Origin of the sequence: Thiocapsa sp. UBA6158 (assembly GCF_002423035.1) — a bacterium.
Lineage (GTDB): Bacteria > Pseudomonadota > Gammaproteobacteria > Chromatiales > Chromatiaceae > Thiocapsa.
Window position 1 is genome coordinate 1 of record NZ_DIUM01000047.1, and the last position, 55714, is coordinate 55714.

At 65.0% G+C, this 55714-nt stretch carries 56 protein-coding genes (1 of these 56 cut by a window edge); 29 read left to right on the plus strand and 27 right to left on the minus strand.

The annotated features are described in order from the left end of the window. From ccsA (B4N44_RS06975) to B4N44_RS07010, 8 genes are all read right to left on the minus strand, one after another. On the minus strand, positions 1–701 hold a 701-nt coding region (gene ccsA, locus B4N44_RS06975), incomplete at its 3' end, for a cytochrome c biogenesis protein CcsA (RefSeq protein ID WP_296698471.1). After that, positions 701–1177 carry a cytochrome c maturation protein CcmE gene (gene ccmE / locus B4N44_RS06980; protein ID WP_296698475.1) on the minus strand — a complete coding sequence of 159 codons (477 nt, stop codon included), beginning with the start codon at positions 1175–1177 and terminating at the stop codon, positions 701–703. The genes ccsA (B4N44_RS06975) and ccmE, both read right to left, overlap by 1 nt. Continuing rightward, entirely contained in the window at positions 1174–1344 is a 171-nt protein-coding gene (gene ccmD, locus B4N44_RS06985) for a heme exporter protein CcmD (RefSeq protein WP_093028827.1), read from the minus strand. The genes ccmE and ccmD overlap by 4 nt, the downstream gene beginning before the upstream one ends. Further along, a complete protein-coding gene (gene ccsA / locus B4N44_RS06990; protein ID WP_296698483.1) occupies positions 1341–2099 on the minus strand; it encodes a cytochrome c biogenesis protein CcsA in 759 nt (252 codons plus the stop codon). The genes ccmD and ccsA (B4N44_RS06990) overlap by 4 nt, the downstream gene beginning before the upstream one ends. A 23-nt stretch (positions 2100–2122) precedes the next feature. Further along, a complete protein-coding gene (ccmB, locus tag B4N44_RS06995) occupies positions 2123–2794 on the minus strand; it encodes a heme exporter protein CcmB (RefSeq protein WP_296698486.1) in 672 nt (223 codons plus the stop codon). 6 nt (positions 2795–2800) lie between these two features. Beyond that, complete coding sequence (gene ccmA, locus B4N44_RS07000) at positions 2801–3442, minus strand: cytochrome c biogenesis heme-transporting ATPase CcmA (RefSeq protein ID WP_296698788.1); 642 nt, start codon at positions 3440–3442, stop codon at positions 2801–2803. Positions 3443–3444: 2 nt separating this feature from the next. Further along, on the minus strand, positions 3445–3708 hold the full coding sequence (locus B4N44_RS07005; RefSeq protein ID WP_296698489.1) for a CpsB/CapC family capsule biosynthesis tyrosine phosphatase: 264 nt from the start codon (positions 3706–3708) through the stop codon (positions 3445–3447). 18 nt (positions 3709–3726) lie between these two features. Continuing rightward, the gene (locus B4N44_RS07010; RefSeq protein WP_296698491.1) at positions 3727–4785 is read right to left on the minus strand and encodes an Sfum_1244 family protein; all 1059 of its coding nucleotides are present in this window, start codon (positions 4783–4785) and stop codon (positions 3727–3729) included. 129 nt (positions 4786–4914) lie between these two features. Between B4N44_RS07010 and B4N44_RS07015 the strand changes: the two genes are divergently transcribed. Then, on the plus strand, positions 4915–5469 hold the full coding sequence (locus B4N44_RS07015; RefSeq protein WP_296698494.1) for a hypothetical protein: 555 nt from the start codon (positions 4915–4917) through the stop codon (positions 5467–5469). Positions 5470–5528: 59 nt separating this feature from the next. Here B4N44_RS07015 and B4N44_RS07020 read toward each other — a convergent pair whose 3' ends face one another. Then, positions 5529–6482, minus strand: a complete 954-nt coding sequence (locus B4N44_RS07020) for a DMT family transporter (RefSeq protein ID WP_296698499.1) — start codon at positions 6480–6482, stop codon at positions 5529–5531. Between the two features lie 265 nt (positions 6483–6747). On the opposite strand from B4N44_RS07020, the gene B4N44_RS07025 reads away from it, so the two are divergent. Both B4N44_RS07025 and B4N44_RS07030 read left to right on the plus strand, forming a co-directional pair. Beyond that, positions 6748–7359, plus strand: a complete 612-nt coding sequence (locus B4N44_RS07025) for a 2OG-Fe(II) oxygenase (protein WP_296698502.1) — start codon at positions 6748–6750, stop codon at positions 7357–7359. Continuing rightward, positions 7359–7742 carry a hypothetical protein gene (locus B4N44_RS07030; protein WP_296698504.1) on the plus strand — a complete coding sequence of 128 codons (384 nt, stop codon included), beginning with the start codon at positions 7359–7361 and terminating at the stop codon, positions 7740–7742. Before B4N44_RS07025 ends, B4N44_RS07030 begins: the two co-directional genes overlap by 1 nt. A gap of 162 nt (positions 7743–7904) precedes the next feature. On the opposite strand, the gene mepA is transcribed toward B4N44_RS07030, so the two are convergent. Further along, a complete protein-coding gene (mepA, locus tag B4N44_RS07035; RefSeq protein ID WP_296698508.1) occupies positions 7905–8774 on the minus strand; it encodes a penicillin-insensitive murein endopeptidase in 870 nt (289 codons plus the stop codon). Between the two features lie 227 nt (positions 8775–9001). Here mepA and B4N44_RS07040 point away from each other — a divergent pair, with 227 nt between their 5' ends. After that, the gene (locus B4N44_RS07040) at positions 9002–9316 is read left to right on the plus strand and encodes a pyrimidine/purine nucleoside phosphorylase (protein ID WP_296698511.1); all 315 of its coding nucleotides are present in this window, start codon (positions 9002–9004) and stop codon (positions 9314–9316) included. A gap of 223 nt (positions 9317–9539) precedes the next feature. On the opposite strand, the gene B4N44_RS07045 is transcribed toward B4N44_RS07040, so the two are convergent. The 3 genes from B4N44_RS07045 to B4N44_RS07055 are packed head-to-tail and all read right to left on the minus strand — an operon-like array spanning position 9540 to position 12154. Then, a complete protein-coding gene (locus B4N44_RS07045) occupies positions 9540–11333 on the minus strand; it encodes an SLC13 family permease (protein WP_296698514.1) in 1794 nt (597 codons plus the stop codon). Position 11334: 1 nt separating this feature from the next. Continuing rightward, positions 11335–11520 (minus strand): hypothetical protein, encoded by a 186-nt coding sequence (locus B4N44_RS07050; protein ID WP_296698517.1) that lies wholly within the window; start codon positions 11518–11520, stop codon positions 11335–11337. 43 nt (positions 11521–11563) lie between these two features. Next, positions 11564–12154, minus strand: a complete 591-nt coding sequence (locus tag B4N44_RS07055; RefSeq protein ID WP_296698519.1) for a hypothetical protein — start codon at positions 12152–12154, stop codon at positions 11564–11566. A gap of 160 nt (positions 12155–12314) precedes the next feature. Here B4N44_RS07055 and B4N44_RS07060 point away from each other — a divergent pair, with 160 nt between their 5' ends. From B4N44_RS07060 to B4N44_RS07070, 3 genes are all read left to right on the plus strand, one after another. Next, on the plus strand, positions 12315–12989 hold the full coding sequence (locus B4N44_RS07060) for a Fe2+-dependent dioxygenase (protein ID WP_296698522.1): 675 nt from the start codon (positions 12315–12317) through the stop codon (positions 12987–12989). Between the two features lie 83 nt (positions 12990–13072). Beyond that, positions 13073–14146: an AI-2E family transporter gene (locus B4N44_RS07065; RefSeq protein ID WP_296698524.1), complete on the plus strand. Its 1074-nt coding sequence runs from the start codon at positions 13073–13075 to the stop codon at positions 14144–14146. A gap of 120 nt (positions 14147–14266) precedes the next feature. Beyond that, complete coding sequence (locus tag B4N44_RS07070) at positions 14267–16435, plus strand: alpha-amylase family glycosyl hydrolase (RefSeq protein WP_296698527.1); 2169 nt, start codon at positions 14267–14269, stop codon at positions 16433–16435. Between the two features lie 266 nt (positions 16436–16701). Here the strand turns inward: B4N44_RS07070 and B4N44_RS07075 are convergent, their stop codons facing one another. Continuing rightward, on the minus strand, positions 16702–18840 hold the full coding sequence (locus B4N44_RS07075; RefSeq protein WP_296698530.1) for a M1 family metallopeptidase: 2139 nt from the start codon (positions 18838–18840) through the stop codon (positions 16702–16704). 109 nt (positions 18841–18949) lie between these two features. On the opposite strand from B4N44_RS07075, the gene B4N44_RS07080 reads away from it, so the two are divergent. Further along, positions 18950–20149 (plus strand): ChaN family lipoprotein, encoded by a 1200-nt coding sequence (locus B4N44_RS07080; protein ID WP_296698534.1) that lies wholly within the window; start codon positions 18950–18952, stop codon positions 20147–20149. Between the two features lie 47 nt (positions 20150–20196). After that, positions 20197–21498 carry a tRNA 5-hydroxyuridine modification protein YegQ gene (gene yegQ / locus B4N44_RS07085; protein WP_414718124.1) on the plus strand — a complete coding sequence of 434 codons (1302 nt, stop codon included), beginning with the start codon at positions 20197–20199 and terminating at the stop codon, positions 21496–21498. Between the two features lie 128 nt (positions 21499–21626). Here the strand turns inward: yegQ and B4N44_RS07090 are convergent, their stop codons facing one another. Next, positions 21627–22091 carry a YcgN family cysteine cluster protein gene (locus tag B4N44_RS07090; RefSeq protein WP_296698541.1) on the minus strand — a complete coding sequence of 155 codons (465 nt, stop codon included), beginning with the start codon at positions 22089–22091 and terminating at the stop codon, positions 21627–21629. A 500-nt stretch (positions 22092–22591) separates the two neighbouring features. On the opposite strand from B4N44_RS07090, the gene B4N44_RS07095 reads away from it, so the two are divergent. The 5 genes from B4N44_RS07095 (at position 22592) to B4N44_RS07115 (ending at position 26448) form a co-directional block, all read left to right on the plus strand. After that, on the plus strand, positions 22592–23137 hold the full coding sequence (locus B4N44_RS07095) for a methylated-DNA--[protein]-cysteine S-methyltransferase (RefSeq protein WP_296698543.1): 546 nt from the start codon (positions 22592–22594) through the stop codon (positions 23135–23137). A 284-nt stretch (positions 23138–23421) separates the two neighbouring features. After that, positions 23422–24318 carry a site-specific tyrosine recombinase XerD gene (gene xerD, locus B4N44_RS07100; RefSeq protein ID WP_296698546.1) on the plus strand — a complete coding sequence of 299 codons (897 nt, stop codon included), beginning with the start codon at positions 23422–23424 and terminating at the stop codon, positions 24316–24318. A 79-nt stretch (positions 24319–24397) separates the two neighbouring features. Then, a complete protein-coding gene (locus B4N44_RS07105) occupies positions 24398–24880 on the plus strand; it encodes a YajQ family cyclic di-GMP-binding protein (RefSeq protein WP_296698549.1) in 483 nt (160 codons plus the stop codon). 7 nt (positions 24881–24887) lie between these two features. Further along, complete coding sequence (locus B4N44_RS07110; RefSeq protein ID WP_296698551.1) at positions 24888–25622, plus strand: DsbC family protein; 735 nt, start codon at positions 24888–24890, stop codon at positions 25620–25622. 52 nt (positions 25623–25674) lie between these two features. Further along, positions 25675–26448, plus strand: coding sequence for a PP2C family protein-serine/threonine phosphatase (locus tag B4N44_RS07115; RefSeq protein WP_296698555.1), 774 nt, complete (start codon positions 25675–25677; stop codon positions 26446–26448). 268 nt (positions 26449–26716) lie between these two features. Here B4N44_RS07115 and mutS read toward each other — a convergent pair whose 3' ends face one another. The 4 genes from mutS to B4N44_RS07135 all read right to left on the minus strand — a co-directional run bounded on the left by mutS (position 26717) and on the right by B4N44_RS07135 (position 32692). Further along, entirely contained in the window at positions 26717–29305 is a 2589-nt protein-coding gene (gene mutS / locus B4N44_RS07120) for a DNA mismatch repair protein MutS (protein ID WP_296698558.1), read from the minus strand. A 228-nt stretch (positions 29306–29533) separates the two neighbouring features. Next, the gene (locus B4N44_RS07125) at positions 29534–30523 is read right to left on the minus strand and encodes a DUF3782 domain-containing protein (protein WP_296698561.1); all 990 of its coding nucleotides are present in this window, start codon (positions 30521–30523) and stop codon (positions 29534–29536) included. A 526-nt stretch (positions 30524–31049) separates the two neighbouring features. After that, complete coding sequence (locus B4N44_RS07130) at positions 31050–31862, minus strand: slipin family protein (RefSeq protein WP_296698563.1); 813 nt, start codon at positions 31860–31862, stop codon at positions 31050–31052. A gap of 80 nt (positions 31863–31942) precedes the next feature. Next, positions 31943–32692 (minus strand): MBL fold metallo-hydrolase, encoded by a 750-nt coding sequence (locus tag B4N44_RS07135; protein ID WP_296698566.1) that lies wholly within the window; start codon positions 32690–32692, stop codon positions 31943–31945. An 89-nt stretch (positions 32693–32781) separates the two neighbouring features. Between B4N44_RS07135 and B4N44_RS07140 the strand changes: the two genes are divergently transcribed. Continuing rightward, positions 32782–33171, plus strand: a complete 390-nt coding sequence (locus B4N44_RS07140; RefSeq protein ID WP_296698569.1) for a cobalamin biosynthesis protein — start codon at positions 32782–32784, stop codon at positions 33169–33171. A 108-nt stretch (positions 33172–33279) separates the two neighbouring features. After that, the gene (locus B4N44_RS07145; protein ID WP_296698573.1) at positions 33280–33891 is read left to right on the plus strand and encodes a hypothetical protein; all 612 of its coding nucleotides are present in this window, start codon (positions 33280–33282) and stop codon (positions 33889–33891) included. Here the strand turns inward: B4N44_RS07145 and B4N44_RS07150 are convergent. After that, positions 33873–34634 carry a TSUP family transporter gene (locus B4N44_RS07150; RefSeq protein WP_296698575.1) on the minus strand — a complete coding sequence of 254 codons (762 nt, stop codon included), beginning with the start codon at positions 34632–34634 and terminating at the stop codon, positions 33873–33875. The genes B4N44_RS07145 and B4N44_RS07150 overlap by 19 nt on opposite strands. A gap of 97 nt (positions 34635–34731) precedes the next feature. On the opposite strand from B4N44_RS07150, the gene B4N44_RS07155 reads away from it, so the two are divergent. The 7 genes from B4N44_RS07155 (at position 34732) to B4N44_RS07185 (ending at position 43823) form a co-directional block, all read left to right on the plus strand. Beyond that, entirely contained in the window at positions 34732–35709 is a 978-nt protein-coding gene (locus B4N44_RS07155) for an ABC transporter ATP-binding protein (protein ID WP_296698579.1), read from the plus strand. Further along, the gene (locus tag B4N44_RS07160; RefSeq protein ID WP_296698582.1) at positions 35706–36494 is read left to right on the plus strand and encodes an ABC transporter permease; all 789 of its coding nucleotides are present in this window, start codon (positions 35706–35708) and stop codon (positions 36492–36494) included. The genes B4N44_RS07155 and B4N44_RS07160 overlap by 4 nt, the downstream gene beginning before the upstream one ends. A 308-nt stretch (positions 36495–36802) precedes the next feature. Beyond that, positions 36803–39154, plus strand: a complete 2352-nt coding sequence (gene mrcB / locus B4N44_RS07165; protein ID WP_296698586.1) for a penicillin-binding protein 1B — start codon at positions 36803–36805, stop codon at positions 39152–39154. Beyond that, positions 39154–40113: a tetratricopeptide repeat protein gene (locus B4N44_RS07170; RefSeq protein ID WP_296698589.1), complete on the plus strand. Its 960-nt coding sequence runs from the start codon at positions 39154–39156 to the stop codon at positions 40111–40113. The genes mrcB and B4N44_RS07170 overlap by 1 nt, the downstream gene beginning before the upstream one ends. A 41-nt stretch (positions 40114–40154) precedes the next feature. Next, the gene (locus B4N44_RS07175) at positions 40155–42131 is read left to right on the plus strand and encodes an ATP-dependent DNA helicase (RefSeq protein ID WP_296698592.1); all 1977 of its coding nucleotides are present in this window, start codon (positions 40155–40157) and stop codon (positions 42129–42131) included. A 203-nt stretch (positions 42132–42334) separates the two neighbouring features. Next, positions 42335–43054 (plus strand): VWA domain-containing protein, encoded by a 720-nt coding sequence (locus tag B4N44_RS07180; protein WP_296698594.1) that lies wholly within the window; start codon positions 42335–42337, stop codon positions 43052–43054. Between the two features lie 7 nt (positions 43055–43061). Beyond that, on the plus strand, positions 43062–43823 hold the full coding sequence (locus B4N44_RS07185; RefSeq protein ID WP_296698596.1) for a DnaJ domain-containing protein: 762 nt from the start codon (positions 43062–43064) through the stop codon (positions 43821–43823). A 121-nt stretch (positions 43824–43944) separates the two neighbouring features. On the opposite strand, the gene B4N44_RS07190 is transcribed toward B4N44_RS07185, so the two are convergent. After that, positions 43945–45135, minus strand: a complete 1191-nt coding sequence (locus tag B4N44_RS07190; RefSeq protein ID WP_296698598.1) for an acyltransferase family protein — start codon at positions 45133–45135, stop codon at positions 43945–43947. Between the two features lie 119 nt (positions 45136–45254). On the opposite strand from B4N44_RS07190, the gene B4N44_RS07195 reads away from it, so the two are divergent. The 6 genes from B4N44_RS07195 to dnaB all read left to right on the plus strand — a co-directional run bounded on the left by B4N44_RS07195 (position 45255) and on the right by dnaB (position 49614). After that, entirely contained in the window at positions 45255–45707 is a 453-nt protein-coding gene (locus B4N44_RS07195; protein ID WP_296698599.1) for an SRPBCC family protein, read from the plus strand. A 163-nt stretch (positions 45708–45870) separates the two neighbouring features. Then, positions 45871–46284, plus strand: coding sequence for a 30S ribosomal protein S6 (rpsF, locus tag B4N44_RS07200; RefSeq protein WP_296698601.1), 414 nt, complete (start codon positions 45871–45873; stop codon positions 46282–46284). A 15-nt stretch (positions 46285–46299) separates the two neighbouring features. Continuing rightward, positions 46300–46536, plus strand: a complete 237-nt coding sequence (gene rpsR / locus B4N44_RS07205) for a 30S ribosomal protein S18 (protein ID WP_007194235.1) — start codon at positions 46300–46302, stop codon at positions 46534–46536. Positions 46537–46545: 9 nt separating this feature from the next. Next, positions 46546–47472 (plus strand): hypothetical protein, encoded by a 927-nt coding sequence (locus B4N44_RS07210; RefSeq protein ID WP_296698610.1) that lies wholly within the window; start codon positions 46546–46548, stop codon positions 47470–47472. A 149-nt stretch (positions 47473–47621) separates the two neighbouring features. Beyond that, positions 47622–48071, plus strand: a complete 450-nt coding sequence (rplI, locus tag B4N44_RS07215) for a 50S ribosomal protein L9 (protein WP_296698612.1) — start codon at positions 47622–47624, stop codon at positions 48069–48071. 148 nt (positions 48072–48219) lie between these two features. Continuing rightward, the gene (dnaB, locus tag B4N44_RS07220; RefSeq protein ID WP_296698615.1) at positions 48220–49614 is read left to right on the plus strand and encodes a replicative DNA helicase; all 1395 of its coding nucleotides are present in this window, start codon (positions 48220–48222) and stop codon (positions 49612–49614) included. A 153-nt stretch (positions 49615–49767) separates the two neighbouring features. Here the strand turns inward: dnaB and B4N44_RS07225 are convergent, their stop codons facing one another. From B4N44_RS07225 to bioH, 6 genes are all read right to left on the minus strand, one after another. Continuing rightward, positions 49768–51006, minus strand: a complete 1239-nt coding sequence (locus B4N44_RS07225) for an SLC13 family permease (RefSeq protein ID WP_296698618.1) — start codon at positions 51004–51006, stop codon at positions 49768–49770. Positions 51007–51038: 32 nt separating this feature from the next. Then, complete coding sequence (locus B4N44_RS07230; RefSeq protein ID WP_414718122.1) at positions 51039–51902, minus strand: trypsin-like peptidase domain-containing protein; 864 nt, start codon at positions 51900–51902, stop codon at positions 51039–51041. Positions 51903–51951: 49 nt separating this feature from the next. Beyond that, positions 51952–53187: a D-alanyl-D-alanine carboxypeptidase/D-alanyl-D-alanine-endopeptidase gene (locus B4N44_RS07235; RefSeq protein ID WP_296698621.1), complete on the minus strand. Its 1236-nt coding sequence runs from the start codon at positions 53185–53187 to the stop codon at positions 51952–51954. A 66-nt stretch (positions 53188–53253) separates the two neighbouring features. Next, a complete protein-coding gene (gene bioD / locus B4N44_RS07240) occupies positions 53254–54021 on the minus strand; it encodes a dethiobiotin synthase (protein ID WP_296698623.1) in 768 nt (255 codons plus the stop codon). 210 nt (positions 54022–54231) lie between these two features. Continuing rightward, positions 54232–55149 carry a malonyl-ACP O-methyltransferase BioC gene (bioC, locus tag B4N44_RS07245; protein ID WP_296698626.1) on the minus strand — a complete coding sequence of 306 codons (918 nt, stop codon included), beginning with the start codon at positions 55147–55149 and terminating at the stop codon, positions 54232–54234. Next, positions 55146–55714, minus strand: the 3' portion of a protein-coding gene (gene bioH / locus B4N44_RS07250; protein WP_296698628.1) for a pimeloyl-ACP methyl ester esterase BioH. The gene runs 244 nt beyond the window's last position; 569 of the gene's 813 nt are visible here — the last part of the coding sequence; its start codon lies off the right edge, out of view; its stop codon occupies positions 55146–55148. The genes bioC and bioH overlap by 4 nt, the downstream gene beginning before the upstream one ends.

Below are 55714 nucleotides of genomic sequence, written 5' to 3' on the forward strand. Positions count from 1 at the left end.
CCCAGCTCGTAGTAGGCCCACCAGGAGCCCAAGGCGATACCGATGGTGAGGAAGACCCAAGCCGCAGTGGTCCATGGCCGCGACCAGCGCGCCCAGGCCGAGTCCAGCTTGCCGCCGATGAGTGCGGCGATCGCGAAGGCGAAGGCGACCGAGAAGCCGACATAGCCCATGTAGAGCATCGGCGGGTGGATCGCCAGGCCGAAGTCCTGCAGCAGCGGGTTCAGGTCGCGACCCTCGAGCGGTGCCGGGAAGAGCCGGTCGAAGGGGTTCGAGGTCAAGAGCATGAACAGCAGGAAGCCAATCGCCACCATGCCGAGGACCGAGATGACGCGAGCCACCATCGCCAACGGCAGATTCTTGCTGAAGGCCGCGACCGCAGCACCCCATCCGGCCGCCATCAAGGCCCACAGGAGCAACGACCCTTCATGGCCGCCCCAGATTGCCGAGACCTTGTAGAGGAGCGGCATCAGTGTGTTGGAGTGACCCGCGACATATTCAACCGAGAAGTCGTCGGTCAAAAAGGCATGCAGGAGCGCGACGAAGGCAATGGCAACGAAGGTCAACTGGCCGCGGGCGAGGGGGCGAGCCATCTCCATCCAGCGGCGGTTGCCGAGAAAGCTGCCGAGCAGCGGGACCGATGCCTGCGCGATCGTGATGACGAGTGCGAGAACAAGCGCGAAGTGACCGAGCTCCGGGACCATTAGTTGGAGGCTCCGCCGGTGCCGGCAGTGCCGACCGACTCGATGACCCCGTTCACGTGGGCCGTCTGAAGGGTGGACGCGACCTCGGGCGGCATGTATTCCTCGTCATGCTTGGCGAGGACCTCTTCGGCGTAAAAGACGCCGTCTGCACCGAGTCGACCCTTGGTCACCACCCCTTGGCCCTCGCTGAAGAGGTCGGGCAGGATCCCGGTGTAGGCGACCTTCACCGTCTCGGCGTTGTCGGTCACGTCGAATTTGACCGTCAAGCCGTCCTCCTGACGTGCCACCGTTCCCGGTGTCACCAAGCCCCCGAGACGGAAGACGTGCTCGGCCGGGGCCTCGCTCGCCATGACCTGGGACGGGCTGAAGAAGTACGAGATATTGCTGTTGAGTGCACTCAAGGCCAAGGCCGAGGCCGCGCCGACACCGACGATGGCGAGGCCGACGAACACCAAACGTTTCTGTCTTGCTTTCATTGATTCACTCCAGAGTCGCGCATCCGGATCAATCGACCAAGACGGGCCAAAATGGTTCGCCGTTGAGCGCGCAATTGAAGAATTTCCGCCACGAGCAGCACCAGCACCATGCCGTAGGCGCCCCACACGAAAAAGGCGTAACCGCCTTGAGAAAAGAACTCGCTCATGCTCGATGACCCTTGAGGTGAAGCTCCTGCACCCAGGTGTTGTCGGCCTCGCGGGTCAGGATGATGCTGCGCAGCCGCATCAGGGTGGACGCGAAGGAATACATCCAGAACCCGAAGGTCACCACCAACATCGAAAAAAGGATGTTGCCCTCGATCTGCGTCAGGTTGGAGCGCTGATGCAGTGCCGCGCATTGGTTCGGATCCGGGCAGTTCACGGACCAGAAGATGAGCGGGACCATCACCAGTCCGACGATCGCCAGGAGGGCCGCAGCCCGGTCGGCACGACGCGTGTCGTCGATCGCCGAGTGCAGTGCGATGTAGCCGATGTACATGAAGAAAAGAATCAGCTCCGTGGTGAGGCGTGGATCCCAATCCCAATAGGTGCCCCAGCTGGGACGCCCCCAAAAGGCCCCGGTCCAGAGCGCCAGGAAGGTGAAGATGGCCCCGGTCGGTGCGATCGCGTTGGCCATCATGAAGGAGAGCCGCGTGTTGAACACCAGCCCGATCGCCGCCCAGCCCACCATCACGACATAGAGCCACATCGACATCCAAGCGGCCGGGACGTGGATGAAGATGATGCGGTAGTACTCTTTCTGCGCATTGCTCCCGCCGAGCTGATCGGGCGTCTGGAAGAATCCCCAGTAGAGGCCGACCAAGAGACACACCCCGGTCAGGATCCAAAACACCGGGATCAGTCGTCCCGCAAGCGGGTAGAAGGAGGCCGGAGCGGCAAATCTAAACCAGTTCGAAGCCATGGGTGAAGGGGCCATCCCTCGGATTATTCGATTGAAATCTTAAGCGCAGCCGACGATGCCAGCGGCGCGAACGTCAGGGCAGCGACCAGAAAAGCCCCGAGCAAGGCAAGATAGGGTCGCGTGTCGGCCATATCGATGCCGCTTGCCGTGACCGCCCCGGCCCCGTAGACCAGCACCGGGATATAAAGCGGCAGGATCAACAGCGACAAGAGAATGCCGCCGCCGCGCAGCCCCAGGGTCAGAGCCGCGCCGATCGCCCCGATCAGACTCAGCACCGGTGTGCCGAGCAGCAGGGCAACCATCATGATCAGGATCGCATCATCGGAGAGATGGTACTGCATGCCGACCAGCGGAGCGATGAGCACCAGCGGCAACCCGGTCAGCAACCAGTGGGCCGTGATCTTGGCCAACACCAGGATCGACAAGGGCTGTGCGGTCAAGACCATCTGCTCGAGCGTACCGTCCTCGTAGTCAGCCGCGAACAGGCGCTCGAGCGCCAACATCGAGGCCAGCAAGGCCGCCACCCAGACCACCCCCGGACCGAGGATCTGCAGGATCTGTCGCTCGGTGCCTACGCCCAACGGAAACAGACTCACCACGATGATGAAGAAAAAAAGTGTGGTCAAGACGTCCGTGCGTCGCCGCAGGGCCAGCGTCAGATCACGCAGCAGAACACACCAGAAGACACGCAGCACGGCCGGTCAGCTCCCGAGGTGAAGGCGTTCGACCTGGCCGGAGGTCAGACCGACCTCCTGGTGAGTCGTGAGAACGACGATGCCCCCGTGCGCCACATGCTCGGCGATGAGGGTCTCGAGCAGATCCACCGCACCGACGTCCAATGCGGTAAAGGGCTCGTCGAGGACCCAAAGCAGGGCAGTGCTCAGGATCAGGCGTGCCAAGGCCACGCGCTTTTTCTGACCCTGCGAGAGCATGCGCGTGGGCAGATCCTCGAAGCCGACCAGGCCGATCCGCGCCAGCGCCGCCCAGATCGCGGACTCCTCCATGCGATCCCCGTCCAAGGTCGCGGCGACACGGAGATTCTCGATACCCGTCAGGTCGGCCTTGATGCCGTTCAGATGGCCGAAGTAGAGCAGATCGCGCCGATAGTCCTCGCCGAGACGACGTGTCGACTCGCCGTTCCAGCGGATCTCGCCCGAGTCCGGCGTGAACAACCCGCACAGCGAGCGCAGGAGCGTCGTCTTGCCGCTGCCGTTTGCGCCCCGCACGTGCAGGAGCGTGCCCCCGGCAACGGCGAAATCCAGGCCGGAGAACAGCATGCGGTCGCCGCGCCGGCATTCGAGCTGTGTCACCTCTAAACCGCGTCCTGGAGTGAAATGCGTCATTGTCATGTTGTGTCGGGCTCGCGGCCAAGGCCGGCGGGCAACGATATACGCTGGGTCGGCATTCCACAACCGCCCGGGCCCTGATCCGTTGTAGCCGGATTCTTGTAGACCCCGTTCAGGTGATGGGGTGTGCAGAGGATCCCGCCTGTTCCACCCGTGCCGGCTGCCCTGGACATCTCGATCGCCGTCTCGACGGTGTGCGCAACGTCGTCGAGGCCCGGGAGGCTATGGCAATGGGCGTCGATCACGGCGGGTTGCAGTCGCATGGATTCCTTGGGCCGGTGCTAGAGTCGACGGGATTCGACGAGATGCCGGATCGCATCGGGGCTCGCATTTGGCGTCTCGCCGTCGTGTCGCCGGTAGAGCCCGAGCATCTCCTCGGCGAGCTGCTCCCAATGGGTGCGACCTTGCTCCGCCGCGTGCATGAACGCCTCGGTCGCAGCGCTCTCGAGCCAGGTCTCGTAGGCATCGCGCAGCGCCGGGAAGAGATGCTGACGCATGCCCGTGAGTGTGCCGATATAACAGTGCAGCGAGGCCGGCTCGCCCGTCTCCGCCAGCGCCGGCAGTGTGACGAGACAATCGGCGAGGTGATCGCGCACCGCGCGTGCCATCAGCTCGGCTGGCGTGTTGGCGAGCGTCATCAGCATGGCGTTCCAGTCTTCGCCGAGCCGCTGTCCGGCCGCGTACTCGCCTTGTTCGTGCAGCAGCAGGGTCTTGATCTCGCGCTCGGTCATGGCGTCGAGTGACGCCTCGAGTGCGCCCTCGAAGTCGTAGCAGGCGAAGGCGCGCCCGAGCGCGTTGTCCGGGCGATGCCAGCGCCAGCCTTCGAGCTTCTCCCACAGGTAGCGTCGCAGAGACTCGCGCCGCACGAAGATGGTTCGACCCAGGGTCATGGCCGGCGGCGCGCTCAGGTCACGGGCATACTCACGGGCGACCACGAAGACCGAATAACCTTCGCTCGAGCGGCGTTGCTCGAGTGCGCCGAGCACGAAGTGCGGCTTGGCCCGGTTGCCGAGCCCGCCGCTGTAGACCAGACCGAGCGGGGTGAGTTGGCTGTTGATGGCCTCCGCGTCGAAGGGGTCGTAGCGCTGGCCGTCGATCTCGATGGGCCGCATCTCCGCCTCTTCGAGCTCCTCCCAAAGCTGCTCGCGCGCTTGGAGCCACGCTCCGACTTGCTCGCGTTCCAAGGACGCACCATAAGGGAGGTGCTTTTCCCAGCGAAAATACTCCCGCATCTTCATCAGATAGATGCAGAGCGAGTCATCGGCGCCGTGGCGTGCATCCGAGACGTGACAGTTGTACTGCACGGCCTCGGCGAGCACGCTGATTGCAGGATTCGGCATCTGTACACCTCGAGCCGGAAGGGTCTTTTTTCTGAGTAGAATAATCGGGCATCAAGCTATCAGCTTCGTACCGCGCTGCCAATCTCGGGGCGGCGTCGGTCCAAACAAGTCGCGAAACAGGAGTCGGACGTGGCATTACGTATCAAGAGTCATTGGTGGAACGACGATCAGGAGCGCTCGCTCCCGGAGATTGCGAGCGCACTGGCCTTCATCGCCTGGCGCATCGCCGTGGACAAGGCGATCAATCTGCACTGCGAGCGCTTCGTCTACGAGAGCGATCGTCAGCGCTTGGACGTGATCGAGGAGTACCTGGTCTTCCTGATCCAGATCGCGGATCGCATGTCGCACGGCATCTTGAAGGACGAGGACCGCCGCACCCTGATCACCGCCTTCGCGAAAAAGGTCTTCGAGCATGTGCAGGACAATACGCAGGATTTGCTCGGTCCGGGCGACTACGGCGGGCCCTTCATCGCCCGGCTCAACGCCCGCTCGGGCGAGTATGCCGACTACCAATTCGACGACGAGGGTCCGAGCTACGCCTTCCTGCGCCATCTCGGCTTCGAGATCCAATCCCTGATGGGTCCGAGCGAGGAGAATCGCTGGGTCATCGATCAGGTGATGGACAAGGACGGATGGGATGCCTACAAGCGCTTCTCCAAGGCATTCCGCGATCTGTTCGAGTGAGTTCGACGCCGCCGGTTCGGCGCAAGGTTGACTGTCGGGTGACGCTGCGCTGATCCGATCTACCCCGACCTGCGCGGGGCCGGGGTACGATCGGATGGGGTCGCGCGGCGTTCCAATTGGGTGACCAGGATGCCGCACAGGATCAGACCGAGTGCGTAGAGATGATTTCGCTCGGGCTCCTCGCCGAGGAAGAGCATCCCGACGCCCACGGCCCAGAGCGGAATCAGGTAGTTGAGCTGGGAGACGAACGACGGACCGGCCGATTTCACGAGTTTGAAATAGACGATGGTCGCGATCGCGGTCGCAAAGACGCCGAGCAGCACGACTGCGACCAGGTGCGGTGTCTCCGGGGCGACCTGTAACGCGACATCCCCGGCGACATCCCCGGTCAGAAAGAGGATCGGCATCATCATCAGCGACGCCAGCGAGATGGTGGAGGCCGCGCTGAAGAGCGCATCGCTCGAAGGGCGAAGCCGCGCCAGGATCGAGGAGACGGCGTAGCTGATCGCCCCGCCCAGTACCGCCAGCATCGGCAGCAGGTGCCCTTGGCCGTTGGCGAGGTCCGCGAAGGCGTCCGGGCCGACCAGCACCACGACGCCGGTAAATCCCAGCACAAAACCAGCCACACGATAGCGTGTCAGATGCTCGCCGGGTACGAGGAAGTGGGCGAGCCCCAGGGTCGCCAACGGCATCACGGCCATCAGGATGCCGGCCAGACCGCTGTCGATGAAGGTCTGGCCCCAGGCAATCAGGGAAAAAGGCAGGACATTGCCGAACACGGCGATCAGGACATAGAAGACCCAGAGCCGCGCCCCGGCGACCGGCCGGGCCGCGAGCATCCAGGCCGCGGGGACGAGCAGCACCGCGGCCACGACCAAACGTCCCGTGACCACCAGATCGGACGGCAGACCGCCGACGGCGATCTTGGTCAGGAGGAAGGATGTGCCCCACATCAGGGTCAGCGACAGCAGCATGACCCAATCGGCGAGGCGATGCCGCCGGGTCAGTTGCATGGGGATGACTGCAAGGGTTCGGTTTGGGTCGGCGCGGATGGCGTCCGGGTGTCTGTCTCAAGCATGTCCGTAATCTCGATCACGATCGACCGGCCGGGTCTAGGGTCACTGACGGGAGCATCCTCCAACCGATGCCGGCAACGGTCCCATATTACATCTCCGATCTCCGATCTCCGACTCAAGCGCGCGGGTGCGCTCCGGTTTGACCTCGGCCGCATCGGGTCCGGACAATAGAGCGAATCTTCCATGAGTCGACTCAGCCGCCATGACCTTCGCCGTTGAACGTACCGTGCCCCCGTTGCCCACGATCCGCGAGGTGAAAGCCGGGAGCTTCATCTTCGAGCGGCCATTGGCGCTCCCGCCCGCTTTCTGCGACGCCGTGATCGAGCGTTTCGAGGCCCAGCCCGAATACCAGTATGCCGGGCGGGTCGGGCAGCTTCGCACGGAGGATCCGGGTGTCAAGCGCACCACGGATCTGGTCGTGAGCAACAAGCCGGACTGGAAGGATGCCGATCGGATGTTCTTCGGCTCGCTCGCCGCCGCGGTCAAGGAGTTTCGCGAGACCTATCCCTATTTCAAAGGGCCTTTCAAGGATGAAGGCTACCAAGTGCAGCGCTACCGACCCGGCGAGTATTACCATTGGCATGTCGACGGCGGCAGTCACGAGCTGAGTCAACGCCAGTTGGTGGCGCTGTGGTACCTGAACGACGTGCCGGGTCCGGGCGGAGAGACCGAGTTTCTCTATCAGGGTGTCGCCGTGCGCCCCGAGCGCGGCAAGCTCGTCCTCTTCCCGCCCTTCTGGACACATGAGCACCGCGCGGCGGTCATCCGGGCCGGCGTCAAATACATCGCCACGACCTGGGTGGTCTTCGCCTGATGAGCGACCCTGCCCCGACCCTGCTGGCTATCGTCGAGCTCGGCGGCTACCCCAACCTGACGCCGCTGTATCGCGGCCTGGGATTCGAGGTCGAGGTGGTCGCTTCGCAGCGCAAGGCGCAGGCGGTGCTCAAGCGTCATATCCCGGACGTCATCGTCGCCGAATACAACTTCCAGTCCGATTTTAGGGATCGCACCAGCAACCTTGAAACCCTGATGGCACGTCTACAGCGTCATCCCGAGGTCAAGGTGATCTGCTTCTACCAGAGCGAATACCGACACAAGCTCGACGCCATGACCGCACGCTTTCCGGTCTTCGAGGCGATTGCCTTTCCGATCGAGCCCGCGCGGGTCGAGGCGGCCTTGCGCCGCGCCGTCTCGTAGAACGCAAGAACCGCAAGGGCGCAACGAAAAGCGGTTGATCGGGTCGGGCTGAGCGACGCGTCATCCGACATGGGCCATCGCGGGCAGCTGCCGCCACGTCGGGTTGCGGCGCGCCCAACCCGACTACGGCTTGCTTGTGTCGAGATTGCCGGGTTCGCGCGATCAGAAATCGTGCAGGACCGCGCTGCACGCTTGCGGCATGCGTGGCTCGGGCTTTGCTGCACTGCCGCCGCCCTTCGAGGGTTTGAGGGCCTCGTCGCTCAGCCACCAGGCGAGGTCCGCGCCGCAGCCGTCGTCGCCGGTCAGCGCGGCTTGCGATTCGCAATCCGGGTTTCCGGCCGGACAGCGCAGCCGCACATGAAAGTGTGCATCGTGACCCCACCAAGGGCGGATCTTGCGGAGCCAATCCCGATCCGCGCTGCCGCTGTTTCGGCAAAGGGCCTGTTTGATCGCCGCGTTGACGAAGATCCGATCCACATTCGGATGGCGTGCGGCCGTCTCGATCAGGTTGCTCTGGGCCGGCCCCCAGGCTGCACTCACCGTGCGTCCGCCGGCTTGGACCATACTCTGTGGATCGGAGTGATCGTCCATCAGGCGCCGGGCCGCGGCGGGCGAGTCCGCCAGCGTGAACCAGATGTCGACATCCAATCCGTTCTGATGGCTGCGATGAGACGACGGCATGCGCCCGCCGCGCGGCTGGCTGAGATCGCCGATCATGACGAGACGCTCGCCGCGCGACTGCTGCGCGCGGCCCATGTCTTCGACGAAGCGCAGCAGATCCGGGTGACCATAGTAGCGGTTGCGATAGCGACGGATACTCACGTAACCGGGTCCGGTCTCCGGCAGGGCGTCGGCACCGCCGATACAGCCGTTGGACACGCCGCCGATCACCTCGGGAGGCCCGCTGCTCGGCGCGGCGACCGCGGCCCAAGGCGTGGCCTGGACGTTCTGTGTTGCGAAAAAGAGCAGGGCGCCGACGATGCAGAAGGCGAGGGCGGGTCCGACCGCGTGGACCTGAGTGATCCGGGCCATGGATTCTCCTGAATGACTTCCAGCAAACGAGACTGCCGCGCATGATACGCGGATCGCTCCTAAACCGCGCTCAGCGCCGTATACGATGTCTTTGGACCGGATCGGCCCCGGCAGACTTGACGACCGTTGGAGTCGGCGCGGTTTAGGACCGAGAGCCGCTGCGCGACGACCTCGTTCGACCTGCGGCGCGCGCCGTCACCGATTCTCAGAGAACGAGGTTCAGTCGCATGTCCGAATTCACCAACGTCAGCGTCGTCAAGAAGGCCAACTGCTACTTCGGCGGCGGCGTGACCAGCCGCACCATCCGCTTTCCCGACAGCAGCAAGAAGACGCTCGGCATCATGCAGCCGGGCGACTACGAGTTCACGACCCACAACAAGGAGATCATGGAAATCCTCGCCGGGGATCTCGATGTCCTGCTGCCCGATGCTGCGGATTGGGTGCAGGTTCAGGGCGGGGAGTCGTTCGAGGTTCCGGCTCGGGCGACATTCAGCCTTCGCGTGCGGACGCTGACCGACTATTGCTGTTCCTTCGTCAGCTGATCGGGCCGTGCCTGGCGGATCAGGGGTTTTCGGTCAAACCGCGTCCAGAGCGAGATGATCACTTTCGAGTGAGTTCGGCGTTTGGTGCATCCACGGCCCTTACCGTGGATGCGGTTTAAAATCATATATTTTTTAATCTCTTAAACCGCGCAGTCTCCAGCGGTCGTCAAATCCGCCGGGGCCGAACCCATCCAAAAACATCGCATGCCGCGTGGGGCGCGGTTTAAAAGGACCAGACGAGCGGAACGATCAGGACCGTCACCAATCCCACGATCAAGGTCAAGGGAACACCGATCCGCACGAAGTCCCCGAAGCGGTAGCCGCCGACATTAAACACCATCAGGTTGGTCTGATACCCGATGGGGGTGGCGAAGCTGGCGGATGCAGCGACCATCAGGGTCAAGATAAAGGGCTCGGGCGACACCCCCATGGCTTGAGCCGCCTGTACGGCGATCGGGAACACCAGCACAGCCGCGACGTTGTTGGTCGCAAGCGAGGTGAGGAGTGCGGTCGCCGTAAAGACCAGGGCGAGCGTCACCCCGGGGTCCCCGTCCGCCAGCCCGATCAAACCGCCGGCCACCAGCGAGGCCGCGCCCGTCTTCTCCAAGGCAGCACCGATGCCGAAGGAGGTCGCAATCACCACCAGCACCTGCCAGTCCGGCGAGCGCCGCGCGGTGCGGCTGTCGGTGCATCGGGTGAGGATCATGAGCCCCGCGGCCAGCAGGGCGGCCTCCAACATGCTGAGCCATCCCGCGGTGACGACGGCGACCATCCCGATCACGATGGCGATGGCGACCGGCGCGTGCCTGTGCTTGAGTGGATGCGAGTCCCCGATCTGACTCACCAGCAGGAAGTCGCGCGAGTTCTTCTGCTGCTCCACGAAGTCCGGCCGTGTCTCCAGCAGGAGGGTGTCGCCCGGCGCCAGCACGATATCGCCGATCTTGCGGTCGACCCGCTCGCCGTTGCGCGCCAGCGCGATGATCACGGCATCGTAGCGATTGCGGAACCGCCCGGCGCGCACGCTCTTGCCGACCAAGGGCGATTTGTCCGACAGCACCGCCTCGACGAAACAGCGCCCGGGGCGCGGCACGTCGAGCTTGAAGACCTGGTTGGTCGCCGGGATCAGGCCGCGGGTGCGCTGCAGGTCCATCACCGAATCCAGGATCCCGGCAAAGACCAGCCGGTCGTTCGCCTGCAGCACCTCCTGCGAGGACACTGCCGCTATCACCTGCTCGCCGCGCTCGATCTCGATCAGAAAGAGCCCGGGGAGCTGGCGCAGACCGGCATCCTCGATGCTCTTGCCGATCAGCGGGCTGCCCGGCTCGACCAGCATCTCGGACGTATACTGTCGAACATCCTCGTAGCTGGCAGCCGCGGAGGTCCGTTTCGGAAGCAGCCAGTGTCCCGCCGTGAGCATGAAGACCAATGTCGCGATCGTGATGGGCAGGCCGATCCAGATCGGCTCGAAGAGGCCGAGCCCCTCGCCGCCGAGGCGCTCCGTATAGAGCCCGTTGACCACCAGGTTGGTGCTGGTCCCGATCAGGGTACAGGTGCCGCCGACGATGCTGGCGAAGGAGAGCGGGATGAGCAGGCGCGAGAGCTCCAGGCCCTGTCGCTTGGCCCAATCTTGCACGGCCGGGATAAAGATGGCCACGACCGGCGTGTTGTTCAGGAATGCGCTCAGACCGGCGGCGGGCAACATCAGGCGCAGACGCGCATCCGTCGGACCGCGCGGATGTCCGAGCAGGCCCGGGCCGATCCAACCGACGGCACCGGTCTGGGTGAGGCCCGTGACGACCACGTAAAGCACGCCGACGGTCAGCATGCCCGGATTGGAGAAACCGCTCAGGGCCTCCGTCGGGGTCAGGATGCCGAACAGGAGCAGCAGGGTGAGTGCACCGGCAGTGACGACATCCGGTGCCGCTCGGCTGAAGGCGAAGAGCCCGAAGCAGAGCACCACGATGCCGAGGCTGAACCAGCCCTGCCAGCCGAGTTGAAGGAAGGCGCTCGTCTCCACGTTAAATCGAGGCACCGAGCCGTCGGGCAATGGAGCGGATCTGCTCCCGCCTCGGGTAGTCAGCACCCTCGTCCGATTCCAGATAGAGAAGCCCTCTGGAATGAGGAAAACAGGCCGCGATCACCTTGCGCGTGCCGTCCGGGCAGCGCAGGGCCAACGGCGCAGTGACGCTGAAGATGTCGGCCATCGTTTGACTCGTGGAATCCGGTCGGACGGGCCGGAAATCCCGTTTAGTGATCGCGACCGCGTTGCAGCGCCTCGTAGCGGGCCTTGAAGGCCTCTTGGCGCAGCCGCGAGGCGTCCTCTTCGGTCGGTGCGAGCGGCGAGTCCTGCCAGGCCCCGGTCGCGTGATCGAAGACCGAGAACCGCCAGCCGCGTCCGACCTTGAAGACCTTGGTCACGTCCTTGCCGGCTTGCTCCATCGCCTCGAGCTTGCCGAGTTTATCGAGAGCGCCGGGATTCGTTGCAGAGCGCGGCGTCTCTTCGGCCGGTCGATGCTCGGTCAGGTTGAATCGGTTGTTTTGGATCTCGCCCTGCACGTCGAGCTCGACGGACTCGACCCCCGGCAGACGCGCCAGGATATAGCCGGCCATCATCACCCCGAGCTTTTGGTTCTCGGACTCGAGCGCGGTGAGCAGCTTGTCGGCGACGATCTGGCAACGCTGCAGCCGATCCGGCCTTTCGACCCACTCCCGGCTCATCTGCCAGCCGGCGTCCATATCCCGGTCCAGCCTCTCGAAAAAAGGTTGCGCTTGGCCGATTAGGGCATCCGGGACGTTGAGCTCGTAGATCCGATCGTCGATGATGGCTTTCAGAAGCATCGGTTGCCTCGCACGTCGTTGGTGATGGTCTCGGATAGTACTATACCGAGCGGGCTCGACCGCGCTGAGGTCCGATGCCGAGACGCGGTTTCAGTTCATCGATCCTTTTTTTGCGGCCGCGGCGACTGCAACGCGCGTCGTGTCGCCCTCGGAGCACAGTATGTTGTTGACCATCCCGGCGCTTCTCAACAGCGCACAGATCGCCAAGATTCACGAGACCCTCGCGGATGCAGCCTTCGTCGACGGCAAACTGACCGCCGGATTTGCCGCGGGTCGGGTCAAGCACAACGAAGAGCTTCGCCCGGAACCCGATCGCATGCAGCGTCTGATCCGCATCATCATGGCGAGTCTCGGCCATCACGAGACCTTTCGGTTCGGTGTCCTGCCGTATCGGGTGGCAGACCCCATCGTTGCCCGTTACACCCCGGGCATGGCCTACGGGGAGCATGTCGACGATCCGATCATGGGGACGACCGGTCCGCGTTTCCGCTCGGATGTCTCCATGACGATCTTTCTCGACGATCCGGCGTCCTACGATGGCGGCGAGCTGTCCATCCGCACCCCCTTCGGGGAGCAGACGATCAAGCTGGCCGCGGGCGACGCCGTCGTCTATCCCTCCTCGAGTCTGCACCGCGTGATGGAGGTTACGCGCGGGGAGCGTCTGGTCGCCCTGACCTGGATCCAGAGCTACGTGCGCGATCCCGCACGCCGAGAGCTGCTCTACGAGTTGAATCTCGCCCGCGAGCGATTGCTCAAGACGGCACCCGAAGAGGACATCACCGCCTACGTCGATCGCTCCTACGCCAACCTCGTGCGCATGTGGAGCGATCTCTAGCCCGGATCCGGCCCCGACGGACCGCGCCGGGCGCGATTTGAACGGGCCGAGAAGGCTGTCTTCAAGAGCAAAGGGGATCAAGCATGCAACAGTGCGGCGACGGGGATCGCATCTTTTTGGACCGAGCAATCGAGGCGTTCATCCGCATCGCGATCCTCGCGATCCTGTTCGCCTGGTGTTTCGATATCGTGCGACCCTTCATCGTGCCCTTTGCCTGGGCGATCATTATCGCCATCGGACTCTATCCGGGGTACGAGCGACTGACGCAGCTTCTGCACGGGCGTCGCATCCTCGCAGCCGTCATCATGTCCTGGCTCTGCTTTGCGTTTCTGCTGATCCCCGCGCTGCTGCTCAGTGCCTCGCTCGTAGGGGAGGTGCACACCGTCATCGCTGCCTTCAGGCACGAATCGCTGAAGATTCCGCCCTTGCCCGATGCCCTCGTACATCTGCCGATGATCGGTGACGACATCGCGCGTGTCTGGTCCGAGGGCACATCGAATTTCCGGGCGGTGCTCATGGAGGTCGAACCCGAGCTCAAGGCTGCCCTGCATTGGACGATCGGTGTGGCCGGCGGGGCAGGTGTCGGCCTGCTGCATATCCTGGTCGCCATCCTGATCGCAGGCTTTCTGCTTGCGCAGGCCAAGGCAGGCCAACGCGCGAGCGTGGCCTTTGCGCGGCGGCTGGCGGGGGCACGGGGCGTGGAGTTCGCCAAGCTTTCCGAGGCAACCATTCGCAGCGTGACCCGGGGCATTCTCGGTGTCGCTTTGATCCAGTCGCTCCTCGCCGGTCTCGGTTGGCTGGCGATCGGCGTCCCCGCGGCCGGGCTCTGGGCGCTGCTGGCGCTGGTGATGTGCGTGGTGCAGATCGGCATCCTCCCGATCACGGTGGGTATCCTGGTCTATGTCTTCTTCCAGGTCGGAACCTTGACCTTTCTCGCGTTTCTGGTCTGGAGCCTCTTCGTATACAGTTTGGAGCACATCCTCAAGCCTTTTCTTCTCGGACGCGGTGTGGATGTCCCGATGGCCGTGATCTTCGTCGGTGCAATCGGCGGGTTCCTCAGTGCCGGAATCATCGGACTCTTCGTCGGCTCGGTCGTCTTGGTGCTTGGCTACAAGCTCTTGTTCGCCTGGCTGCACGGCGGCTCCGAGTCTGCGTAGAACGCCGCCGCAGTGCCGTCGACGCAAGATCCCGCACGGCAGGGCTGAGCCGCGCGCTTCGCCCGCGGTACCGCGGCCCACGCGGGCCGAATCTTTTCACAGAGACACGGAGTCTTCTCGATGTCCGATTTGATCCTCCACTTCGAGCGCCGCCCCGGCTGGGGCGCGATCGTCCGCGTCCATGTCTGGGACGCCAAGCCGAGCGGGCCTCGCGGCGACTGGCCCGGTGTGCCGATGGAGACGCTCGACGAGCACTGGTACCGGATCCGTCTGGCCGGAACCTGCTCGGCGCATCTGGTCTTCACCGACGGTGAAGGCCACCAGACGCACGATCACTTCCGCGATGCCGACGGCTGGCTCGACGCCCGAAGCCACTGGCACGATCATCGCCCCGGGCATCGCGTGCGGTCCTTGAAAAGCGCCGAGCCGCCGCAAGCGACGCGCACCGTGCCGAGCTTTACGACCGAGCTGCGGCCGGTTGCCGAGCGGAGCGATTTCCGCGAGGAGAGCATCTATTTTCTGATCACCACGCGCTTCTACGACGGCGATCCGTCGAACAATTTCTTCTGCCGCGATCGCATCCAGTTCGACGAAGCCGGCAATCCGGTCGATCCCCACTGGCGCGGCGACTTCAAGGGTCTGATCCAACGTCTGGATTACATCCGCGACCTCGGCTTCACGGCCATCTGGATCACGCCGCCCGTGGAGAACCGCTCCGGTCTGGACTACCACGGCTATCATCCCTACGACTGGACCCGCATCGATCCGCGTCTGGAGTCATCCGGAGCGACCTATCAGGACCTGATCGACGCCGCCCACGCCAAGGGCATCAAGATCATCCAAGACGTCGTCGTGAACCACTCCTGCCAGTACGGCATCCGGGGGAAGGTGCACATCGACCATCTGCCGATCAAATATTACGTGCCGCAAGGCGCGGAGCAGGGGCAGGTCGATCATGGCCCCTACCAGGGTCATCTCGGCAATTACGCCTGGCCGAATCGCGACGACATCGACAACCCGGTCGCACCCGAATGGTACCGCGAGCGCCACGACAGCGATCCGGAGGGTATCGAGCCGCTGGTCGATCCCAAGACCGGCGAGACGGTGCCCAAGCCCGGCTACGATCCCGGGCGTTTCTTCGGTATCGACCCCAATGATCTGGACCCCGAGTGGTACCACCAGGAGGGCTTCATCTGCGGCGGCGACTGGGAGAGCCCCCATTCGCTCCAGCACAAGCACCTGGCCGGGGACTGCATCGACCTGGCCACCGAGCGCCAAAACGTCAAGGACTATCTGATCGGGTCCATCAATCGGTATCTGGACATGGGTGTGGATGCGCTGCGCATCGACACGGTCAAGCATGTCGAGCGCGACAACCTGCTCGAATACATCAACGCCTGGAAGGCGCACAAACCCGGCCTCTTCGTGTTCGGCGAGAATCTGGTGAAGGGCTACGGCTGGGGCGATCTCGGCGGCGGCGACAACGGTCCCTCGCAGATCCGACCCTGGTGGTACACGCGTATTGGCCATGACCCCCAAGATCCGCAGTCCGGCGGCGACTCGGGCTTCCCGCAGCTGGATTTCGGCCTCTTCTCGACCTTCCGCGACACCGTCAGCAAGGGCACCTATGCCGGCACCGCCCAGATCCTCGGCATGGACTGGATCTACGGCGACGTGACGCAGCTCGTGACCTTTCTGCAGAACCACGACGTCGGTCCGGACAACGACTTCAAATACCGCTTCAAGGGCGAGCAGTGGATGGCCGCCGCGGCCTACAACCTCATCTGGACCGTGCGCGGGATCCCCTGTCTGTATTTCGGCGAAGAAATCGAGTTCATGAAGGGCGCGCCCCAGGATGTCGAAGGCGAGCGCGACACCTTGCATCAGACCGGACGGGCCTATTTCGGCGATCACCTGAGCGAGGCGCGCATCGCCGAGACGCAGAGCAACCCGCTCTATCGCCACATCCAGCGTCTCAACCTGATTCGCCGCGCGATTCCCGCGCTGCAGAAGGCCGGTTTGAGCCATCTCGCCGAATGGGGCAGCGGGATGCGATTCGTGCGCGATCACCCTGAAAGCGGGACCTATGTCGTGGTGGGGCTTGCCATCGGCTCCGATCAGGAGATCGGGATCGACGGGGTCCGGCCCGGGATCTATCGCGACGCGGTGACCGGCCAGGAGCAGGAGTGCCACGGCCGCCTGCTGTTTCACGTCAAGGCCAACTCGGCCGGGATCTATGTCTTGGACGGCCCCGGGAAGATCGGCGAGGACGGGGTTTATCTACGCTGACCTCGGTGTGCGTCGGGCCCGAGGCTGCGCCGATCCAGGCGAAGCGACTGGCCGTCCGGGCGCCGAGCGCCGCGAGCCGATCGTCGGAGATGTGCGAGACCACCTTCCAAGCATGGTCTCGAGAGGTCACCCGAGCCGCACTCGGCCCGGCTGCCGCAGCCGTCCCGCTACTGGAGGCGGTCGCGGACTTCGTTGAGATCGAGCGGCGAGACGAAGACCTCTCCGGGGTCGAGGGCCATGGTGTCGGTGAAGAAAGAGCGCTCCGATCAGGGCACCAGCGCGGGAGGCTCGGCGACCGGCGCAAGCGCGCGTTTCGGGCCGAGCCAGGTCACCAGCTCGGAGTCGCCCGACGGCCATTGGCCCTTCGCCCGATTGTCGGGCGCACTGCCGCTGAAGGTCAGATAGCTGTATTTCCCGTAGTGCGGCAGCTTGCGCGCAAGGCCGGGAAGTGCGGCCGGGTCGCTCGCGGCGAGCCAGCCGAGCGGCTGTCGGTTATGCCACGCGCTGAGCACGGGGCTGACCTGCGCGCCGTCGAGCCTGTCCTCGTCGCCGAGTCGGAGACGGCGTTGCTCGGGCTCCAACACCACACCTTGCGCCAGCTGTGCGAATCGATCGAGCCAGCGGTTCTCCCAGCCCATCAGCCAGACCGCCCGGTCCTCGGGCAGCGCCTTCAGTGTGTCGTCCCACCGGATCTCCCAGCCCGGGTGACCCGTCTTCCATGCCTCGGCGAGGCGACTGTAGCCGTTTTTGAGTGCCTCGGGTGCGCCGGCGGGCAGGACCATGAGCCCGAGCTCGGATCCGAAGAGGTTGCTCAGTGCAACGGGTGTCTCGCCCGGTAGCAGCTCGCGGAAGACGTCGACCCAGGGGTCGACCGCGACCCGCACCGGCGCGGACGGCAGGTGGACCTTGAAGTCCACGCTCGCCCCGTCGAGCTCCACTGCGAGACTGACCGGGTCGCCCGTCTCTTGATGCACGAGCACGGGGACGCGCACGGGGAAGGGCTCGCCGTCTTGGGTCTGCTCGATTCGACCGGTCACGGCGAAGCCCGCACCGTCGGAGGTTGCCGTGACGTCTGCGAGTCGGAGTCGCGGGGCCCCGGTGCGCGTCGTCCAGGTCTCGAAAAAGGCTGCGAGATCGCGCCCGCTCGCGGCTTCGAACGAACGACTCAGATCTTCGAAGCCGGCGACACGGAAACGGTTGTCGGTCCAGACACGCGCAAGCCCGGCCTTGAACGCCTCGTCGCCGAGCTGGCGGCGCAGCATGTGAAAGAGCATGGCGCTCTTGCCGTAGCCGATCGCCTGGGAGGCCGCGCCGTGACGGCCGCGGAACTCGACGAGCGGAAAATCGCTGCTGTCCCGGACATAATCGGCATAGCCTTTGAGCATCTCGCGCCGATAGACCCAGCCCTCGCCGGCGCGCTCGCGCAGCAGGTGATCGGCCAGGTAGGTGGTGAGCCCCTCGGACCAATTGCCGGCTTGGTAGTCGACATAGACGCCGTTGCCCCACCAGTTATGAAGGATCTCGTGAGGGTAGGAGGTGTGGATGATGAAGGGCAGGCGGATGACTTGCGGTCCGAGCAGCGTGAAGGAGGGCATGCCGTAGCCGGTCTCCCAGAAATTCTCGACCAGCGCGAACTTGGCGAACGGATAGTCGCCGATCAACCCGGAATAGAGGTTGATGTAGCTCTCCGTCGCGTCCAAATAGCGCTGTGCCAGGGCGGCGTCGGCCTCGCGCAGATAGACTTGGGCCTCGAATGCGGTGTCTCCGGCCCGAGCGCGGTCGACATAGCGCTCGAAGGGTGCCGCGATCAGATAGATATCGTCCTGCGGATGGGTCTCGCGCCAGGTGGAGCGTCCGCTTGCCGGATCGCCCGGGCCCTCGCCCTGCGAGACCGCGGTCCAGCCGTCCGGAAGCGTGACTGCGAGCGTAAAGGTCTGAAGGCTGTCCGGGATGCGCGGATACCAGCCGCTGTTGCCGTCGAGGAAGACGCCCTCGGGCGCGATGGTGCCGCGCGACCACTCGCGGGCACGGCCCATGCCCTCGGCGATCTGCTCGCGCGCATGGCGGATCGATCCGCCGTAGGCCAGGGTGACGGGACCGGGTCCGGTGATGCGAAGCCGGTAGCCGGTCAGATGATCGAGTCGTTCGGCGGTGTCGAGCCGCGCATTGTTCGACGTGACGTCCGGCTCCATCCCGGCGTGAAGGAGCAGCAGCCATTCCGGTCTGTCGTCCGGAAACGTCAGCGTATCCCGCACCTGCAGGGTGCCCGCATCGGGGTCGACACGGGCCTCGATTGCGTGCTCCACGAGCGCTGCAGCTGCCGCGACCTGTGTCGACCCGAGCAGGATCGACCCGAGAAGTAGGGAAGGGAAGAGCAGGAGGCTTGAAACGAAGGGGTTTCGCATCAGTCTAGGGTCCAGGCGGCTGAGGGATCGGGAGCGCGAGCGAGCTGTCCGCAATGCGCCGGTTACAACTATGCGGGCCAAATCGGCTCATGACCAGAGAGGATTTTTCGTGTCCTATTTTCAATTCTCGGCCTTCGTCGTGACGGCCGTGCTGGTGTCCGGCGCCTGCGCTGGGCCCGAGGCTTCGCCTCCGCATACGGCTTCTGCGCAAGTCGACGCGCCCCTCGGCGCTCCGGTCGGCTCGACGCAAGCGATCGACCCGGGCACCCGCGTGCTGGAGCTTGCCGCGCTGTCGGACATGAGCGACCTGCTCGATCGCATCGCCGATCGGCGTGTCGTCTTCGTCGGCGAGAGCCACGACCGCTACGAGGATCACCTCAATCAGCTGGCCGTGATCGAGGGTCTGCACGCACGCGGCAAATCTCTGGCCATCGGGATGGAGTTCTTCCAGCAGCCCTATCAGACGGCGATCGATGCCTATGTCGCGGGCGAGATCGACGAGGCGGAATTTCTGCGCCGCACTGAATATTTCGACCGCTGGCGGTTCGACTATCGGCTTTATCGTCCCATCCTGCGTTTCGCCCGTGAGCACGGCATCCCGGTCATCGCACTGAATTTGGAGGCCGAGCTGACCCGGCGTGTCGGCGAGGTCGGCATCGCGGGTCTGACCGATGCCGAGCGCGCGCGCATCCCGGCCGAGATCGATCGCAGCGATCCGACCTATCGCGAGCGCATCGAGGCGGTGTTCGCGATGCATCCGAGCGAGCGCAAACAGGACGTCGAGAACTTTCTGGAGGTTCAGCTCCTCTGGGACGAGGGGATGGCCGAGCGTGCGGCGAACTATCTGAAGGCAAACCCGGAGCGCACCCTGGTGGTCCTGGCCGGATCGGGTCATGTCGAATACGGGCAGGGGATCCCCAGTCGGCTGACGCGCCGTGTCGATGTTCCGACGGTGACCATCCTCAACGGCACCCAGCGCAACATGGATCCGGCTGCGGCGGACTTCTTCCTCTATCCGCAGGAGATTGCCCTGCCCGCGTCCGGACTGCTCGGGGTCATGCTCGAATCGGGCGTCGATCGCGGCGGTGCTTTGATCCAAGGATTCGCCGAGTCCAGCGGTGCGAAGGACGCGGGTATCCAGGAAGGGGACCGCATCGTGCAGATCGGCGATCAAGCGGTGAGCGCCTACGCCGATGTGCGCATCGCTCTGCTCGACAAGGGGCCGGGTGAAAAGATGCCGGTCGAGGTCCTGCGCGAGCGCAAGCGCGGCGCCGACGAGCGCCTGAGCTTCCAGGTGGAGCTGCGTTGAGCCGCCCGCCACCCGAGCTGCTCTCGCCTGCAGGCTCGCCGCAGGCGATGCGTTATGCCTTCGCCTTCGGGGCGGACGCCGTCTATGCCGGCCTGCCCAGATACAGCCTGCGCGTGCGCAACAATGCCTTCGACGGGGCGACCCTCGCGAGCGCCATCACCGAGGCGCATGCGAGCGGCAAACGCTTCTATCTCGCCGCCAACATCCTCTCCCACGGCGCGAAGCTCAAGAGCTTCATCGCGGATCTGGAGCCGATCCTCGCGATGGGTCCAGACGCCCTCATCATGGCCGACCCCGGTCTGATCATGCTGGTGCGCGAGCGCTGGCCCGATCAGGCGATCCACCTTTCGGTCCAGGCGAACACCACCAATGCAGCGGCGGTGCGCTTCTGGGCGTCGCAGGGGATCTCGCGGGTCATCCTCTCGCGCGAGCTGTCGTTGGACGAGGTGGCCGACATCCGCGCCGCCTGTCCCGATGTCGAGCTCGAGGTCTTCGTGCACGGTGCACTCTGTATCGCCTACTCGGGGCGCTGTTTGTTGTCCGGTTACTTCAATCATCGCGACGCGAACCAGGGTGCCTGCACCAACGCCTGCCGTTGGGATTATCGGGTGGCGAGTGCGGCGTCGCGCGAGCCGCTGGCGGCGTCCTCGGACCTGTCCATCGACATGATGGGCGCACCGCGCCATCCTGCCGCCGACGAGGTCTATCTGCTCGAAGAGCGCGAGCGTCCGGGCTCCTATCTGCCGATCTTCGAGGACGAGCAGGGAACCTACATCCTCAATTCGCGTGATCTGCGCGCGGTCGAGCATGTCGGACGGCTGGTGTCGATGGGAATCGATTCGTTGAAGATCGAGGGCCGAACCAAGTCGCACTATTATGTCGCGCGCACCGCCCAGGTCTATCGCGTCGCGATCGACGACGCGCTCGCCGGACGTGCATTCCGCGGCGAGCTGCTGACCGATCTGGAAGGGCTCGCCAACCGCGGCTACACCGAAGGCTTCTACCGCCGTCATGCCCCGAGCGAGCTTCAGAACTACGACGACGGTGCCTCGCGCAACCAGCGGCAGATCTTTGTCGGCGAGGTCACCGGAAGTCGTGACGGCTGGGCGGACGTCAGGGTCAAGAATCGTTTCGCGGTGGGCGATGAGCTGGAGCTCTTGACCCCGGCCGGAAATCACAGTTTCCGCTTGGAATCCATGCGCAGAGACGACGATACGGATCTACAGCTCGCCCCGGGCGACGGCTGGGAGGTGCGCATCCCCGTCCCGGCATCGGTTTCCTCGGCCCTCGACGGGCACGCGCTGCTGACCCGAATGCTGTCCGAGCCCCCGGCAACATCGTCCGTGTAGGTCATACGGACCAAAGGACGCACAACGCTGCGCCGGAGACCGGGCTTAAACAGCGCCGGCTCCAGCGGTCGTCAAATCTGCCGGGACCGATCCCATCTCGAGAAATCGCATACCGCGCTGGTCGCGGTTTAGCGGATCCAATCGATGAGGTGCATCAGCGGGTCGGTCTTCGGCCCCGGCTTGATGGCCCGCCCATAGAGACTCTGCCCGGCTTCCAGGACGGAATCCGGGTCACCGGTGATCAGCGGATGCCAACTCGGCAACGGTTTGCCCTCGGCCAACAGGCGGTATGCGCAGGTCTCGGGAAGCCACCGCGAGTACGCCAGCGCCGCAGGTGTCAAGGTGACGCAATCGGGCATGCGCCGCGCTCGGTCGGCGTAATCGCTGCATCTGCAGGTATCGAGATCCAGAAGCGCACAGGCCACGCGAGAATAGATGATGTCCCCGGTCTCCTCTTCCTCGAACTTCTCCAGACAGCATTTCGCGCAGCCGTCGCAGAGCGACTCCCACTGCTCGGGGCTCATGGCCGAGAGCGGGGTGGTTTCCCAGAATCTCGCCACGTCTGCAACAGGGCCTTCATCGAGCTCACTCATGTCCGGAATATCCACAGGTCACTGATTTCGCCTATCTTGACCGATCCGCACGGTCGATGCACCCGCATCGGGCGAGCCCGCGGTTGGATCTCGAGCCGGTGAGTTCGGTCCGGGCTCTTCGCAACGGGGTCCTGATCGGATCGGCGTTCATCGTCGAGGGCTTGACTTTTCTGCGAACCCGAATCAAGCCGCAGAGACGTTATGCACACCGACTCACGTCGCCCAAAGGGACACTCTGAAACCTCGTGCCTGCGCGTTCATTTTCCGGGAAAATCTATAGTCCATTGATTTTATTGTTATCATACGTTTATCGTTGGTCTTTGGCTTTCGAGAAAACAGTGACATGGCGACTACACTCATGTCCTACCGCACAAGTCGCCCACAGACTTATCCACAGGCAGGCGTTGCCCTTTTCCGGCGCAGCGGTGCGGTTTAAGATGAAGTCGACCTCGCGTCGGCCGAAGACCGGATGCCGCGACACCGTCGGAGGGAGACACATCATGCCGCAGACTCTGCTCGAGACCCCCATCGGCCCGATCGCCATCCACTGGAACGGCGAGACCCTGACAGGCGTTGATTTGGACCCGCCGGTCGCGAGCGCCGGGGCGGGCTCGGGCCCTGAAACGATGCCGTCGGCCATCCGGCAACAGCTGACGGCCTATTTCGAGCAGGCGTCGGCCGGTTTCGATCTCCCGGTCGTGCTGGTCGGCACGGAGTTCCAACAACGCGTCTGGGCCGAGCTGCGTCGGATTCCTGCGGGCGAAACCCGCACCTACGGCGAGATCGCACGAGGACTCGGGAGCGCCGCGCGTGCAGTCGGGCAGGCGTGTCGCGCCAACCCCTGTCCGATCGTGGTGCCCTGCCATCGGGTCGTCGCGGTCAACGGGCTCGGCGGTTTCTCGGGCGACACGAGCGGACGTAAGCTTGAGGTCAAGCGCTGGCTGCTCTCCCACGAGGCCCGTAAACCGCGTCCTTGTTCCCGGCAGGCGTCTGAGTCGGACCCGCTGCGGGAGGATCCTCGTGGACTTTTCCCTGACGCGGTTTAAGTGAAAAAGAATAAAGAAGGCAATTCCTTGAATCGCGTCCGCTCGGACGTTCGCGGGTTGCTGCAAAGACAGCCGGCTGTCCCGCTCATCAATCCGGTCAAGTCGCTGATCGCTGCCGTAGCGCGGACAAGCACCGTAGGCTGGACAAGCGCAGTGCAGTCCACCACCACCCCCTGCACAGGACTCGGTGGACTTCGTTCTCGCGTGTCCACCCTACCGGCCCGGTTTGTGAACATCGCTCGACCGGGGACGACGCCCTCGCATGTCGCGGGAGACGTGGTTTAATGCCCCCGGATTCGGGGGTCATCGAGGGTTTCGCCGACGCACTCTGGCTCGAGCGGGGTCTGAGCCCCAATACACTGGCGGCCTATCAGTCGGATCTGCGTGCCTTTGCCGCCTGGGTCGCGCGCGAGCGTGGTCGCTCGCTGATCGAGGCGCAGCGGATTGATCTGCTGGATTATCTGGTCGTTCTCTCGCAGGAGGGCCGCAAGCCGCGCTCGAGCGCGCGTCTTCTATCCTGTCTACGCCAGTTCTATCAATATCTGCTGCGGCGCGGTGTGATCCGCGACGATCCGAGCGCCCGTGTCGAGGCACCGAAGCTCGGTCGTCCGCTACCGAAGAGCTTGAGCGAGCTCGAGGTGGAGGCGCTGTTGGGCGCGCCCGATACCGCCGATGCGCGTGGCCATCGCGATCGCACCATGCTCGAGGTGCTCTACGCCAGCGGTCTGCGGGTGACCGAGCTGGTGACCCTGACGACGGGCCAGGTCGGCTTGACGCAGGGCGTCGTGCGGATCGTCGGCAAGGGCGACAAGGAACGGCTGGTGCCGCTCGGAGAGGAGGCGACATCCTGGCTGCTGGACTATCTGCGCGGACCCCGTGCCGAGCTGCTCGGCGGTCGCGTGACCGACTATCTTTTCCCGACCTCTCGCAGCGAGTGCATGACGCGTCAGGCGTTCTGGCTGCTGATCAAGCGCTATGCGCTCGAGGCAGGTGTCTACAAACCCCTCTCGCCCCACACCCTGCGCCACGCCTTCGCCACCCACCTGCTCAACCACGGCGCGGATCTGCGGGTAGTGCAGATGCTCCTCGGCCACAGCGACCTTTCAACCACGCAGATCTACACCCATGTTGCGCGTGAGCGTTTGAAGCAGCTCCATGCGCGGCATCATCCGCGAGGATGATGTGCGAGCAGTTCGCTTTTGGCGTGTTTTCTCGCACAATGGCCGACTTCGGTGATTTGCGTATGGAGTCAGAAAACCTATGCCATCGTTCGACATCGTCTCGGAAATCGACCTGCAGGAGGTCCGCAATGCGGTTGATCAGGCCAATCGCGAGATCGATACACGCTTCGATTTCAAGGGGGTGAAGGCGAGCTTCGAGCTGAGCGACGAAAAAATCCTGATGATCGGCGAGCAGGAATTTCACCTGCAGCAGATGATGGATATCCTCCGCCAGAAGCTGGTCAAACGAAAGGTCGACCTCTCTTCGATCGACCCCGGCGATCCGGTCTCGAATCTCAGTGCCGCCCGCCAGGAGATCGCGCTCAAGCAGGGTGTCGACAGCGAGACCGCCAAGCGCATGGTCAAGGCCATCAAGGCGAGCAAGACCAAGGTACAGGCCCAGATCCAGGGGGACCAGGTCCGGGTCTCCGGGAAGAAACGCGATGACCTCCAGGAAGCAATCGCGCTGCTGCGCGGCGAGGACTGGGGTCTGCCGATTCAGTTCACCAACTTCAGAGATTAAGAATCCAATGACGAAAGCCAGAGTTTCCGTGCTCGCCCTTGCCGCCCTGATGCTCGCCGCGCAATCCGCGTGGGCATCGCCCGAGAAGACCATTCGGGATGCACTCGGCAAGATCGTTCCGGGCGTCGAGATCGACAGCGTGACGGCCTCTCCGGTGAAGGGGCTCTACGAGGTGATGATCGGCACTCAACTGATGTATGTCACCGGCGACGGGCGTTATTTCGTCGACGGGCGGATCGTCGATCTGGAGACGCGAGAGGATCTGAGCGAGCCGCGTCTGGCCGGAGCGCGTAAGGGCCTGGTCGACGCGGTCGGTGAGTCTCAGATGGTCGTCTTCGGGCCGGCCGACGCCAAGCACACCGTGACCGTCTTCACCGACATCGAGTGCGGCTACTGCCGTAAACTGCACGGCCAGATCGACGAGTATCTCAAAGAAGGAATCCGTGTCCGTTATCTCTTCTATCCGCGCGCGGGGCAGGGCAGTCCTGCCTACACCGAGGCCGTGTCGGTGTGGTGCGCCGGCGATGCTGCCGCCCAGCGTTCAGCCATGACCGACGCGAAGGCCGGTAAAGCGATCCCGGAGAAGACCTGTACAAACCCCGTCGACGCGCACATGGCGCTCGGCCAAGAGCTCGGCCTGCGCGGGACCCCGGCCATCCTCACCGAGACCGGCGAGATGATTCCGGGCTACGTGGAGCCCAAGCGCCTGGCGGCCCAGCTCAACGGGGCGCCCGGATCCTGAGCCACGATCGTCGAGCGCAGACGATGACGTCGAAGCGCTGCGCGATGGCGTCATGAGGACTCATACACTCGAATATGCCTGGCGCACCGACCGTGGCCGCGTGCGCACCCGCAACGAGGATGCGGTGGCCGTCGACCCCGCCCTGGGTTTCCTGATCGTGGCGGACGGCATCGGCGGCGCCCGGGCGGGCGAGGTCGCAAGCGCATTGGGGGTCGAGGTTATCGCCAAGCGTTTTCGAGAGCACATGGCCTGTCAAATGCCTTCGGATGCGGCGCAGGCTTTTGTCGAGAGGGTGATCCAGGACGCCAATCTCGCCATCTTGACCCTGAGCAAGACGGAGCCGGATCTCTCCGGGATGGGGACCACGGTGGTGGTGGGGTCCGTCGGCGACGCTTGGCTGGCGTTCGGCTACGTGGGCGATTCGCGATTGTATCGGTTTCGCAAAGGACGACTTGAGCAGCTCTCGCGCGATCACTCCTTCATCCAAGAGGTCGTCGACCAAGGGTTCTTCAGCACGCGCGAGGATGCCCGTCGCTACGGCATCGGGGCCAATATCCTGACCCGAGCGTTGGGCTCGTCGCCGAAGGTCAAGGTCTCCGGCGGGGTTGCCGATCTCGCACGCGGCGACATCTTTCTGTTCTGTACGGACGGTCTGACGGGCATGGTGCCGGAAGACTGGCTGTGTCAGGTGCTGACGGCGAGCTTCGGGAACGATCTCGAGCCCGCCGCCGAGGCGCTGGTGCGTCTCGCCAACGAGCGCGGCGGTACCGACAACATCACCTTGGCGCTGCTGCGGGTCGGCGGGCCGTCGTGCGATTCCGGCTGATGTGCGCGCCCGGTAGCGATGAGGAAAACCCAACGACCTAAACCGCGTCAAGAGCGAGAAGCTCAGTGTCGAGTGCGCTCGACGCTTGGTGCAGCCACGGCCCTTAGCGTGAGCGTGGTTTAAAATAATATATTTTTTAATACCTTAAGCTGCGCCGTCTCCAGCGGTCGTCAAAACTGCCGGGGCCGATCCCATCCAAAAACATCGCATGCCGCACTGGGCGCGATTTAGATCGCGGAAGCGGAAAGCACTCCGACACACCTGGTAGTCAAGGGGCAGATGCCGGATCGGCCGAGAGATCCTTCAGCTGATACATCAACGCCAAGGCGGCGCGTGGAGTCAAGCCGTCCGGCTCGATTGCATCCATGGCCTCCAGAAGCGGATGCGGCGGGGCGGGCTCGGGATCCGGCGGGAAGAGCGAGAGCTGCACGGCATCGCGCTCCGCATGTCGCCGCGCACCCGCCTCCAGCTCACGCAACCGCTCGCGTGCCCGCGCAATCACCAGGGCCGGCACACCCGCCAGTGCGGCGACCGCCAAGCCGTAGCTCTGATTGGCCGGACCCTCGCGCAGTGCGTGCATGAAGACGATGCGGGCGCCATGCTCGACGGCGTCGAGGTGGACGTTGGCGATCCCCGGATGTTCCTCCGGCAAGGTCGTCAGCTCGAAATAGTGGGTCGCGAAGAGCCCGTAAGCGCCGATGCGCGTGGCCAGCTCCACGGCGCAGGACCAGGCCAGCGAGAGACCGTCGAAGGTGCTGGTGCCGCGTCCGACCTCGTCCATCAGCACCAGGCTCTGGGCGGTCGCATTGTTCAGGATGTTCGCCGTTTCTTCCATCTCCACCATGAAGGTCGAGCGACCGCCGGCGAGATCGTCCGAGGCGCCGATCCGCGAGAAGATGCGGTCGATCGGGCCGATGGTCGCCGTGCGTGCCGGCACATAGCTGCCGCTGTAGGCCAGCAGCACGATCAAGGCGTTCTGGCGCATATAGGTCGATTTGCCGCCCATGTTGGGGCCGGTGATGACCAGCATGCGACGGCGGCGATCAAGCCGCAGGCCGTTGGCGATGAAGGGGTCGTCCAGCACCATCTCCACCACGGGATGGCGTCCGTCTTCGATCGCGATGATCGCCTCGTCGGTGAGATTCGGCCGGGACCAGTCGAGTGCGCGGGCGCGCTCGGCCAGATTAGCCAGCACGTCCAGCGTCGCGATGGCCTCCGCGCTGATCTGCAGCGGCCCGATCGACTCGGCGAGGGTGCCGAGCAGATCCTCGTAGAGCGCCTTCTCGCGCGCCAGCGCGCGCTCGCGACTACTCAACACCTCGTCCTCGAAGCGTTTGAGCTCCGGCGTGACATAGCGCTCGGCGCCCTTGAGCGTCTGGCGGCGGATGTAGTCCTCCGGGACCTGATCGGCCTGACTGCGACCCAGCTCAATAAAATAGCCATGCACGCGGTTGTAACCGACCTTCAGTCCGGGGATGCCGGTGCGCTCGCGCTCGCGGGTCTCCAGGTCGAGAAGGAAACGATCGGCGTTGCTCGAGAGCTCGCGCAGCCGATCCAGCTCCGGGTCGAGACCCGATGCGATCACGCCGCCGTCGCGAATCAGCATCGGCGGTTGGGCGATGATCGCGCGCCGAAGCAGATCCAGAACCTCCGGATGTGTTCCGACGGCCTCGGCCAGGCTCAAGAGCAGCGGGTCGTCGCAGCCCTCGAGCGGTGCGCGCAGATCCGGCAGCACGGCCAGCGCATCGCGCAGCGTGGCCAGATCGCGCGGTCGCGCCGAGCGCAACGCGATGCGCGAGAGGATGCGCTCGAGATCCCCGATTGCGGCGAGGATGCTCTGTAGGTCGGCGTGCATGCCCGTGTCGATCAGTGTCCCGATCGCAGCATGACGCGACTGCACCTCCAAGCGCGTGCGCAAGGGGCGGCCGAGCCAGCGCCGCAGCAAACGGCTGCCCATCGCGGTCGCGGTGCGATCGAGCACGCCGGCCAGCGTGTGCTCCGGACGCCCGCCGAGACTCTCGGTGATCTCCAGGTTGCGCCGGGTTGCGGCATCCAGGATCAGGGCCTCGTCGCGCTGCTCGGTCGTGAGTCCGCGCAGATGGGGCAGGGCAGCGAACTGGGTGTCGCGGACATATTGGAGCAGACAACCCGCAGCGCCGACGGCGAGATCCAGCCCCGCGCAGCCGAAGCCGTTCAGATCGCGTGTACCGAACTGGTTGCAGAGCAGACGCTCGCCGGTGTCGCGGTCGAAGTGCCAGCTCGGGCGGCGGGTGACGCCGCGATCGATGCGCAGGGCCTCGGGGAGTCGGCTGTCCTCGCCGACCAAGACCTCGGCCGGCTTCAAGCGCTCCAGCTCGCTCGCCAGCGCCTCGCGGGTGGCGACCTCCAGGACCGAGAATCGCCCGCTGGACAGTTCCGAAAACGCCAGGCCGTAACCGTCGCGCCCCTCGGCGATCGCGGTGAGCAGGTTCTCGCGCCGGTCGTCGAGCAGGGCTTCGTCGGTCAGCGTCCCGGGCGTGACCAAGCGCACCACCTTGCGCTCGACCGGCCCTTTGCTTTTGGCCGGGTCGCCGATCTGTTCGCAGATCGCTACCGAGACACCTTTGCGAACCAGGCGGGCCAGATAGGCCTCGGCGGCATGATAGGGCACGCCCGCCATCGGGATCGGGCGGCCCGCCGACTGCCCCCGCTTGGTCAGGGTGATGTCCAGCAGCCGCGCGGCCCGCTCGGCGTCCTCGAAGAACAGCTCGTAGAAATCGCCCATCCGATAGAAGAGCAACATCTCCGGATACTCCGCCTTAAGACGGAGGTACTGCTGCATCACCGGGGTGTGCGCACTCTGGTCTGGTGTATCCATTGCCTGCAAGATGCCGAGGTATGAGTCGGAGTGGGAGTGCCGGGAGGGTCGAACAGAACGACACCGTGTCAGTCGCGAGCTCGATGTTGCTCATGCTCCAACGAGTCCGGATCGAGGCATTCTCAAGAATCAAGGCATTTCAATTCCTGAACCGCTTCCGGCACCGCGCTCTTGATATCCGAAGAGACACCCCGTCCACACGAGATCCCGGATCACTCGGGACGCGGTTCAGACGGCCGCGACCTCGGTCGAATCGCCGTACATCTCGATCCCGAGCCGCTCGCCGACCTTGCGTGCCCGGCCGTCGATCATCGGCGAGATGACGATCAGGCGATTGGCCTTGCGCTCGTGGCGCCGTTCGTAGAAGCGCGCCTTGCGCTCGAAGATGTACATCCCGGCCTTGTCGATCGAGGACTTCAGCTCGCAGATCAGCAGCAGACCGTTCTTGGTGATGACGTCCAGCTCGATCTGGTCGGGACGGCCGAAGACCTCGCCCGAGTCATCGTAGTCGGTGACGTTGACCACCTGCACGTCGAAGCTCTGCTCCAGGATGGCGGCCAGGGCGTCGCGGAACGCCTTCTCCGATTGAAGTCCCCACCGCGAGCCGAGCGCACCGATGCCGCGATCGAATTTCTGCGCCTGGGCCATGATCTCGTTGTGCAGGCGTTTGAGCTCTTCCTGGTTCTCGTCCCAGCGGCGATTGCTCTCTGCTTGGTTTTCCTCCCACAGGCGACGCTGCTCGGTTCGGTTCTCGTCCCAAAGGCGCCGCCGCTCGGCTTGGTTCTCGTCCCAGCGGCGGTTCTGCTGCTCCCATTTCTGCGCGTCTTCCTCGCGCATGCGCTTGAGCTCGGCCTGATTCGCCGCCCACGTCTGCGTCTGCTCCTCGCGCATGCGCTTGAGTTCGGCCTGATTCGCCGCCCACGTCTGCGTCTGCTCCTCGCGCATGCGCTTGAGCTCGGCCTGATTCGCCGCCCACGTCTGCGCCTGCTCCTCGCGCATGCGCTCAAGCTCGGCCTGGTTCGCCTCCCATTTGCGTTCCTGCTTCTCGCGGTCGCGACGTAGTTCGCCGAGCAGTTCGTAGAACCGATCTCCGGTTTCCCTGCGGTCGGCGTACTCGTTGCGTGTCAACTCGAGCACATAGGTCCGGAACGCAGGATCCTCCCGCAGCCAAGTCGGCAGCTCGCGTTTGATGGTGTCTTTTAGGGATTCCGTGGTCATGTTAAACCGCGCCCAGCGCGGTATGCGATGTTTGTGGATGGGATCGGCCCCGGCAGACTTAACGATCGCTGGAGTTGGCGCGGTTTAAGATATTAAAAAATAGATCATTTTAAACCGCGTCCCCGCTAAGGGCCGTGGCTGCACCAAACGTCGAACCCTCTCGAAAATCAGCAGCTCGCTCCGGAGGCGGTTTAGATGCCGAGAAGCGATTCCGGGTCTTTGGTCGAGTCTAACAGAGCGGAAAGCGCAATGAGCGCGCGAGGTCGTCTTCATGCGGTTGTCCCTGGACGCCTGCCTATCCAGTGCGGCCCCGGGCCGAGCCGTGAGCGGTCGGGATCGTCCCTGGTTGCTCCCCTTTGTGCGTCCGAAGACTCGGACGTGATGCGCCCGGTTGCCGTTCCCCGCTCGGCCCGCAGGGTTCGTTGACTCGAAGGCCGTCATGACCTCGCACGGTCTCTCGCGCCGGAATCGAACACACCGAGCCTCGAAAGCCCGGCTCAACCAGTCGCCAAAGCGAATGCGACCATCAGGATCCTGCCTGATCCGCCTTGCGAGCAGCCTTCATCAGGGGCTCCATCAGGTCCATCGGGAGCGGGAAAACGATTGTCGAGGTCCGGTCGCCTGCGATTGCTCCCAGGGTCTCGAGGTACCTCAGCTGCATGGCCTGCGGCTCTTGGGACAGGATGTGGGCTGCGTCCTTGAGTTTCTCGGCGGCCTGCTGCTCGCCCTGCGCATGGATGATCTTCGCCCGCCGCGAGCGTTCCGCCTCGGCCTGACGGGCAATGGCCCGGATCATCGACTCGTCCAGGTCGACATGTTTGATCTCCACGTTGGCGACCTTGATGCCCCAGGCATCGGTCTGGGCGTCGAGGATCCGGCGCACATCGTCATTGAGCTTGTCGCGCTCGGCAAGCATCTCGTCGAGCTCATGCTGACCGAGCACCGAGCGCAGCGTAGTTTGTGCCAGTTGACTCGTCGCATCCCGAACCTCCTCCACCTGGATGATGGATTTCTCGGGGTCGATGACGCGGAAGTAGACCACCGCGTTGACCTTCACCGAGACATTGTCGCGTGAGATCACGTCCTGACTGGGCACGTCCATCACCTGGACCCGCAGGTCGACGACCTCCATGTTTTGCACCACGGGGACCACGATGATCAGACCGGCGCCGCGATCCTCGGCCACGGCGAGACCATCCTCCACATAGGCAGCGCCTGCAGGGCCGATGCTACCCTGAAGGTCGATCAGCAATGCCTCTCTGGCCAGGACGTCAGCCGGATTGGTCGCCATCAGGCCCATGATCAGCATCGCCAACCACCGTCCGACTGGATTCGGCATGTCGATCAGCTCCTTTGCTGTCTTTCCCCTCCAGCATCGACAAGCTGTCTGTGATTGTGCTCCGCTGGTGTGAAGGCTGGTCAGCCCTGCCGGCTCTCCCCGATCTGGTCGCAATACTGGCTGAGGTTGTCCGGCACGCCGGGAGGACAGACGCCGCATTCCCGGTTGCCGGGGACCGCATAGTCGATGAACTTCGGATAGGCGAGATCAAGCCCGTTCATCAGCTCGACGAAGGACTCGAGCGAGCGGTTGCCGCCGAGCCGCGGGTTGCGGGTCTTCTCCTGCGCGATGCTCGAGACCCAGCGTCCCTCGTAATCGTGGCCGGGGTAGACCAGCGTCTCCTCGGGCAACGAGAAGAGCTTGCCGGCCACGCTGTGATACAGGGCCGCCGGGTCGCCGCTCTGGAAGTCGGTGCGACCGCAGGCATCGATCAGGAGTGCATCGCCGGTGAGAACCCGCTCCCCGATCCGGTAGGCATGATGGCCGTCGGTGTGACCTGGGGTGAAGAGCGGGTCGATACGCAGACTGCCGACCGCCAGCGGTGTCCCTTCCTCGATCGGTACATCGACGCAGGTCAGAGCGTCGATTGCGGGATGCGCGATGCGGCTGCCCGCTTCGCGCTTGAGCGTCAGTGCGGAGGTGATGTGATCGGCGTGGACGTGGGTATCGAGCGTGTAGACGAGCTTGAGTCCGAGCTTGGAGACCTCGCCCAGGTCGCGCTGCCAGGTGGGCAGCACCGGGTCGATCAAGATCGCCTCGCCCGTCTCTTCGCAGGCGAGCAGATAGGTGTAGGTACTGGAAATCGGCTCGAACAGTTGTTTGAACAGCATTGTGGTCCTCCGTTGAGAATGGCGTGTGCAAGCGGTGTATGGTAGCGCCCCTGAACCGTGCCATGCGGTACGCTCGATCGGGGGTGTGGATGGAAGTCGCGATGGGTGTCGGTTGTGACCGCGGGGCGGGGCTCGGCACGCTGGAGGCCGCGTTGACGTCGGCCTTGGCGCGCGTCGGCCCCGTGGATGTGCGCTGGCTGGCGACCATCGACCGCAAAGGCGACGAGCCTGCGATCCTGGCCTTGGCTGCAGCGCGTCGTTGGCCGCTGGTGATCTATCCGGCCACGGCGCTCGCGTGCATCGAGGTGCCCAATCCGTCGGCGCAGGTGCTTCGCCACCTCGGTGTTCCGGCGGTTGCAGAGGCGGCGGCACTCTTGGCAGCCGGTGCCGAGATCGGCGATCTGCTGCTGGAAAAGTACAAACATCGCGGCGAGGACGGTAAGCATGTCACCTTGTCGATCGCGGCTTGGCGACGGTGAGACGCGAGCCGGACGCTTTGGATGCACGCGCTCGACGCGCAACCGAACTCCGGCAACCGAACGCAGGTTAGTTGGGTCTCGATCTGCGCTTCTCGTTAGAATGCCGCCATGCGACACGATCTCAAGTTACCCCGTCTCTACAAGACGCTCCTCATGCTGGCGCTCGTCTTCGGCCCCTTTTACTGGCTGGCCTTCACCGAGGACGGGCAGCGGCGCACCGATCTAGCCCTGATGTTCCTCCTCGGCAAGCCCGAGCTGAACGCGGCCTTGGATTCCTTCACCAGTGCTTTGAGCGAGGGGCAGATCCGCGAGACCTTCCCCAAACTTGTGTTTCAGTGTGCTGACGGGGCGAATCCATTCGGCGACCGTCTCTGCGCCGCCGAGATCGGTGCCTTCAACGGGCTTCCGGCATCCTCGGTGACCCTGTTCCTGGTCGGCGACGGGCTGCGTGCGGTCAAGGTGTCGTACCGTCGCATCTACCATCCGCTGGTGCGCGACTGGGTGGAGGGGCGTGTCGGTGGGGTCGATGATGCGCGGGCGTCGGAGGAGGGCGAGGAGACCGGCGACGGTGTCGCGACCTGGACGGTGCCCGACGGCTTGCTGATCATGCGCGACGGCGAGCTTGCGCGCGAGGACGATCCGGCCCTGTTCTGGCTCTCGGGCGCCGCGCTCGCTCGACAGGCCGCCGCTCGCGCACCGGATCAGGCCCCGTTGAACTGATCCAGGAAGAGTTTGAGCGAGATCAGGACCGAGGACACGACCAGGATGGGTCGCACGAGTACCGCCCCGTGCTTGAGCACCAGATGCGAGCCCAGCCAAGCACCGATCAGTTGGCCGACGGCCATCGAGGCGGCGACGATCCAGACGACCTGTCCGCCGATCATGAAAAAGATCAACGCCGCCAGATTGCTCGTGAAGTTGAGCAGTTTGGTGTGGGCGGTGGCGCGGCGCATGTTGTAGCCGAGAAGCGCGACATAGCCCATCGCGAAGAAGGTCCCGGTGCCCGGGCCGAAGAAGCCGTCGTAGAAGCCGACGCCGACTCCGACGGTCATGGCGAAGGTCGGCGTCGACAGGCGCTGGTGCGAGTCCAGATCCGAGACCCGCGGCGAGAAGAGGAAGTAGAGCGCGAACCCGACCAGCAGCATCGGGATCAGGCGCTGCAGCGCGGCGCTGTCGATCTGCTGGACCAGGATCGCGCCCAGTGCGGCGCCGACCAAGGTGCAGGCGACCGTGAAGGCCGCGCTGCGCGGCTCGATCAGGCCCTTGCGCATGAAGTGGATCGTCGCACTGCCGCTGCCGAAGACTGCCTGCGCCTTGTTGGTCGCCAGGCTTTCGACCGGGCTCAGACCGGCCCAGAGCAGGGCCGGGATGGTGATGAGTCCGCCGCCGCCGGCGATGGCATCGACAAAGCCCGCCACGAGGGCGAGGCCAAACAGGATCAAGGCGATCTCGGGGGAATCCACTCGGGTCTGCGTCCTCGCCGTTCAGTTGAAATCGAAGAACCTGGTTACAATCTGCGCCCCTCACGTCACGACATTGAAGACCCTAGCCGACACCACGATGCCCGCACTCGACGTACAGCAGCTCACCAAGACCTACAAAGGCGGTTTCCAGGCCCTGAAGGGGATCGACCTGACCGTCGAGGAGGGGGATTTCTTCGCGCTGCTGGGACCAAACGGGGCAGGTAAATCGACCTTTATCGGCATCCTCGCCTCGCTGGTGAACAAGACCGACGGCAGCGTGAGGGTCTTCGGCGAGGATCAGGATCGCACGCCCGAGCTGGTGAAGTCATTCATCGGTCTCGTGCCGCAGGAGTTCAACTTCAATCTCTTCCTGCCGGTGGTTGAGGTGGTGGTCAATCAGGCCGGCTACTACGGGATCCCGCGGCGCGAGGCGAAGGTGCGTGCCGAGCGTTATCTCAAGCAGCTTGATCTGTGGGACCGTCGCGACACCGAGATGCGCAAGCTCTCCGGCGGTCTGAAGCGGCGCTTGATGATCGCGCGGGCATTGGTGCACGAGCCGCGGCTGCTGATCCTCGACGAGCCGACCGCAGGCGTGGATATCGAGATCCGTCGCTCGATGTGGACCTTCCTGCGCGAGCTCAACGCCGGCGGGACGACCATCATCCTCACGACCCATTATCTCGAAGAGGCGGAGAGCCTCTGCCGCCACATCGCCATCATCAACCACGGCGAGATTGCCGAGCGGACCAGCATGTTGACGTTGCTCAACCGCCTCAATACCGAGACCTTCGTGCTGAATCTGAAGGGTCGGCTCTCCGAGCTGCCTCAGCTCGGCGGCTTCGTGCTCCAACACCTCGATGACTGTACGCTCGAGGTGGAGATGAGCCGCGAGCACACCGTGAACGGTTTATTCGAGGCACTGTCGCGCAACGGGATCGAGGTGATCAGCCTGCGCAACAAGCAAAACCGCCTGGAGCGACTCTTTCTGGAAATGGTCGATCGCCGTGCCGACGCCGGGTGGTCGAGCTCGGATCCGGCAAACGCGCCCGATGCCGCGCGCAAGGTGACTGCGTGAGCAGGCAGGGTGTCGGCTGGTATCGTCACTGGATCAGCTTTCAGACGATCTTCATCAAGGAGATCCTGCGGTTTACCCGGATCTGGGTCCAGACGATCCTGCCCTCGGTCATCACGACCACGCTCTATTTCGTGATCTTCGGGCGTCTGATCGGCGATCGGATCGGCACGATGGGCGGCTTGGATTATCTCGACTTCATCGTGCCGGGTCTGGTGCTGATGGGCGTCATCACCAATGCCTACTCCAACGTCGTGTCGTCCTTCTACAGCAGCAAGTTTTCGCGCTACATCGAGGAGTTGTTGGTCTCGCCTGCGCCCGATTGGGTCATCCTGGCGGGCTATGTGGCCGGCGGCGTCGCGCGAGGTCTGGTGGTCGGGTTGGCCGTCATGCTGGTCGCCATGGTCTTCACCGAGATCCGGATTCACAGTGTTGCCGTGACCTTGCTGGTGATTACGATGACGGCGGTGCTGTTCGCGCTGGGTGGATTCATCAATGCCGTCTATGCCAACAGCTTCGACGACATCTCGATCGTGCCGACCTTCGTGCTGACGCCCTTGACCTATTTGGGCGGCGTCTTCTACTCGATCGAGCTGTTGCCGGCGTTTTGGCAGGGCGTGTCGCTCGCCAATCCGGTCCTCTATATGGTCAACGCCTTTCGCTTCGGGCTCCAAGGCGTGAGCGACATCCCCGTCGGGATTGCGTTCGGGATCATCGCGATCTTCATCTTGGTGCTCGGGGCCTTCAGTCTGCACCTCCTGCGTCGCGGGGTCGGGATCAAGACCTGATCGACGGCGATCCGTATCGGCCGATGCAGACGATGCCTGTTGCGCAACGGCCTCGAGAAGCATCCGCGCAGCATCCCAAGCTCGCTCCGTTGATCCCCTCAGGTTGTATCCTCATGCGGCAAGTGGGACCATAAGCACCTGAAACTTCCATAAAAGGATCGCCCACCCGATGTATCCAGGCGTTCTCTTCATCCATCCCTTGCCGATGAGCACGGCGCCGCGTCACGCGGTGGACCTGCTCGGTGCCGGCTCGGATTCCTGCTCCGAGCGGGGGCGCTGACGTGGCACGACGTCCAGGTCGCGTCCCCATGCGTCGACGCCGCGGGATCGGCGGATTTCTACTCCGCTGGGTCCTGCTGATTCTGGTCGGCGTCGGTCTCGCCGGCACCCTTTACAGCATTCATCTCGACCGCGTGGTACGCGGCAAATTCGAGGGGCAACGCTGGGCATTGCCGGCCCGGGTCTTTGCGCGTCCCTTGGAGCTCTATGCGGATCGACCGCTGCTCGGGGACCAGCTTCAGGCCGAGCTTGACCGTCTGAACTATCGCCGGACCGCCGCCCCGGATGCGCCCGGCAGCTACAGCCGCGACGGCGAGCGCTTTCTGATCCGCACGCGCTCATTTCGGTTCTGGGACGGCGAAGAGCCCGCCTACGCCCTGAAGGTCGAACTCGTCGAGGGGCGTGTCGCCGAGCTCGAGGATGCGTCCGGCGGTCCGGCCCCGGCACTGGTGCGCCTGGATCCGATGTTGATCGCCAGTATCTACCCGACCCACAACGAGGATCGCGTCCTGCTGCGCCGCAAGGAGATCCCCGATCTGTTGATTCGCACGCTGATCGCGGTGGAGGACCGCAGCTTCTATCGGCATGTCGGCGTGGATCCGCGCGGGATCGCGCGTGCCGCCTTCAGCAACGTGCGCGCCGGGGGCGTGGTCGAGGGCGCAAGCACCCTGACCCAGCAGTTGGTCAAGAACTTCTACCTGACCGCGGATCGGACCTTCGAGCGCAAGATCAACGAGGCCCTGATGGCGTTGCTGCTCGAGCGGCGCTACAGCAAGGACGAAATCCTCGAGGCCTATGCCAACGAGATCTATCTGGGCCAGGACGGCAGTCGGGCGATCCACGGCTTCGGTTTGGCGAGCAGTTTCTTCTTCAACAAGCCGATCGAAGAGCTCGGTGTCCCGGAGACGGCGCTTTTGGTGGGAATGGTTCAAGCGCCGTCGAGCCTGGATCCGCGGCGTCGTTCCGAGTCTGCGCTCAAACGGCGCAATCTGGTGCTGGATCTGATGGCGCGCGACGGCGTTATCAGTCCCGCCGACGCTGCGGCGGCCAAGGGCGCGCCGCTCGGGATCGCCGAGGGCGGAGGCCGCCCTGTCGGCGAATATCCCGACTTCATCTCCCTGGTTCGGCGCCAACTGCAACGTGACTATCGCGAGGAGGATCTCAGGTCCGAGGGCCTGAACATCTTCACGACGCTCGACCCCCTGGTGCAGTCCGAGGTCGAGAAATCGCTTCCGGCGCGCCTGTCCGATCTTGAAAAGTCGCGCCGGATGAAGGCCGGCTCGCTCGAAGCCGCAGCGGTGGTCACCTCGGTCGCCCAAGGCGAGGTGCTTGCGCTTGCCGGCGGTCGCGAGTCCGGCTATGCAGGGTTCAACCGAGCGCTCGACTCGGTCCGCTCCATCGGCTCGCTGGTCAAGCCGGCCATCTATCTGGCCGCTTTGTCCAAGCCCGAGCGCTATTCCTTGACCACCAGCCTGCAGGACACGCCGGTCAGCATGCGTGTCGGCGACAAGATCTGGGCGCCCAAGAACTACGACCGCCGGGTCAACGGGGCCGTGCCGCTGCATCGCGCACTGAGCAGCTCGTTCAATCTGGCGACGGTCCATCTGGGGCTCAGCGTCGGCATCACCGAAGTGACCGAGACGCTCTATCGCCTCGGTGCACAGCGGCGTATCAGCAAGGTGCCCGCGATGCTGCTCGGCGCGGTCTCCTTGTCGCCCTTGGAGGTTGCGCAGGTCTACCAGACGATCGCCGCCGGGGGCTATCGGGCGCCGCTGCGGGCGATCCGCGAGGTCATGGACCCCAACGGGCGGCCGCTCAACCGTTATCCGCTGGCCGTCGAGGCGGTTGTGGATCCGCGTGCCGCGTATCTGACGACCTGGGCGATGCAGCGCGTCGTGACGCACGGTACCGCGCGCTGGCTCGGCGACAAATTGCCCAAGGGGATGACGATGGCCGGCAAGACCGGCACCACGGACGAGATGCGCGACAGTTGGTATGCCGGATTCAGCGGCGACAAGGTTGCCGTCGTCTGGGTCGGCCGCGATGATTATCAGCCCATGGGGCTGGCCGGAGGCACCGGCGCACTGCGTGTCTGGGGTGATTTCATGTTGGCCATCCCCAACGAGCCGCTGTCGGATGTCCCGCCGGACGGTGTAGTCGTGGCCGGCAAGGGCGAGGCACCCTACGTCGCCGGCACGGCACCGGCCGCACGCGGCGGCGCAGGCGGCGACAAGAAGTCTGTGCCTGCGAGCGGCAACACGCAGGATCTGGCTCAGGCGGGCGAGCAATCCGCTGCCGAGCCCGAACCTGCGCCCAAACCCGAGGCGGCGCCTAAGGCGTCGTCCAGCAAGAATCTTTTTATGAGCGATTTTTACAACTGATGACTAGAGTTCCAGCGATCTTGATGGCAGGTTTGGTGTTGACGGCCTGTGCGACAGGACAGCGCGAGGGCGATCCGGCGCCGGTTCTGCAGGTCACGCCCCGCGAGCCCGTTGCCGCGAAGGCCGAGCCGGCCGCGAAGCCCGAGCCGGTGGAGCAACCCGCAGCGCCCAAGAAGCAGCAAACCAGGGTCTTTGCCTATCGGGATCCCGCCGCCGAGCCCGATCCGGCACCCGCGCCCGACCCGGCCGTCGCCGCGGATGCCGCCCGAGCACCTGCCCAGCCATCGGCTCCGGCAACGGCGGCCGCCGCCGCGCCGAGTGTTGCGCAGACTCCGGCCAAGCCTGCGCCTGCTGCCAAGCCGCCAGCGACGCCGACGCAGGCGCCCAATCAGGCGAGGACCACCCCGCCGGCGCCCGCGCCTGCTGCAGCGAAGCCTCCGACGCCCGCAGCACCCAAGCCGAAGGTCGCGCAGACGCCGCCCAAGCCCGAGGCCAAGGCGCCCCCGACCCCGCCCGCACCCGCTCGGGCCGAGGCGCCCCCGCAGCCGCCTCCTGCTCCCGCGCCGGCCGCACCGCCGCCGGCTCCGCCTGTGCAGGTTGCTGCGGCCCCGCCGGCACCACCGCTGGCTGCACCGGGTCTGCCGCCGGCCGCGGACGCCTTGGCCCGCCAAGCCGAGCAACAGCGCCAGTCGGGTGACTATGCCGGGGCAGCGGCTTCACTCGAGCGTTCCTTGCGGATTGCACCGCGCGAGGCCTATCTCTGGAATCGTCTCGCCCGTGTCCGTCTGGAGCAAGGTCAGGCCGCGCAAGCCGGCAATTTGGCCTCTCGCTCGAACGATCTCGCGGGCGACACGCCGAACGTCAAGCAGGACAATTGGCGGGTCATCGCGGAGTCCAAACGTCGCGCCGGGGATATCGCCGGCGCGACCGAGGCGGAGAAGCGGGCGAGCGGGAACTGAGCGAGCCGACGGCGGCTCACTCAGGGCACCACGCCCCCGCCATGGCCGATCTCGGCGACATCTTCGGTCCGGATGGTCGGCTCTCCGAGCGTCTGCCCGGTTTCGCCCATCGTGCGCAGCAACAGGCGATGGCCGAGCGGATCGCAGCACTCATGGAGGAGGGCGGCACTCTCATCTGCGAGGCGGGCACCGGCACAGGCAAGACCTTCGCCTATCTGGTGCCGGCCATCCTCTCCGGGCGCAAGGTCCTGATCTCCACCGGGACGCGCAACCTGCAGGACCAGTTGTTTCATCGCGATCTGCCGTTGGTTCGGGCCGCGCTCGGCGTTGCGGTACGGGCTGCCTTGCTGAAGGGACGCGCCAACTATCTCTGCCGCCACCGTTTGAAGCTCGCGATCGACGACATCGCGCACCTGGATCCGGAGTCGCGCAGTGGTCTGAAGCAGGTCCAGGAGTGGTCGAAGTCGACGACGCGCGGCGACATCGCCGAGCTGGGGATCCCGGAGGATGCCCAAGTCTGGCCGAGCGTGACCTCGACCGGCGACAACTGTCTCGGTCAGGATTGCCCGGACTGGCAGGGCTGCCATCTAGTCGCTGCGCGTCGCGAGGCCCAGGCCGCGGATCTGGTGGTCGTGAATCACCATCTCTTCTGTGCCGACCTGGCGCTCAAGGACGAGGGGTTCGGCGAGATCCTGCCGGGTGCGGACTGCTTCGTGCTCGATGAGGCCCACCAGTTGCCCGAGACGGCGACCAGCTTCTTCGGCGTGCGCGTCAGTGCTCGGCAACTGCTCGATTTGGTTCGCGACAGCGAGCTCGAGTATCGGCGCGAGGCCGGCGACCTGCCCGAGCTGCCCAAACGGCTCTCGGCGCTGCGTCGAGCGGTTCAGGATCTACGTCTGGGCCTCGGCGAGATCGATCGCCGCGGGCCTTGGAGCGAGCTTGCCGGCGTGCCGGAGGTCTTGAAGGCGCTGGAGACCCTGGTGCGGCGTCTGGCATCCGTGACCGAGGGACTGCAGGCCGTCGAGGGTCGCGGCAAGGGTCTGGACGCCTGCCTGGGACGCGCCGAGGGTCTCGGCGACGCCTTGCAGCGTCTGACATCGGTCGAGCCGCCCGAGGCTGTGCGCTGGTTCGAGACCCAGGGACGCGGGTTTCGGCTGCACGAGACACCGCTCGAGGTGGCCGAGCCCTTCCGCGCGCAGATGGGGCGACCCCAAACCGCCTGGGTCTTTACCTCCGCGACGCTGGCCGTGGGCGAGCGCTTCGATCATTTCGCCCGTCAGCTCGGGATCGAGGAGGCGCAAACCGAGCGCTGGGACAGCCCCTTCGACTATGCGAATCAGGCGCTCTGGTTCGTCCCGCGCGGTCTGCCGCAGCCGTCCGAGCCCGCGTACAACAGCCATCTGATCGAGCTGGCCTGCGAGGTCCTCGGCTACAGCCGCGGGCGTGCCTTCCTGCTGTTCACGAGCTACCGCGCATTGCGCGAGACGGCCGAGGGTCTGGAAGGCCGTATCCCCTATCCGATCCTGGTCCAGGGCACCGCACCGCGGGCCGATCTGGTCGAGCGTTTTCGAACGCTCGGCAACGCCGTCCTTTTGGGGACATCCAGCTTTTGGGAGGGTGTCGACGTGCGAGGCGAGGCGCTGTCCTGCGTGCTCATCGACCGCTTGCCCTTCGCCTCGCCCGGCGATCCGGTGCTCGCCGCGCGGATCGACGCCGTGCGGCGCCGCGGCGGCAACCCTTTCAACGATCATCAGCTCCCGCAGGCCGTGATCGCCCTGAAGCAGGGTGCCGGTCGGCTGATCCGCGACGGCGAGGATCGCGGCGTGCTGGTAGTCTGCGACCCGCGTCTTCTGGGCCGATCCTACGGCCATCGCTTCCTGGAGAGCCTGCCGGCCATGGCCCGCACGCGCTCGATCGACGACGTGAGGGCCTTTTTCGCGACGGCACCGCAGGCCGATGATCATCCACCTGAGTCGGTCGAGGCTGCCCAAGCCGCGCCCGTCGAGGCCCCGACCTGACCCCGTGCGCTTGATCGAGGCCGACGATGCCGGCATTTCTCCCCTATCGAGCACCCGCAGAGATGTCGTTGACGGAAACTCGCGGCGCGCGGCGCACGCCAGGCCCGCCTCGGGAATGCTTGCCCCTCGCGTCAGTCGAATGCCCCGGATCCGCGGCGCTCGACCCGAGGTCGCCGCGGCCATGACGACGGAAACGATCTGAGATGACCTCGAAACGAACCGATCTCGAATCACCCGCCAATGCCACCGATGTGAGCGCCTTCCTGCGCCAGGTCGCCGCGACCCCGCGCGTCGGCCCGCCCGGCGCGCGCGGGCGTCTCATCTTCGCCATGGATGCGACGGCGAGTCGCGAGCCGACCTGGGATCGGGCGGCGCAGATCCAGTCCGGCATGTTCATCGAGACGCGCGACCTGGGTGGGCTCGAGGTTCAGCTTTGCTACTACCGCGGCTTCCGGGATTTCTCGACCTCGCCTTGGCTTCAGGATTCGGATGCGCTGCTCAAACGCATGAACGGGGTCTTCTGCGAGGCCGGTCTGACCCAGATCGGTCGTGTCCTGCAACATGCCTTGGACGAGGCCAAGAAAGGGCGTGTCGATGCGCTGGTGTTCGTCGGCGACTGCATGGAAGAGAGTCGCGATCGTCTCGCCGACCTGGCCGGACGGCTCGGGCTCTCGGGCATACCGGCGTTTATCTTCCAAGAAGGTCGCGATCCGGCCACCGAGCGGAGCTTCCGCGAGATCGCTCGCTTAAGCGGTGGGGCCTGGTGCCCGTTCGATTCCAGCAGCCCCCGGATGCTTCACGATTTGCTTGCAGCTGTGGCTGTTTATGCCGCCGGCGGTCGGGCGGCGCTGACACACTACGGCGAGACCCACGGCGGCGCCGTTCTTCAATTGACCCACCAAATGACGAAAAAAGGGACCTGAGGTTCGCATGGCGCGTTTGCTGATCCTGCTCGGAATCCTGGGTGTAGTTCTGTGGTTTCTATACTGGTTTCGCGCGACCCCGGCGCACCGGGTCAGCCAGGTGCTGCGCAAGGCCGCGTTCTGGGGTGTCATCGGCGTCTTGGTCCTTGCCGCGGCGACCGGACGGCTGAGCCCCATCTTCGCAGCCATCGGCGCGGCAATCCCGCTGGTCCTGCGCGCGGCCGCCGTCGTGCGGCTCTTCCCCGCCATCCAGCAGGCGCTGCGCAGTCTCGGTCTGGGTGGTTTGGCCGGACCCGGCGGAGCCGGTGCCGGCGGCGGCGCCCGGGCATCGAGTATTCGCACGAAGTTCCTCGAGATGCGCCTCGATCATGCGAGCGGGACGATGGACGGCGACGTCCTCGACGGCCCCTTCAAGGATCGCCGGCTCTCGGATCTCACGCTCGACGAGCTGATCCGCATCCTCGAGTTCTATCGTGACGCCGATGCCCAATCGGCCGCAGTGCTGGAGGCTTATCTCGACCGCGAGCGCGAGGCCGACTGGCGCGCAAGCGATGAGGGAAGCGGCCGTCCCGGTCGCGCGCCTCCGCACGGTGAGCGTCTGACCAAAACCGAAGCCCGGGCGATCCTCGGGCTGGAACCGGACGCCGATGCCGACGCAATCCGTGCAGCCCACCGGCGGCTTATGCAGCGTCTGCATCCCGATCGCGGCGGGTCGGATTATCTGGCCGCGAAGATCAACGAGGCCAAGCGCTTGTTGCTGGGGGACTGAACCGCGCAGAGTGTGATATGCGTTGTTTCGGTTTGGATCGACTTGGGACTGAATCCACGAACCTCCGAGCCGGCGCGGTTTAGGATTACGGAATGTATGCCCCGGCACTCTACGCCCGCGGTCACCGGCGTCGCTCGGTCAGGAAATATGAAGCCGCTGCGACGAGCAGGGCGAGTCCCAATGCGAGTGCGATGCGGCAGGGTGTGCCGTCGCACGCGTTCGGCAGCAGGCGGCCCGTCGCGATGAGTCGCAGCACCGGTTCGTGCCAAAGAAAGAGGCTGTAGCTGATGATGCCGATCGGCATCAGGACCGGCCCGGCGAAGATCCGCTCGATCAACGGGGTGCGAAAGGCTGCGGCGAGTACGAGCAGCGTGCAGCCGACGAGGAAGAGCGGCATGCCGAGGAGTCGCCACCCGACGCCCGTCAAGATCTCGCCGAACGAGAGATGGATCAGTATCGGCGCCGCGAGCAGCGGGAAGGCGAATGCGCCCATGTCGATGGCGCGCAACCGTTGCCGCACCGGCTCGACCGAGCGCAGACGCGTGTAGAGGTTGGCTGCCGCCATCCCGAGTGCAAAGGCGATGATCTCGCCAGGCAATTGTCTCTCCAGAAAGAATCGCATCATCTCGAGCGGGAAGGGACCGGGGCGGCCGGAGACCGGATCGAAGAAGATCAATCGGGACGGTGAAACGTTCAGATAGACCCACTCCATCAGCCACCCGGGCGCATAGGTTTTCCACAGCAGCGCGACCAGCAGGGCTGTCGGGAGTGCGACCAAGACCCGGTTGCGGACGAACAAGGGGGCTAGCACCGGCAGGAGCAGATAGAATTGTGCCTCGATGCTCAGGCTCCACAGGGCCATGTTGAGCCCGAGCGAGCTGGAGCTGCCGGGGTGCAGAAAGTGCAGCAAGGGGATGTGCAGCCAGAGGTTGGTCTGTCCGATGTCGGTCCCCAGAATCGTGTAGGCACCGCGCAGGATCGGCAAAATCAGCCCGAACAAGAGGGCAAGATGGACCCAGTAGGTCGGGACGATCCGGCGAGCTCGGCGGGCGAAGAAGCGTCCGACGCGTGGGTAGGGCGTGCCCGCCTCGGCCGCCTGCATCCAGGGTCGCGCCAGCAGAAAGCCGCTCAGCACGAAGAAGAGTTGCACGCCGAGCAGGCCTTTTTCGGCCAGCGATTGACCCCACCCCGGGGACGCCCCGGATGGCCAGTCAACCAACAAGGCGTTGGCGTGGAAGGCGAAGACCCAGAGGATCGCGAGACCGCGAATGCCGTCGAGCGCGCCGTTTCTGTCGGTCGAGTTGGGATTCAATCTCGGGGCCTCGGCGAATCTCGGGTTTGGACAGTTACGCAAGGCCCCATTCTCTGCGAAGATCCCTGTTCGGTCCTGCTTGCCTCGTTCACAGCGCGCGTCGGGGGACGTTATCACCCATGGTCAAGACCCAAGCACAGACACTGATTCGACTCCCGCCCGCGCAGGTCTTCGGGTTCGTCGTGGAAGACTTCCTCCACAATTATCCACGCTGGTCGCCCGAGGTGCAGAGTCTTCAGGCGATAACGCAGGGCCCGATCCGCGTCGGCTGGATCGGCCGACAGATTCGTGTCGACCAAGGACGACGCACCGACAGTCGGTTTCGCGTCGTCGCGCTCGAGTCCGGCCGCCGCGTCTCCTTCAGGGGGACGACCGATCCCTACCTGATCGAGTATCGGTTCGAGCCGATCGGCGAGCATACACATCTCATCTTTATCTTCGAGCTTGCACGCCTGGGCTTGGCCTTGCGCCCCTTCGAGAAGCTGATCCGGATCGCGGCTCAGGACGGCGCGGAGCGCGTGATCCACAATCTCAAAGGTCTCATCGAGTCGGAACTCGTCGACACCGCTTGAGCGCACCGGAGCGCTGGCGGCCGGGGTGCCGTCGTTCGCAAACCTTTGACCTGTCGGCCGGACTCCGTATAATGCGCGATTCCCTGGAATCCGGGGAACTCCTTGTCTCACCGTTTCGGCCATCTTGCCGCCTCGGGAGGCTGTCAATCCGAAAGGAGCTTCAATGCGACATTACGAAGTAGTCTTCATGGTTCATCCGAGCCAGAGCGAGCAGGTGGCGAGCATGATCGAGCGCTACCAGACGAATCTGCAAAAGCGTGGCGGCATCGTCCACCGCATGGAGGATTGGGGTCGTCGCCCGCTGGCCTACCCGATCAACAAGGTGCACAAGGCGCACTACGTCCTGATGAACGTCGAATGCGATCAAGAGGCGATCGACGAGCTCGAAAGCGCCTTCCGGTTCAACGACGCGGTCCTGCGCAACCTCATCGTTCGCCGCGACGATGCCGTGACGGAGCCTTCTCCGTTGGTGAAGACCGGCGAAGAGCGCGAGCGCTCGGATGCACCCGAGGGCGGCAGCCGCCGGGATGATTCCCCGCGAAGCAGCAACCCCGACAGCGACTCCCAGAGCGATTAAGACGAGAAGCCAGCCATGGAATCCAGCAACTCACGTTTTTTCCGTCGTAAGCGCTACTGCCGCTTTACCGCCGAAGGCATTACCGAGATCGATTACAAGGATCTCAACCTGCTGAAGGCCTACGTCAGCGAGTCCGGCAAGATCGTCCCGAGCCGGATCACCGGGACCTCGGCAAAGTATCAGCGTCAATTGGCCCAAGCGGTCAAGCGCGCCCGTTATCTGGCGCTGCTCCCTTATACCGACGGCCACTGAGCCGCCGGCATGAAGGCGCTTGCGGCCTTCGTGATGCGCGGCCCGTCGCAGGCGGCACTGGTCGCCGCCGTCACGGCCTTGTTGTCGATCTTGGTCCCGCCGTTGGGCCTGCTCAGCGCCGGCTCGATCGGTCTGGTCGCCCTGCGCGGGGGTGCCGTCCACGGTCTGATCGTGAGCGCGGTGGCGACCCTCGGAATGGGAGTCATCGCCTGGCTGGCTTTGGGCTCGCCTTTGCCGGCGCTCGGCGTGCTGCTGATGCTCTGGGTGCCGATTCTGGCCCTTGCGCTGCTGCTGCGATATAGCCGCTCCTTGGCGTTGACGCTTCAAACGGCAGGTGCCTTGGGCATTCTTCTGATGCTCTCGGCCTACGCCCTGATGGGTGACCCGAGCGAGACCTGGTTGAAGCTCCTCGAGCCGTTCCGGGATGCGCTGGTGAAGGACGGCCTGCTGGACGACCCGTCGAGTGTGGCCGTATTCGCCGAGCTTGCGGGTTGGATGACCGGTGCATTTGCCGCGGCCTTGGTTGCACAGTTACTGTTCGGGCTCTTGATTGCTCGCTGGTGGCAGGCGCTGCTCTACAACCCCGGCGGATTCGGCGAGGAGTTTCGGGAACTGCGGTTGGGCCGTGCGTTCGGGATCCTTGTTCTGTTCTTGTTGGCGCTTCTTCCCTTCAGCGACGGTGCGAGCCTGACGGGGAATCTGTTGTTGGTGCCGGGTGTCCTGCTCCTGTTTCAGGGGCTCGCGGTGGCCCATCAGGTGCGTGCGCTCAAGCAGGCAAGGCAGGCGTGGTTGGTCGGGCTCTATGTCGCGGTGATCTTCTTCATGCCGCAAACCCTGCTCCTGATCGCCTGTATCGGTTTGGTGGACATCTGGGCCGACATCCGGTCTCGGGTTGCTCCAGCGTCGCCGCCGGGCCCGAGCGGGCCGGCGGTCTGATCCGCGCGGATCGACCGAGGCACTTTGGCCGAAAAGACCTGGAAGGAATGGATCAGGCTCGGGCTCATGCGTCGCCCGTTCCGGGAGATCACCCGAGGATCAAGGGTGCATAACCCTGATCTCGAAGAACTTTTGAGAGGAATATACACGTGGAAGTCATCCTGCTGAAGAATGTCGGTCGCCTCGGTGCGCTCGGCGACAAGGTGAGTGTCCGTTCGGGCTACGGCCGGAATTATTTGATTCCGTCCGGGTTTGCCGTGTCGGCCACCGACGCCAACCTCGAAGCCTTCGAGGCTCGGCGTGCCGAGCTCGAACAGGTCGCAGAGGAGCAATTGGGCGAGGCCCGTGCCCGCCGTGATCGTCTCGAAGGAATGAGCGTGACGATCGCCCGCCGTGCCGGCGAGCAGGGACGGTTGTTCGGCTCGGTCGGCACCGGCGATATCGCCGATGCGGTGACCGCCGCCGGGTTCGCGCTGACCAAGCAGGAGATCAAGCTCTCGGGCGGCCCCTTCCGCGCCGCCGGCGAGTACGAGGTCACCCTGCACCTGCACCCCGAGGTCGACGCCGTCATCAAGGTCGACGTCGTTCCCGAGGACTGATACGCCCGTCTCCTCATGGTCCGGCGGCGTACGTCCGCCGGATTCGGGGTGAGCCTCGCTCGGACCCACCGGGCACGTCAAGCGACTCGACTCTAGGGTCTGGCGCGACATACATCTGTGCGTGAGTCATTCGGGCCGGGGGTGATCTATGTTCGACTCGGATTCCCAAGGCCCTCCGGGCGCGGACTTCGACGAGCTCCGCATCCCGCCGCACAACATCCATGCCGAGCAATCCCTGCTCGGTGGTCTCATGCTGGACAACAGCACCTGGGACCGCATCGCCGACATGGTCACCGAGCGTGACCTCTATCGACGCGAGCACCGCCTGATCTTTCGCGCCATCGCCAAACTGGCCGCGGAGGATCAACCCTTCGATCTGGTGACCCTCGCCGAGACTTTGGAGCGCACCGAACAGCTCGAAGGTGCGGGCGGCCTTCCGTATCTCGGGACCATCGCCAACGAGACCCCGAGCGCGGCCAACATCAAGGCCTATGCCAAGATCGTCCGCCAGACCTCGGTCCTGCGCCAGATGATCGCTGCCGGCACCGACATCGCCGACAGCGGCTACAACCCCATGGGGCGAGATGCCGCCGAGCTGCTCGATGCGGCCGAGCGACGTGTCTTCGAGATCGCCGAGCAGGAGGCGCGCGGAGGCGGCGGTTTTCAGCCGATCAAAACCCTGCTCGGGCGCGCGGTCGAGCGCATCGACGCACTCTATCAGCGTGACGAGCCCATCACGGGTCTCGCGACCGGCTTCACCGACTTCGACATGATGACCTCGGGGCTGCAGCCCGCGGATCTCATCATCGTGGCGGGGCGCCCGTCGATGGGAAAAACAAGCTTTGCCATGAATATGGCCGAGCATGTAGCCATCCAATCCAAGCGCCCGGTAGCGGTCTTCAGTATGGAGATGCCCGGCGACTCGCTGGCCATGCGGATGATGTCCTCGCTCGGACGCATCGATCAGCACCGCGTGCGGACCGGGCGGCTGGAGGACGACGAGTGGCCGCGCCTGACCTCGGCGGTCAACATCCTCGCCGGCGCATCCATGTTCATCGACGACACGCCCGCCCTCTCCCCGACCGAGGTCCGAGCGCGTGCACGACGTCTCAAGCGCGATCAGGAGGATCTGGGACTGATCGTGCTGGACTATATCCAGCTCATGCAGGCACCCGGTGTCGGCGAGAATCGGGCGACCGAGATCTCCGCCATTTCACGCTCGCTCAAGGCGCTCGCCAAGGAGCTCAACGTCCCGGTCATCGCACTTTCGCAGCTCAATCGCAGTCTCGAGCAGCGGCCGAACAAGCGGCCCGTGATGTCGGATCTTCGCGAATCGGGAGCGATCGAACAGGATGCAGACCTGATCGTCTTCATCTATCGCGACGAGGTCTATCACGAGGACACGAAGGACAAAGGTGTCGCCGAGATCATCATCGCCAAGCAGCGTAACGGACCCATCGGGACGACTCGCCTGACCTTTCTCGGCAAATACACCAAGTTCGAGAACTATATCGGCAATTATTACGGCGAGGGTGGTGATTGAGCCCGAAGGCGGCGTCGTTCGCAAGACCGGCCGGGTGGACGAGCGAGAGCGAAGTCCACCGATCCCCTCGGCGGCGCTGGTGGACTGCGCTGCGCTTGTCATTATCCTGCAGCGCAAAGTCACCCAAGCGTCCGCCGCGCGACTCTCTTCCGATCAGGACAGCATCCCGAGCATCCCGAGCCAGGCCCAATACACCGCCAGGTTCAACAGTGTGAGCGGCGCCCCGACGGCAAAGAAGACCCAGAACCCGAGGTGTGTCCCGCGACGCTCGGCCGCTTGGACGATGATGATGTTGCTGGCGGCGCCGATCAGGGTGAGGTTGCCGGCGATGGTGGAGCCGGCGGCGAGGGCCATCAGCAGGTCCGGTCGTTCGGGCGGCAGCAGGGGCAGTGCGAGCGAGACGAGCGGGACGTTGGAGATCAACTGACTGCCCAGCACACCGGCGCCGAAGACCTCGCCGAGTCCGATTGGACCCGCCGGGATCCAGGACTGCATCAGGCCGGTGTTCCAGACGCTGCGCATCAGGATGAACATGGCGACGAAGAAGATCAGCGTATGCCAGTCGATCCCGCGCAGGAGCGTGACCCGGTGCGGGCTGAACAGCAGCAACGGCGCAGCGGCGACCAGCGCAATCACGACCAGCGGAAACGCAAACTGCGGTGCGACGAAGGACAGGGCGATCCGTACCGCCACCATGAGCACCAGCAGTCCCAGCGAGAGGCTCGCCAGACGGGCCAGTTTCCGATCCTCGATCCTCGTGGGCAGGTGTACCAAGGCCTCGCCGTGGATATGGCGCCAAAAGGCCAGGCGTAGGACCGCATAGGCGATCAGCAGATTCACCAGTGTTGGCGGACCCAGGGCGCCGATGAAGTCGACGAAGGGGTTTTGAATGCCCCCGTGAAGCGCGATCAGCAGGTTCTGGGGGTTGCCGATCGGGCTCATGACCGAGCCGATGGTGACCCCGAAGGCGAGTGCGAGCAGCAACAGGGCCGGCGGTAGACGGTGATCGCGCGCCAGGGCCAGCACGATCGGGGTGCCGATCACGGCCAGCGTATCGTTCATCAGGAAGGCCGAGCCGATAGCCGCGGCGAAGATCACGGCGATGAGCAAGGCGTCGGCGCCTTTGATGCGGCCGAGCAGACGCGCGCTCATCGCCCCCAGCCAACCGCTCTGCACCAGGGCGTGGCCCAGCACGAAGACCCCGAAGAGAAAGCCAATGACCTCCCAATCGATCGCCTGCCAGGCGGTCCGCGGCGCAGTCGCGCCGGTGAGGAGGACGAGCAGCGCTCCGAGCCCCATGATCTGCCAGATTGCGAGCGGGATACGCGCGAGGTTGCGCGCAGCGATCAGCGCGAGCACGCCGCCGAGTGTCCAGAGTGGCAGATGATCCAAGGCGCGCTCTGCTCAACGGTAAAGCCGCAGCGTCATCGCCCGCGCATGACATCGTCCAAGGCCACGCGGGCGCGGTTGCTCGGCACCGCAAATCCGATGCCGACATTGCCCCCGCTCGGGCCGATCAGTGCGGTGTTGATGCCGACGACCTCGCCGGCGAGGTTGATCAGGGGGCCGCCCGAGTTGCCCGGATTGATGGAGGCGTCGGTTTGGATCAGCTCGCCGAGACGGTTGCCGCCGACCCCGCTGCGACCGACCGCGCTGACGATGCCGGAGGTGACGGTCTGGCCCAAGCCGAACGGATTGCCGATGGCGATGACGAAGTCGCCGACCTCCAGTCGATTGGAGTCGCCAAGCTTGAGCGCTCGCACGTCCACCGGCGGAATCTCGAGGATGGCGACGTCGGATGCGGCATCCGAACCCAGTCGCCGCGCGCGAAAGGTGCGCCTGTCCTTGAGCGTGACTCGGATCTCGGTCGCGTTGCGCAGTAGATGGTCGTTGGTCATCACATAGCCGCGGGCGGCATCGACGATAATCCCGGAGCCGACGCTCGAGCGTTGCTCGATCTCCGCCTCCTCGGGCGCGGGCAGACCGAAGCGATCGAGGAAAGCACGGAACTCCGGATCGCGCAGGAACGGGTGCTCTTCCATCGCCACCTCGGACTTGACCGAGATATTCACCACCGCAGGCGTCACCCGGCGCATCAAGGGTGCGAGCGAGGGGAAACCCGACGCGGTGCCGAGGGACGGGGCGCCTGCGATCGCGCCCGGCAGCCCCGCCTCGCGGTCTGCATCGGGTATGACCGCGCAACCCGTCGCGAACAGCGCGATGAACACCGAAGCCACGATCGAGCCCGTTCGGCGCCGGGGCGCAGTCGCAGCTGTCGAACAATTCACGGCGAGCTCCCGATGGTCGAAGCGCTGAGGCGTGGGCGAGGTCGAAGGCTCAACGCGCCAAGCTGCCGGCGACGCGTTGCCGGATGGCGCCGTCGACCGGCTCGTTGATCAACAGGGCGAAGGGTTCCCAGCTCCCGCCGCGGCGGACATAGCCGGCGTAGGTGCTGACGCCGCGCAAGGTACCGGTCTTGGCACGCACGGCGGGGTTGCCGTCCTGTTGGGGCATCAGATCGCGATAGGGCTCGAAGGCGTCGAGCAGCTCCACGAGCTGGCGGGCGCTGAGCCGATTGGCGCGCGAGAGCCCGGCGCCGTCGTCGATCGTGAAATCACGCCACGCAAAGCGCTCGCGCGAGAAGTCGGTCATGGCGCGCTTGGCGCCGGTCATGGTCACTTGCCCGGTTCCCTTCGGATCGGCCAGCCGCAGGAAGAGCGCGTTTGCGATGAAGTTGTTGGAGTACTCGAGCATCGGCGACACCATCTCGGCGAGTGTGCGGCTGTTGGCGTGGCGGTAGATGCGTTCGGCGTCGCGCGGCATGGGTCCGATGCGCTGCTGCTCGCCGACCTGGATGCCGGCGCCTTCGAGCTTGGCGCCGAGCAGCTCGCCGAAATAGCGCAGTGCGGTGCCGCGCTCGCGCAGATTCACGCGTTGTTTTCCGGCGGCCCCGGTCATGCCGAAGCGTCGAGCCGAGTCGGTCAGCGGGGTCTGCAGCTCGGCGCTCTTGATGGCGTCGCCGGTGCGCACCAGGTTGACCGTGTTGAAGTTGGCCGCCAAGGCGGTGACGGGCGCGTCGTAGGGGTTGTCGGTCGAGGAGCGTCCGGCGATCTCGACATCCGGGCTGAAGAAGCTGTCGTCTAGACCGATCCCCGTGATCCGGCGCGGGCCCTTGGTTGCGAGCGCGCTCACGACCTTGTCGAGCTCCTCCGAGACCAGGTAGGGATCGGCATAGCCCTTCACCCAGAGCCAGCCGGCGTCGTCGGTGTAGAAGTCGGTCTCGAAGCGATGGTTGCGTCCCCAGGTCTCGAGCGCGGCGAACGCGGTCAGGACCTTCATGGTCGAGGCCGGAATACGCGGCGTATCGGCGCGGGTCGCGATGAGGTCGCGTGCGTTCTCCCGAAGGAGCAGGCTCGCCTGCGGAAGGGCCCGGACTTGGGCCACCGGGTCCGCGAGCGCCGTCGGCACGGCCGGAACGGCGGCGAGCACAAGCGTGAGCGCGAGCGAGAGCACGGCAAGGGTCTTCGACGGGGGGCGAGTGCGGCTTTGAGGCGGCATCGAAAGAGCGATCATTCCGGATCCAATGTGGGTGAGGAGGACGCAAGGTACCGAAGGCCAAGAATAGCCGACAACGCCCGTCTATGCGCGTCGCTTCGCTGTCCGGGCACCGGTCTGTGCCCGCGCCTCGGTCCGAGTCTGCGTCGTGGCGAGCTTGGCCGCATGTCGCGGGTGCAGATCGATCAGCTCGGGATGAAGATATCCGGCCAGCTCGCTCGGGGTCGGCGCTTCGAGCCAGGGCAAGACGCCCAGACAGGGCGCGTGGATCAGGGCCGCGAGGGTAGCGAGGTTGGCGTCGCGAGACAGCATCGTCGGGTCGACCTGATTGGCGACCCAGCCGACCAGGACGCCGCCTGTGCTCTGGATACTTTCGACCGTCAGCAGGGCGTGGTTGATGCAGCCGAGCTTTAGGCCGACCACCAGGATGATCGGCAGCCCGAGTGCCTTGGGGATGTCGCTGACGAAGAGGTTCGGCCCCAAAGGCACGCGCCAGCCGCCGACGCCCTCGACGATGACCTGATCGGCCTCCGCGGCGAGTGTTCGATAGGCCTGCGCGATGGTCGGAAGACGGATCTCGACGCCGGTCTCTCCGGCGGCGATGTGCGGTGCGATCGGGGGTGCGAAGGCGTACGGATTGACCAGGCCATAAGGCGCCTCGGAACTGCCCTGCGCGCGCAGGCGCACGGCGTCGTCGTTGCGCAACCCGTCGGGGCTATGCGTGCAACCTGAGGCGACCGGCTTCATCCCGAGCACGCTCGGTCCCGTCGCCTGCATCGCGGCCATCAGCCCGAGACTGATCTCGGTCTTGCCGCAGCCGGTATCCGTTCCTGTTACGAAGAGCCCGTGCATGGCGATGCGATCCTCCCTTGAACCGCGCCCGGCGCGGTATGCGATGTTTTTGGATTGGATCAGCCGCGGCAGACGTGACGACCGCCGGAACCGGCGCGGTTTAAGAGATTAAAAAATAAAGTACTTAAACCGCGTCCACGTTGAGGCACCCACCCAACGTCAAGCTTACTCGAAAGGCAGCATCTCGCTGCGAACGCGGTTTAGGTGGGGTCAGCCCCCGGTCTCGACGGCGCGATCCGCGGGCAAACTCACACGATTGCGGCGTCCGATGGTGCTCACGGGAACGGCGATGCCGCCCTGCGCGGGTTTCTGCTCCGGTACCCAGGCGTGGCCGTAGACGACCTCGTAGCTGGCCGGGAGTCGACCCTCGCTGCGGTGGATCTCGTAGGCCGCATCCAAGGCCGCCAGCCGGGCACGTCCGGTGAGACCACGCGGGCGATCGGTGGTTGCGTTGCCCGCACCCAGGATCTTGAGATCCTGCATCAGCTCGCGCACGGCGGGGTAGGTCAGGGTCATCCGCTCGGTGTCCATCACCGGATCGGCAAAGCGAGCGCGCACCAGGGCGTCGCCGACGTCGTGCATGTCGAGGAAGGGGCTCACATGCGAGGCGCCGTCGACGCTCGCCCAGGCGTGGCGCAGCTCCTTCAAGGTGTCGGGTCCGAAGGTGGTGAACATCAGCAGCCCGCCCGGACGCAGGACGCGCAGACATTCGGCGAAGGTCCGATCCAGGCCGTTGCACCACTGAAAGGTCGCGTTCGAGACGATGAGATCGACAGCGCCGTCCGCAAGCGGAAGCGCTTCGGCATCCGCACAGATGCAGAGCGGGCGCCTGAGCCAGCGACCGCGTCGGCGCGCCTGCAACAGCATGCCGTGAGCGAAGTCCAGTGCGATCACTCGCGCCTTGCGATAACGCCGATGCAGCGCATCGACGGCATAACCGGTGCCGGCCCCGAGATCGAGCACGCGCTCGGGCTCGAGACGCACGTAATCGAGTCGTTCCAGCAGCCGGTCGGCGATCTCGCGCTGGAGTACGGCGACACTGTCGTAGCGCTCGGCGGCCTGCTCGAAATTACGCCGCGCTCGGCCTTTGTCGATCCTCTGGTCGATGGGTTGGTCGATCGGGTTCATGGCGTGGTCCGAACCTCGCTTTGGCCGGCCCCGGGATCCTCGATGCGAGCCAGGACGTTCCGAACGAGTTCGCGGATTCGATCCGGGTGCGAGAGATGCGGCGCGTGGGCGGCACCCCGGACGATCGCCGTGACCGCGCCCGGCATCAGGATCTCGACGCGCTCGGCCACCGCAGGGGGGACCAAGGTGTCGTGCGTGCCGAAGATCCACAGCGTCGGACAGCGGATGTCCGGGAGCCGGCCGCGCATGTCTTCGTCGCGCAGGATGTCCAGGCCGATCGAGAGTGCATCCGAGTCCGGCTGGGGCCGCTCGGCGATGCGTCTGCGCAGGCCGCGCAGGGTCTCGCGCGCGTCGTCGCTGCCGCGCACCTGGAGCGCGAGGAAGCGCGCGAGTGTCTCGGCGGGATCGGCGAGCAGGCCGGCATGGAACTGGTCGAGCGTCGCGGGCAGCATCGCCGGCATCCAGTCCGCCGCACGCACGAAACGCGGTGTGCCGGTCATGAGGATCAAGCCTTCGACCCGCTTGGGCGCACGCACCGCGGCGGCCAGGGCGACCAGTGCGCCGA

What these genes read in the sequence shown, in the direction of transcription:
- ccmE (WP_296698475.1), bottom strand. Translation starts at nt 1,177, where the DNA reads ATGAAAGCAAGACAGAAACGTTTGGTGTTCGTCGGCCTCGCCATCGTC.
- ccmD (WP_093028827.1), bottom strand. Translation starts at nt 1,344, where the DNA reads ATGAGCGAGTTCTTTTCTCAAGGCGGTTACGCCTTTTTCGTGTGGGGC.
- ccsA (WP_296698483.1), bottom strand. Translation starts at nt 2,099, where the DNA reads ATGGCTTCGAACTGGTTTAGATTTGCCGCTCCGGCCTCCTTCTACCCG.
- ccmA (WP_296698788.1), bottom strand. Translation starts at nt 3,442, where the DNA reads ATGACGCATTTCACTCCAGGACGCGGTTTAGAGGTGACACAGCTCGAA.
- B4N44_RS07005 (WP_296698489.1), bottom strand. Translation starts at nt 3,708, where the DNA reads ATGCGACTGCAACCCGCCGTGATCGACGCCCATTGCCATAGCCTCCCG.
- B4N44_RS07010 (WP_296698491.1), bottom strand. Translation starts at nt 4,785, where the DNA reads ATGCCGAATCCTGCAATCAGCGTGCTCGCCGAGGCCGTGCAGTACAAC.
- B4N44_RS07020 (WP_296698499.1), bottom strand. Translation starts at nt 6,482, where the DNA reads ATGCAACTGACCCGGCGGCATCGCCTCGCCGATTGGGTCATGCTGCTG.
- B4N44_RS07025 (WP_296698502.1), top strand. Translation starts at nt 6,748, where the DNA reads ATGACCTTCGCCGTTGAACGTACCGTGCCCCCGTTGCCCACGATCCGC.
- B4N44_RS07030 (WP_296698504.1), top strand. Translation starts at nt 7,359, where the DNA reads ATGAGCGACCCTGCCCCGACCCTGCTGGCTATCGTCGAGCTCGGCGGC.
- mepA (WP_296698508.1), bottom strand. Translation starts at nt 8,774, where the DNA reads ATGGCCCGGATCACTCAGGTCCACGCGGTCGGACCCGCCCTCGCCTTC.
- B4N44_RS07040 (WP_296698511.1), top strand. Translation starts at nt 9,002, where the DNA reads ATGTCCGAATTCACCAACGTCAGCGTCGTCAAGAAGGCCAACTGCTAC.
- B4N44_RS07050 (WP_296698517.1), bottom strand. Translation starts at nt 11,520, where the DNA reads ATGGCCGACATCTTCAGCGTCACTGCGCCGTTGGCCCTGCGCTGCCCG.
- B4N44_RS07055 (WP_296698519.1), bottom strand. Translation starts at nt 12,154, where the DNA reads ATGCTTCTGAAAGCCATCATCGACGATCGGATCTACGAGCTCAACGTC.
- B4N44_RS07060 (WP_296698522.1), top strand. Translation starts at nt 12,315, where the DNA reads ATGTTGTTGACCATCCCGGCGCTTCTCAACAGCGCACAGATCGCCAAG.
- B4N44_RS07065 (WP_296698524.1), top strand. Translation starts at nt 13,073, where the DNA reads ATGCAACAGTGCGGCGACGGGGATCGCATCTTTTTGGACCGAGCAATC.
- B4N44_RS07070 (WP_296698527.1), top strand. Translation starts at nt 14,267, where the DNA reads ATGTCCGATTTGATCCTCCACTTCGAGCGCCGCCCCGGCTGGGGCGCG.
- B4N44_RS07075 (WP_296698530.1), bottom strand. Translation starts at nt 18,840, where the DNA reads ATGCGAAACCCCTTCGTTTCAAGCCTCCTGCTCTTCCCTTCCCTACTT.
- yegQ (WP_414718124.1), top strand. Translation starts at nt 20,197, where the DNA reads ATGCGTTATGCCTTCGCCTTCGGGGCGGACGCCGTCTATGCCGGCCTG.
- B4N44_RS07090 (WP_296698541.1), bottom strand. Translation starts at nt 22,091, where the DNA reads ATGAGTGAGCTCGATGAAGGCCCTGTTGCAGACGTGGCGAGATTCTGG.
- B4N44_RS07095 (WP_296698543.1), top strand. Translation starts at nt 22,592, where the DNA reads ATGCCGCAGACTCTGCTCGAGACCCCCATCGGCCCGATCGCCATCCAC.
- xerD (WP_296698546.1), top strand. Translation starts at nt 23,422, where the DNA reads ATGCCCCCGGATTCGGGGGTCATCGAGGGTTTCGCCGACGCACTCTGG.
- B4N44_RS07105 (WP_296698549.1), top strand. Translation starts at nt 24,398, where the DNA reads ATGCCATCGTTCGACATCGTCTCGGAAATCGACCTGCAGGAGGTCCGC.
- B4N44_RS07110 (WP_296698551.1), top strand. Translation starts at nt 24,888, where the DNA reads ATGACGAAAGCCAGAGTTTCCGTGCTCGCCCTTGCCGCCCTGATGCTC.
- B4N44_RS07115 (WP_296698555.1), top strand. Translation starts at nt 25,675, where the DNA reads ATGAGGACTCATACACTCGAATATGCCTGGCGCACCGACCGTGGCCGC.
- mutS (WP_296698558.1), bottom strand. Translation starts at nt 29,305, where the DNA reads ATGGATACACCAGACCAGAGTGCGCACACCCCGGTGATGCAGCAGTAC.
- B4N44_RS07125 (WP_296698561.1), bottom strand. Translation starts at nt 30,523, where the DNA reads ATGACCACGGAATCCCTAAAAGACACCATCAAACGCGAGCTGCCGACT.
- B4N44_RS07130 (WP_296698563.1), bottom strand. Translation starts at nt 31,862, where the DNA reads ATGCCGAATCCAGTCGGACGGTGGTTGGCGATGCTGATCATGGGCCTG.
- B4N44_RS07135 (WP_296698566.1), bottom strand. Translation starts at nt 32,692, where the DNA reads ATGCTGTTCAAACAACTGTTCGAGCCGATTTCCAGTACCTACACCTAT.
- B4N44_RS07140 (WP_296698569.1), top strand. Translation starts at nt 32,782, where the DNA reads ATGGAAGTCGCGATGGGTGTCGGTTGTGACCGCGGGGCGGGGCTCGGC.
- B4N44_RS07145 (WP_296698573.1), top strand. Translation starts at nt 33,280, where the DNA reads ATGCGACACGATCTCAAGTTACCCCGTCTCTACAAGACGCTCCTCATG.
- B4N44_RS07155 (WP_296698579.1), top strand. Translation starts at nt 34,732, where the DNA reads ATGCCCGCACTCGACGTACAGCAGCTCACCAAGACCTACAAAGGCGGT.
- mrcB (WP_296698586.1), top strand. Translation starts at nt 36,803, where the DNA reads ATGCGTCGACGCCGCGGGATCGGCGGATTTCTACTCCGCTGGGTCCTG.
- B4N44_RS07170 (WP_296698589.1), top strand. Translation starts at nt 39,154, where the DNA reads ATGACTAGAGTTCCAGCGATCTTGATGGCAGGTTTGGTGTTGACGGCC.
- B4N44_RS07175 (WP_296698592.1), top strand. Translation starts at nt 40,155, where the DNA reads ATGGCCGATCTCGGCGACATCTTCGGTCCGGATGGTCGGCTCTCCGAG.
- B4N44_RS07180 (WP_296698594.1), top strand. Translation starts at nt 42,335, where the DNA reads ATGACCTCGAAACGAACCGATCTCGAATCACCCGCCAATGCCACCGAT.
- B4N44_RS07185 (WP_296698596.1), top strand. Translation starts at nt 43,062, where the DNA reads ATGGCGCGTTTGCTGATCCTGCTCGGAATCCTGGGTGTAGTTCTGTGG.
- B4N44_RS07195 (WP_296698599.1), top strand. Translation starts at nt 45,255, where the DNA reads ATGGTCAAGACCCAAGCACAGACACTGATTCGACTCCCGCCCGCGCAG.
- rpsF (WP_296698601.1), top strand. Translation starts at nt 45,871, where the DNA reads ATGCGACATTACGAAGTAGTCTTCATGGTTCATCCGAGCCAGAGCGAG.
- rpsR (WP_007194235.1), top strand. Translation starts at nt 46,300, where the DNA reads ATGGAATCCAGCAACTCACGTTTTTTCCGTCGTAAGCGCTACTGCCGC.
- B4N44_RS07210 (WP_296698610.1), top strand. Translation starts at nt 46,546, where the DNA reads ATGAAGGCGCTTGCGGCCTTCGTGATGCGCGGCCCGTCGCAGGCGGCA.
- dnaB (WP_296698615.1), top strand. Translation starts at nt 48,220, where the DNA reads ATGTTCGACTCGGATTCCCAAGGCCCTCCGGGCGCGGACTTCGACGAG.
- B4N44_RS07235 (WP_296698621.1), bottom strand. Translation starts at nt 53,187, where the DNA reads ATGATCGCTCTTTCGATGCCGCCTCAAAGCCGCACTCGCCCCCCGTCG.
- bioD (WP_296698623.1), bottom strand. Translation starts at nt 54,021, where the DNA reads ATGCACGGGCTCTTCGTAACAGGAACGGATACCGGCTGCGGCAAGACC.
- bioC (WP_296698626.1), bottom strand. Translation starts at nt 55,149, where the DNA reads ATGAACCCGATCGACCAACCCATCGACCAGAGGATCGACAAAGGCCGA.